Raw genomic sequence first — 57,671 nt, 5'->3', positions numbered from 1 at the left:
AGCCCTATGCGATGCTAGACCTGCATGAAGAAGGGCGAATGGTGACGAGAGTTCATTATGTCCTCACGAAGGAAGAATATTTGGCAGAAAAATGAGTCAGGATATTGACAAAAGACCTATCTCCATGATATAGTAGATAGGTACTGCTGGTTTAGCTCAGTCGGTAGAGCGCATCCATGGTAAGGATGAGGTCGCCGGTTCAATCCCGGCAACTAGCATAGCAGAAGAGAGAAGCTTAGAGAAGATCTAGGCTTCTTTTTTTGCGAGTCCATCTTTAAAAGTCTTGCTTTTTTCAACAATTTTCAAAAAAGCGTTGACAAGCAAGGAAATAAGTGGTAAAGTTAGAACAACAAAGAGAAAGGAGAAAACCATCATGAACAAAGTAGATGTTTTGATGACACAATTGAATACACAGCTTCTCCAATCTCAGTTGAGTTCGATGTAAACTATAAATGGAACCCAAGATGGAGGAGTCTGTCTTGGGTTTTTTGTATGCATTTTTACCTGCCTTAACTGAATTGGTGATAGGCATCAGAAGGCCCAAGTGTGGACTGAGTACGTACTCAGCTCCTTGCTTGGGTTTTTTCTGTGCCATTTTGAAAAGGAGAATATATGATCAGAGCTATTTGGGAGTATATCAGGGAGCGCAAATGGCGATATGTGAAGATCGCTATGGTCCTGATTCTTTATGATTACACCTTATTGATCCCGACGCAAGTCATCCAGCGTTTAGTGGATCATTTGAGTCAGCGGACGCTGACGCAATCCAACTTTGTATGGGATATGGTCCTCTTGGTAGGATCAGCCATCCTCAATTACCTAACGGCTTTTTATTGGCAGTTGCGACTCTTTCAGTCGTCAGTCCATTTCAAGGCGACCCTCCAGGAGCAAGCATTTCGTAAGCTAGTAGCCATGCGGCGCCCTTTTTTTGAGAAATTTCGCTCAGGAGATCTCTTGACGCGCTTTACGACAGATGTCGATGGCATGGCCGATATGGCTGGTTACGGGATGATGGTGCTCCTGTTTGGCGGTGGCTTGTTTGCCTTTATTATTCCGACCATGTTTTTCATTTCTTGGCAATTAACCTTGATTTCCTTTATTCCTATGATCTTCCTCGTCGTCTCTACCTATTTTTTGAGTAGAAAGCAGGAGGAGTATGTTGAGCAAAACCGGGAAGCAGTCGCTCAGTTGAATGATGAAGTCTTGGAGTCGATCGAAGGAATTCGGGTCATGCGGGCCTATAGTAGACGGGACCAGCAGGTCAAACAGTTTCAGAAAAAAACAGCCAGTCTATCCAAAACAGGGGATAAAATTGCCTCTATCCAGTATTCTTTTGGACCTTTAGCCCTGTTGTTTATTGGATTCTCGACGGTCTTGCTCCTGCTATTTGGAGGCCAGTCCCTGGCAAGCGGGCAGTTGAGTCTTGGCAAGTTATTGGCTTTACAGTTGTATTTGGTCTTTTTAATTGAGCCTATGTGGATGATGGCGGACCTGATCTTGGTCTACCAGACAGGGCAAATGTCCTATAAAAAATTAAAAGAAGTGATTGATGAGACAGATGATCTGGAGCCAGATGGTCCTCACTACCTAGAGCAGATTGATTCGGTGCAGTTTAAGGACTATTCTTTCAGCTATCCTGGTGCTGAGCGAAAGAGCCTGTCAGGCATTGATTGGACTATCCAGCGAGGACAGACGGTAGGGATTGTTGGTCGTACCGGTGCAGGAAAGACTACCCTGGTTCGACAATTCTTGCGGCAGTACCCAGTTGGTGAGGGAGAATTCTTGATTAACCAGCAACCGATCGTGGACTACAACCGACACTCCATTGAAGATAAAATTGGCTATGTTTCCCAAGAACATATTTTATTTTCCAAGTCTATCCGTGAGAATATAGCGCTTGGTAAAAAAGGAGCCAGCCAAGAAGATTTGGTGGAAGCAATAGCCCAAGCTGCTTTTGCGGATGATCTCGAGCGGATGTCTCATGGAATGGACACCTTGATCGGTGAGAAAGGGGTCTCTGTATCAGGAGGTCAAAAACAACGGATCTCTCTGGCACGTGCCTTCTTAAGAGATGCAGAGCTCTTGCTGTTAGATGATTCCCTTTCTGCAGTGGATGCGAAGACTGAACAGGCCATTATTGACACGATTCAAAAGGAACGAAAAGACAAGACGACCATCATTGTTTCTCATCGCTTGTCTGCTGTTCATCAGGCTGATTGGATCATCGTCTTGGATCAAGGGCAGATTGTAGAAGAAGGCAGGGCTAGTGATTTATTGGCTCAAGAAGGATGGTATTATGAACAATACCAACGGCAACAAAAACAGGAAGGAGAATAAGATGAAAGTATTGAAACGATTATTATCGAGGATCACGCTTTATCCAACTGTCTTTCTTGCTGGCTTTATTTGCCTCTTGCTAGCCACCATTTTTTCTGAATTGTCACCCTTTCTTCTCCAAAAGATGATCGATGGGCCTTTGACCGCACTGACCCACGGTGGCGGGCAAGGGGACTTGCTTCAGATGGGAGGATTCTATCTCTTGGTCTTGAGCATCGGACAGCTGATTAGCTACCTAGGGAATCGGATCTTGCTACACGGAAGCAATCAAGTGACGGCTAACCTAAGAGACCAAGCCTTTCAAGTCATGCAAGGGCTGCCTATTTCTTATTTTGATGATAAGCCGGCTGGGAAGATCGCGACAAGAATTGTCAATGATACGGAGACCTTGCGGACCCAGTTTTATAACTCTTGTATGATTTTAGTCATCTACTTGGTGCGTTTCCTCTTTATCCTAGGGATTCTCTTTTACCTGAGTCCTATGATGGGCCTTCTCTTGTGTTTGGTCTTTCCGATTTTCTATGGGATCCAGTATCTCTACAAGGTCATGACGGACCAGCCTATGAAGGATTTCTTTGATGCGCGAAGCGAGGTCAATACCCAGGTCAATGAACTCTTGCATGGTGCCAGTATGATTCAGCTCTATCATCAAGAGCCTGGTGTGGTGGAGGAGTTTGAAGCCACTACCCAGAAGATGTTAGGAGCCAATGATCGAATCCTCCTGGCCGATTCCATTGCTTCTTGGACCTTAACGGAATTGCTCAAGTTTTTAGTGATTGCGGGCATTTTGACCATCGCTGGGATTTCTTTCCTACAGGGCAATATCGGTGTGACGGCTGGTTTCTTATTTATCAATATTAACTATGTGATTAATCTATTTGATCTCATGGCCAATCTCAGTCGTCAATTCCCAAATATTCGGCGATCCTTAGAAACAGGGAGCCGCGTCCTTGCTTTCTTAGACCAACCGTTAGAGGCCGATGGTGCATTGGAACTGAAGATAGAAAAGGCAGAAGTCGTGTTTAACGATGTTCAATTTGCCTATGAAGAAGGCAAGCCAGTTCTGCGGGATATTGCCTTTCAGGCAAGTCCTGGGCAAACCATTGCTCTTGTGGGTCATACTGGATCGGGTAAGTCTTCGATTATGAACCTGCTCTATCGTTTTTATGATCCTCAAGAAGGAGCGATTTTGATCGATGGTCAAGATATTCGCCAAGTCTCTCGTGAGAGCCTACGAAGCCATATGGGGATTGTTCTACAGGATCCTTATCTATTTACAGGAACCATAGCTAGTAATGTGGCCATGAGTCAGGAACACATTGATCGGGATGCGGTCAAAGATGCCTTGAAAAAAGTCGGGGCTTGGCCCTTTGTAGAGCGCCTTGAAAAGGGGATCGACCATCCAGTCGTAGAAAAAGGATCTGCCTTTTCAAGTGGCGAGCGCCAATTGATTTCCTTTGCGCGGACGCTCTATATGAATCCGCAAATTCTGATTTTGGATGAGGCAACTTCTCACATCGATACGGAAACAGAAGAAATCATCCAGAAGGCTATGGCAGTCCTGCAAAAGGGCCGGACCACCTTTATCATTGCTCATCGCTTGTCCACTATCCAAGATGCGGATCAGATCTTAGTCTTATCCGAAGGACGTATTGTGGAGCGTGGTAGACACGAGGAACTGGTTGCACAAGGCGGTATCTATGCCCAGATGAATGCCATTCAGCAAACAGTGGTGTAAGATTGTCCTGCAAAGAAAAAGATTGAAAACCAGCCTGTATCTAGTATATAGGCTGGTTTTTGTGATATAATAAAGTGATAATAGTGAGGTGATCCAGATGTATATTGAAATGGTAGATGAGACTGGTCAAGTCTCTGACGAAATCTTAAAACAAACGCAAGAAATTTTAGAATTTGCTGCTCAAAAAATTGGGAAAGAAGACAAGGAAATGGCTGTGACTTTTGTAACCAATGAACGCAGTCATGAACTAAATCTTGAATACCGTGATACGGATCGTCCGACGGATGTCATCAGTTTAGAATACAAGCCAGAGATGGAGATTTCTTTTGATGAGGAAGACCTTGCAGAAAATCCAGAATTGGCAGAGATGATGGCTGAATTCGATACCTATATTGGTGAGCTCTTTATTTCAATTGATAAGGCGCGTGAACAAGCCGAAGAATATGGCCACAGCTTTGAGCGCGAAATGGGATTTTTAGCAGTGCATGGTTTTCTTCACATCAATGGCTATGATCACTATACGCCGGAAGAAGAAAAGGAAATGTTTGGCTTACAGGAAGAGATTTTGACAGCCTATGGACTCACAAGACAATAAGAGAAAATGGAAAAATCGGGACTTCACTTCAAGCCTGGAGTTTGCGATAACAGGAATTTTTACTTCGATTAAGGAAGAGCGCAATATGCGCAAGCATGCCTTATCAGCCCTTGTAGCAATTCTTGCTGGTTTGGTATTTAGGATTTCTGCGACAGAATGGCTCTTTTTATTGCTCAGCATCACCTTGGTGATTGCTTTTGAGATTATGAATTCAGCCATTGAAAATGTGGTGGATTTAGCTAGTAACTACCATTTCTCCATGTTGGCAAAGAATGCCAAAGACATGGCAGCTGGAGCAGTCCTGGTCGTATCAGGCTTTGCCCTACTGACAGGACTGGTGATTTTTGTGCCCAAATTCTGGGCCTTGGTATTTGGATAAGAGGGAGCATGCCCTCGTGAAAGGAAACTATGACATTTAAATCAGGCTTTGTAGCCATTTTAGGACGTCCCAATGTCGGGAAGTCAACATTTTTGAACCACGTCATGGGGCAAAAGATTGCCATCATGAGTGACAAGGCGCAAACAACGCGCAATAAGATTATGGGAATCTACACGACCGATAAGGAACAGATCGTCTTTATCGATACCCCAGGGATTCACAAACCCAAGACCGCGCTTGGAGACTTCATGGTAGAGTCAGCTTACAGCACCCTTCGAGAAGTCGATACCGTACTCTTCATGGTGCCAGCAGATGAACCACGGGGCAAGGGTGATGATATGATCATCGAACGCCTTAAAGCAGCTAAAGTGCCTGTCATCCTCGTGGTCAACAAGATCGACAAGGTGCACCCTGACCAACTTTTGGCACAAATCGATGACTTCCGTAGTCAGATGGACTTCAAGGAAATTGTGCCGATTTCAGCCCTTCAAGGAAACAATGTTTTGCGTTTGATTGATATTTTGAGCGAAAACTTAGAAGAAGGATTCCAATATTTCCCTGCTGATCAGATTACTGACCATCCAGAGCGTTTCTTGGTCTCTGAAATGATCCGTGAAAAGGTCTTGCACTTGACGCGGGAAGAAATTCCCCACTCTGTGGCAGTAGTAGTGGATTCTATGAAGCGGGATGAAGAGACAGATAAGGTCCATATCCGTGCAACCATCATGGTCGAGCGCGATAGCCAAAAAGGTATTGTCATCGGAAAAGGTGGCGCCATGCTCAAGAAGATCGGAACCCTTGCGCGTAAGGATATTGAGCTCATGCTAGGGGACAAGGTCTTCCTAGAAACATGGGTCAAGGTCAAAAAAAATTGGCGGGATAAGAAATTGGATCTTGCCGATTTCGGATACAACGAAAAAGAATATTAAGAAGAGGTGGGCAGAAGCCTGCTTCTTGTTTTTGAAAGGAGTTCTATGCCTGAATTACCAGAAGTAGAGACGGTTCGACGCGGTCTTGAGAAATTAATTCTTGGAAAAACCATTCAGTCAGTGGAAGTAAAGTATCCTAAGATGATTCATACGGATCTAGATGCTTTTTGTCAAGATCTTCCAGGTCAAGAAATTCGAGCCATGGGGCGCCGCGGGAAATACCTTTTGTTTTATCTGACGGATCTGGTCCTCATCTCGCATTTGCGGATGGAAGGCAAGTATTTCTTTTATCCAGACGAAGTCCCTCTTCGCAAGCACGCCCATGTCTTATTTCATTTTACAGATGGCAGCACTCTGGTTTATGAAGATGTCCGCAAGTTTGGGACCATGGAAGTCCTAGTACCTGAGCTTGTCGACAGCTATTTTTTGACGAAAAAAATTGGTCCAGAGCCGACGGAAGCGGATCTTAAAGAGCCTGCCTTCCAAGCAGCTCTTAAAAAATCAAAGAAACCCATTAAATCAGCTCTTTTGGACCAAAAATTAGTGGCTGGTCTGGGCAATATCTATGTAGATGAGGTCCTTTATCGAGCCAAGGTTCATCCAGCCCGTTTGGGTCAAAGCTTGACTGCTAGAGAAGCCAAAGCAATCCGCAAAGAAACGATTGCTGTGCTTGCTCAAGCTGTTGAAAAGGGTGGCTCCACCATTCGCTCCTACAGCAATGCTTTTGGAGAAGACGGCACCATGCAGGAAGAACACCAGGTCTATGGGAAAACAGGCCAGCCTTGTTTGCGCTGCGGGACGCCGATTGAGAAAATCCAGCTGGGGGGACGTGGAACCCATTTTTGTCCTCACTGTCAAAAGGAGAACTAGATGGCAAGAATCATTGGATTAACAGGAGGAATTGCTTCAGGAAAGTCCACTGTCACCTCCTATTTGAAAGAAAAAGGGTATCCTGTCATTGATGCGGATCAAGTGGTTCATGATTTGCAAGCACCAGGAGGAGCCCTCTACCGTGTCCTAGTGGATCATTTTGGTAGAGAGATTCTTACCAAAGAAGAAGAGCTGGATCGCGTCGCTTTGGGTCAGCGGATTTTTTCAGACCCTAGTGAAAGAGACTGGTCCAATCGCGTCCAAGGAAGGCTTATTCGTGAGGCTCTAGCTGAGGTAAGAGATAGACAAGCTGCACAATCCGATCTCTTTTTTATGGATATTCCACTCTTAATCGAGCAAGGCTATGAAGAGTGGTTTGAATCTGTCTGGTTGGTAGCTGTATCAAAAGAAACCCAGCTCAAGCGCCTGATGGAACGCAACCACTTATCAGAACTGCAGGCCCAAGAACGTATTGCGTCTCAAATGCCGCTAGATGAAAAAAGCGCCCATGCAGATCTGGTCTTAGACAATAATGGCGATCTTGCTGCCCTCTATGCCCAATTAGATGCAGCCCTACAACAATTAGAAAGAAGATGATTTTATCACAAGAGAAATCAATTGGCGTAAAAATCTATATATTGCCTGGATCGGGTGCTTTTTCATCGGAGCCAGCCTTTCTTTAGTCGTTCCTTTTATGGCCCTCTTTGTGGAAGAGTTGGGTGTTACGGGCAAGGCTGTTCCCTTTTATGCTGGGATAGCCGTCGCAAGTTCTTCTGTAACTTCTGCGATCATGTCTCCCATCTGGGGGAGCTTAGCCGACCGCTATGGTCGAAAACCTATGATGCTTAGAGCTTCTATTGCCATGACGCTGACCATGGGAGGTATTGCCTTTGTCCCATCCGTCTTTTGGCTCTTGGTCCTGCGCTTGCTCAATGGGGTTTTTTCAGGCTTTGTCCCCAATAGTACAGCCCTGATTGCTAGTCAAGTTCCCAAGGACCAATCCGGCTATGCCCTAGGGACTTTGTCGACCGGTGTCGTGGCTGGAACCTTGATGGGGCCTTTGATTGGAGGACTCATTGCTGAAAATCTAGGAATGCGCAATGTCTTTCTCTTGGTCGGCTTCTTCTTATTTTTGGTTTCCCTCTTAACCTTCTGGGGCATTGAGGAAGACTATGAACCCCTTCCAAAAGAAGAACAAAAATCCAGTTGGGAGTTGCTCATGTCCATTCAGCAAAAAGATATCCTCTTGGGACTCTTTTTGACCAGCATGACCATTCAAATGATCGCCCAATCTATTTCTCCGATCCTGCCTCTTTATGTGCGAGCTTTGGGACAAAGAGATAACCTGATCTTTGTATCGGGGATGATTGTTTCGGCTATGGGAGTCTCTAGTATGCTCTTTTCAGGTTGGATGGGAAAACTCGGAGACCGAATCGGGAATCACCGGCTCTTATTAATCGCCCTTCTCTATAGTGGCTGTCTCTATATTCTTTGTGCCCAAGCGCAATCACCCCTTCAATTAGGGATTTTACGCTTCCTCTTTGGGATCGGGACAGGAGCCCTACTACCTGGAGTTTCTGCATTATTGAATCGTTTAACCCCTCCTGAAGGGATTTCTCGGATCTTTAGCTACAACCAGCTCTTTTATTACTTAGGTGGTGTATTAGGGCCAATGATGGGGTCGAGTATTTTCATGCATTTTGGCTATCATTGGGTATTTTACGGTACAGCCCTTTTGGCTTTTACCGATTTGATGTTCCTCTTATTCTTATTTAGAAAGTATTTGAAAGTGAGAGACGTACGTGCGAATTAAAGTTCAATTGACCTGCACCAGCTGTGGGAGTCAGAATTATTTGACCAGTAAAAATACCAAAACCCATCCCGAAAAGATCGAGGTCTTGAAGTATTGTCCCAAGGAAAGAAAAGTAACCTTACATATTGAATCAAAATGATTTTCATGGTATAATAGTGAAGATTTTAAGGAGTTTTGAATATGAGCGGAGCATTAACAACTATTTTACTAGTATTATCAGTATTGATTATTATCGCAATTTTTATGCAACCAACAAAAAACCAATCGAGCAACGTCTTTGACGCAAGCTCAAATGACTTGTTTGAACGTTCAAAAGCGCGCGGGTTTGAAGCCGTGATGCAGCGTTTAACAGCTATTATGATCTTCTTTTGGTTATTGATCGCGATGATCTTAATGGTACTTTCTAGTAGATAAGATAGGCTCAGACAATGTCTTTGCCTATTTTTATTTTGCAAAACAAAGACACAAGTAGATAGAAAAAAAGGAGGCTGGATAACCAGCAAATAAATCAATGAAAACAAGTATTAAAGAATATTTACAAGAGCATGACAAAGCCCAGATCAATGATCTGGCAGCAGCTCTAGGAAAAGAAGGGTCTAAGGATTTCCGTGACTTGGTCAAAACCATCTCGCTGATGGAACGTCGCCATGAGTTGAAATTCGAAGATGATGGCTCTCTTCGTTTGGCTCAAAAGAAGGCCCCAGCTATTACCCTTAAGGGGATCTTTCATGCGCATAAGAATGGCTTTGGTTTTGTCAGTTTAGAAGGCGAAGAAGAGGATCTCTTTGTTGGCCGAAATGATGTCAACCACGCTATCGATGGGGACACCGTTGAGATCGTCATTACCAAGGTAGCAGACCGAAACAAGGGAACGGCAGCAGAAGCTAAGATTATTGATGTCTTGGAGCATAGCATCAAAACGGTAGTTGGACAAATCGTTCTGGATGAGGAAAAGCCTAAATATGCCGGCTACATTCGTTCGAAAAATCAAAAGATCAGCCAGCTGATCTATGTGAAGAAGCCAGCCATCCAATTGGAAGGGACCGAAATCCTCAAAGTCGAAATTGATCAATACCCGAGCCGCAAACACAATTATTTTGTGGCGACTGTGCGGGATGTGGTCGGTCATGTGACAGATCCAGGAATCGATGTCTTGGAAGTGTTAGAATCCATGGACATCGTCTCAGAATTTCCAGAAGAAGTGCTGAAAGAGGCTGATCAGGTTCCAGATGCACCGTCTGCTAAGGATTTAGAGGGACGGTTAGATCTGCGAGATGAGATCACCTTTACGATTGATGGGGCAGATGCCAAAGACTTGGACGATGCAGTCCATATCAAGCTACTCAAGAACGGCAACTTTGAGCTGGGTGTTCACATCGCAGATGTTTCTTATTATGTTACAGAAGGTACAGCACTCGACAAGGAAGCTCTAAATCGGGCAACCTCTGTCTATGTGACCGACCGAGTAGTACCCATGTTGCCAGAGCGTCTCTCCAATGGGATCTGTTCTTTAAATCCGAATGTGGACCGCCTGACCCAGTCTGCCATCATGGAGATCGATCCTCATGGCAAGGTCGTCAAGCATACCATTACCCAAACAGTGATCAATACAACCTTCCGAATGACCTATAGCGACGTCAATGATATCTTAGCGGGAGACGAAGAAAAGGCTCAAACCTTTAAGAAAATTGTCCCAAGTATTCATCAAATGGCCACCTTGCATGGCATTCTAGAAAGCATGCGGATTCGTCGCGGCGCCCTTAATTTTGATACCAATGAGGCTAAAATCCTGGTCAATAAAGAAGGAAAACCGGTCGATATCGTTTTGCGTCAAAGAGGAATTGCCGAGCGGATGATTGAGTCCTTTATGCTGATCGCTAATGAGACAGTGGCGGAGCACTTTACGCGACTGAAACTACCGTTCATCTACCGGATCCATGAAGATCCAAAAGCAGAAAAAGTACAGAAGTTTATCGATTATGCTTCCAGTTTTGGAATCCAAATCTACGGAACGGCTAGTGAGATGAGCCAAGAAGCCCTGCAAGAAATTATGCGCAAGGTTGAAGGAGAACCCTATGCAGATGTCCTTTCGATGATGTTGTTGCGCTCGATGCAACAGGCTCGCTACTCAGAGCACAACCATGGCCACTATGGGCTTGCTGCTGAGTATTATACCCACTTTACCAGTCCCATCCGTCGGTATCCGGACCTCATGGTTCATCGAATGGTGCGCGAATACGGAAAATCCCAAGAAGTGGCAGAGCACTTTGAACAAGCCCTTCCAGACATTGCCAGCCAATCCTCTAGTCGGGAACGCCGGGCTATTGATGCGGAGCGCGAAGTAGAAGCCATGAAGAAGGCTGAATACATGGAAGACTATGTTGGGGAAGAGTACGATGCCGTGGTTTCCAGTGTGGTGAAATTTGGCCTCTTTGTGGAGTTGCCAAATACGGTGGAAGGCTTGATCCATATCACCAATCTTCCTGAATTCTACCATTTTAACGAACGAGATCTAACTCTTCGCGGAGAAAAATCAGGAGTAACCTTCCGTGTCGGTCAGCAAATCCGGATCAAGGTAGAAAGAGCCGACAAGATGACAGGAGAGATTGATTTCTCTTATATTCCAAGTGAATGGGATGTCGTCGAAAAAGGCCTCAAGGGCAAAGGGCGTGACCGAGATGGCAATCGCCGGGATCGTAGACGCAAGGACAAAAAAGTTTCTAAGGGATCAACCGCTAGAAAAGATGACAAGCGGAAAGATTCTTCCTCTAAATCCAAAAAGAAAAAAGGGAAGAAACCATTTTACAAGGAAGTAGCAAAGAAAGGAGCCAAACATGGCAAAGGGCGAAGGAAAGGTAGTCGCGCAAAATAAAAAGGCGAGACATGACTACACCATCGTGGATACGATTGAAGCAGGGATGGTGCTGACGGGGACAGAGATCAAAAGTGTCCGTGCAGCACGCATTAACTTGAAAGATGGCTTTGCACAAGTAAAAAATGGCGAAGTTTGGCTTAGCAATGTCCACATTGCCCCTTACGAGGAAGGCAATATCTGGAACCAAGATCCAGACCGTCGTCGCAAGCTCCTTCTTCATAAAAAGCAAATCCAAAAGCTGGACCAAGACACCAAAGGGACCGGAATGACCTTGGTGCCTTTGAAGGTCTATCTCAAGGACGGCTATGCCAAATTGCTTTTGGGGCTCGCTAAAGGGAAACATGATTATGACAAGCGTGAATCCATCAAGCGTCGGGAACAAAACCGGGACATCGCACGGGTCATGAAACAATACAATACACGTTAAAGAAAAAGACAGTTTTGAAACTTGTTTCAGATCTGTCTTTTTTCTTGGAGATGGGCTCTCCTTTTTCCAACTTGTAAAAAGGGGCTTTTTTCTGTATGATAAGGGTAGTGAAAGAAAAAGGAGAAGCAGCATGACACAAAAATTGATCGCCTACAAACGCATGCCTATCTGGACTAAGGATAGCATGCCAGAAGCTCTTCAAAGAAAGCACAATACCAAGGTAGGAACCTGGGGGAAGATTACAGTTTTAAAAGGTCAGTTACGATTTATTGAATTGACCGAAGAGGGGGAAGAAATCGCGAGCCACCTATTTGAAGCAGGAGCAGAGAACCCCATGGCTGAGCCCCAGGCCTGGCACCGTGTGGAAGTAGCGACGGACGATGTGGAGTGGTACTTGGAATTTTACTGTGAGCCAAAAGACTATTTCCCCAAAAAATACAATACCAACCCTGTCCATTCAGAAGTGCTAGAAGCAGTGGGAATTGTCCCAGCTGGAAAGGCGCTGGATCTAGGATGCGGGCAAGGTCGAAACGCCCTCTTTTTGGCCCAACATGGCTTTGACGTAACAGCGGTGGATCAAAATGAGCTGGCACTTGAGATCTTACAAAGTATTGTCGCTGAGGAAGATCTAGAGATGCCAGTGGGACTCTATGATATCAATGCTGCAGCCCTTACTCAAAACTATGATTTCATCGTATCAACTGTGGTCCTCATGTTTTTAGACGCTTATCGGATTCCAGCGATTATCCGCAATATGCAAGAGCATACCAATCCAGGGGGCTACAATCTCATTGTCTGTGCCATGGATACGGAAGATTATCCTTGCCATATGCCCTTCTCGTTTACCTTTAAAGAAGGAGAATTGGCGGAGTATTACAAGGATTGGGAATTGGTCAAGTACAATGAAAATCCAGGCCATCTCCATCGTCGAGATGAGAATGGCCATCGGATTCAACTTCGATTTGCAACCATGTTGGGAAAGAAAAAATAAAGAAAAAGCAGGATGTTAAGATCCTGCCTTCATATTGAAGACAAAGTCATATAAAAAACTTTCCTTAGGTGAGTACGGACGTCAGCGAACTTCTTCGAAGTTCCAAGACTTAGTTTTGAGCCTAGGGTCTCAAAACTCCCGAGTGCCTGAAACGTTATTGTTTCAGGCACTTTTCTCACAGCGGAAAGTTTCGGTATTTTCTTGAATCGATTTAAAAATTGGAACTCATTTTTATTTTTTTTGCAAAATCGCTTAACTTATTTTACTTTAAAGTAATTTGTCTACATTCTAAAAGCAGGATGTTAGGATCCTGCTTTTTTGCTTTCTACAAACAAGTTGAACAAGGTGATCTATATGTTGTTCATTTGCCAAAAAGAAAAACCTTCTCCATAAAGGTAGGAAAAGGTTGGGGAATTTAGTTCCAGCTAGCAAAGTCGCAGACGCTGAGAATGATCGTCCCGATTTCGATTGGCTATTCCTTGGCACCGGATTCTAACCAGGTCACAATCACAGATTCGATGGTAGCGATGAAAATTTCTAGCCCATACTTGTATGGAACTTGAAAGTCTGAAATGATGTGTTCTTTCGCATGGGGAGTATCATCCAGTGCATGGAGGGTAAAACTTCTTACTAGTTTACGGAAGTCTGAGCAGCAGGATTGGGACAAGGCATAAATAAAATCATAATTGTCTTTAATAGCGGTCAACACATTGAGAAAGTTTACCTTGACAGGGCTTCCTTCAACGAAGAGGCTATCCAATTCTTGCATCATGTCCATTTTCATTTGCTCAAACATGTCGTATTTATCGACATAGTGCAAGTAGAAGGTCCCGCGGTTAATCCCAGCGGTTTCGGTTAATTGTCGAATAGTGATGCTTTCAAAAGGTTGTTGCAAGAGGAGTTTTGAGAGCGCATTTCGTAAGTCTGACTTGGTTGTTGTTTGTCTTTGGCGTACCATATGTTCCTTTCTGTAGTTGTATCAATCTGTTTCTATTTATTTGATATTGAAATAATTTATAGGTTAAATAATTTCACGACACTAACAAATAGCATTATACTCCAAAAATATAAATTAGACAATAATTCTCATTTTTGTACAGATAACGAAAAATGTGCAAAAATTTTACAAATTTATGAATGACGGGCACTGACAAGATTTTGTGAAAATCTCACAATAATTAGTGATTTAAAATAATTCCCTCCTAAAAAAATGGTCAGGAAATTTTTAGGAAATGGAGGAGCAAGATGGAAAAGGGAGTGTAATAAATAAAAAGAGGCTGGGACAAAAGTCCTAGTCTCTCAATTATTTTTGGATTGTCGAGCAAGATGCAGTGGTTGAGTGGGCTCTACTACGCTGATTTCATCAGCTTTTACAGCCCTACTCAACTGTGCGGAGGTGGGACGACGAAATCGAATTCTAACGAATTACCGATTTCTGTCCCACTCTCTCTTTATTTGATAAAAGTTGTCACGATCAAATTGAAATTTAAGATGGTTAAGACAATCGCAACGAGATAGCCTAAGAAGGTATTCCATTTCGCATTGACATGTTCTCCCATGATTTCCTTGTTGGAGGTGAAATAAACCAGAGGGAAGATGGAGAATGGAAGAGCCGCTGATAGGAAGACTTGAGAATAAACCAGAAGGTCATCAAGGACATGTTCCTGATCTCCAAATAAGATCGCAACGATGATGACAGGAAGAAGGGCAATGATCCGAGTCATGAGACGAACGACCCATTGTGGTAAGCGGAATCTCAAGAAACCTTCCATAACGATTTGACCGGTTAGGGTCCCAGTAATGGTTGAATTTTGACCACTGGCTAACAAAGCGATGGCAAAGAGGGTAGACAAGAAGGGACTAGCGATAGCGCCGGCAATATGATTATCTTTGAGGGCATTATACATGCTAGAGAAAGCACCGATCTTATCTCCGTGACCAAAGAAGAGGGCTGCTCCAAGAATCAAGAGGAGGGAGTTGACGACGAAGGCCAAACTCAATTCAATATTTGAATCCCAGGTCATAAAGCGCACTGCCCGTTTGATATCTGCTGGATCTTTGTAGTCCACCTTTCGCGTTTGCGAAATGGAAGAGTGGAGATAGAGGTTGTGGGGCATTACTGTTGCCCCGATGATTCCAAGCGCCAAGGTTAAGGCTTCATTTCCTTTTGGAAGTCCAATTCCTAGCACCTCTTTTTGAGGGAGGAAGCCAGCGAAGATTCCTCCGATATCTGGTTTCGATAGGAATACCAGATAGCCAAAAATTGCAAGGATCGTGAGGATCAAGGTTGATACGATGGCCTCGATCTTTCGAAATCCTAGATGCATGAGTCCTAGTAATAGGAAGACATCAAAGATAGTGATCAGGATAGAAAAGAGCAAGGGCCAGCCAAAAAGAAGGTGGAGGGCAATCCCTGATCCGATGACTTCTGCTAAATCTGTCGCCATCAAGGCAAGCTCGATCACAATCCAAAGAGTATAGCGAAGCCATTTTGGCAAATGATGGGCGGTTGTTTGGGCCAGATCCTTACGATGGACAATCCCTAGTTTACCAGCCATTTGTTGCAACTGCATGGCGATTAAAGACGAGAGAAGAACCACTGATAGGAGGAGGTAGCGGTATTGGGCCCCTCCGACGACACTAGTAATCCAGTTTCCCGGATCCATATAGCCGACAGCTACTAGACTTCCTGGTCCTGAAAAGAGCAGAAGGGTCTTCCAAAAAGGGATCCCTTTTGGCACGTCAATAGATTGGTTGATTTCTTGAAGTGATTTCCTTTCAAACTGTTGTAAACTCACAATGAGCCTTCTTTCTAAGAATAAATCAAATTTGTCTCTAATTATAGCATAAAATTTATAAAAGTTCATGATAATTTAGGATAACCTTGTTTTCTACTACCTCGATTTCTTTGTAATCTATCAGAAAAGGACTATAATATAGATAGGAAGTAGGAGGGAGGAGAGGAAATGGCCTACATCGAAATGCAGCACTGTTACAAGCACTATACGAGTGGAGAGACAGAGATTTTCGCTAACCGGGATGTTTCCTTTGAGATTGAAAAAGGCGAGTTGGTCATTATTTTAGGGGCTTCAGGTGCTGGAAAATCAACGGTTCTCAATATCTTAGGAGGGATGGACACCAATGACGAGGGTCAGGTTCTGATTGATGGGGTGGATATTGCAAAGCTCAATGCCCATCAACGAACCAATTATCGACGAAATGATGTTGGTTTTGTCTTTCAATTTTATAATTTGGTCCCTAATTTGACAGCTAAGGAGAATGTTGAGTTGGCTTCAGAAATTGTCTCTGATGCTCTAGATCCGGAGGCTGTTTTAAGAGAAGTAGGACTTGGCAATCGTCTTCATAATTTTCCTGCTCAATTGTCAGGCGGCGAGCAACAACGGGTGGCGATCGCTCGGGCAGTGGCGAAAAATCCTAAAATCCTCCTTTGTGATGAGCCGACGGGAGCCTTGGATTACCAGACGGGTAAGCAAGTATTGGGGATTTTACAGGATATGTCTCGAAAAAAGGGAGCGACGGTCATCATCGTAACCCATAATGGTGCCCTAGCTCCGATTGCAGACCGTGTGATTCGCATGCATGATGCCAAGGTCAAGTCGGTAGAAATCAATGAGCTTCCTCAAGATATTGCTACACTAGAATATTAGAAGAGGTGGTAGCATGAAACGAAAAGTCTATTGGAAGGATCTATTTGCTTCCTTTACACATTCAAAAGGACGTTTTCTCTCCATCTTAACCTTGATGTTGTTGGGAAGCTTGGCCTTGGTTGGCTTAAAGGTGACTACTCCAAATATGCACCGAACGGCTAACCAGTTTATTCAGCAACAAAATATGCTAGATCTTGCTGTCATGGGGGACTTGGGATTAGACCAGGCAGACCAAGAGGAGCTTTTAGGAGTCAAAGGGGCGCGTGTCGAATTTGGTTCACTGCTGGATTTGACAGTGAAAGGAACAGGAAAGGCAATTCGACTTTTTTCTGTCCCAAAAAGTCTTTCTTCCTTTCGTGTGACCAAGGGGCGCCTGCCCAAAAAAGAAGGGGAACTGGCCCTAGCAAGTTTTTGGGAGGATCGCTATCAGATAGGGGATACCCTCACACTTGAAGAAAAAGCTGGAACGCGCTCTAGTTTAAAGCGAAAGCAATTCACCATTGTTGGTTTTGTTCAATCCTCTGAGATGTGGTCTCAAAAGAATTTAGGCACTGCCATGAGTGGTAGTGGAAATCTAGATGCCTATGCACTAGTTTCAAAAGAGGTCTTTACGACTAAACTTCCCGCGATGGCGCGGATCCAGTTTGATGATCTGAAGTCTTTAGATTCTTTTTCGCAAGTCTACCAAAAAGGGCTCAAAGCTCATCAAGAAGAGTTAGAAAAACTTCTGAAAGACAATGGAAAGGCCCGCTATCAAAGACTCAAGCAGGAGGCGGATGGGCAGATTCAAAAAGGCCAGAAAGAACTCAGTCGTGCCAAGGAAACCCTCCAGTCAGCTAAAAATCAGATCGATCAGGCTCAAAAACAATTAGACTTGCAGGAGGCCCAGTTCAAGAAATTAGCTCCATTTCTGCCAGCTAAAGAGCAAGTAGCCAGTCAAGAAAAGCTCCATCAAGCCAAAGAACAACTGGATCAGAAAAAGAAGGACTGGACTGCAGGTGAAACGGAGCTCGCAAAAAAAGAGGAGGAGCTGAAAAAAGCTCAAAGGGAGCGAGATCAGCTGGAAATTCCAACTTATCATGTCTATGACCGCAAGACCATGCCAGGTGGACAAGGTTACTTGATGTATAGCAATGCTAGTAGTAGTATTTCCGCTGTCGGAAATATTTTTCCGGTTGTTCTTTATCTGGTAGCAACCATGGTGACCTTTACCACGATGACCCGCTTTGTCGATGAAGAGCGGACCAATGCAGGTATATTTAAGGCACTGGGCTATCGTACCAGGGACATCATTCTCAAATTTGTCCTCTATGGATTCTTTGCAGGGACGATCGGTACCCTTCTAGGAACCTTGCTGGGCCATTATTTCCTATCGGGGATCATTTCCAACATTATTACGCAAGGGATGGTGATTGGAGAGAGCAGAGAGTATTTTTATGGAGATATGACTCTGATTGCGCTCGGACTGTCTTTCGTTGCGAGTGTGCTTCCGGCTTACTGGGTTTCGCGTAAGGAATTAAAAGAAGAAGCCAATCTTTTATTACTGCCCAAACCACCGGTATCTGGTTCGAAGATTTTCCTGGAGCGTCTCCATTTTATTTGGAAGCGTCTGAGTTTCACCCACAAGGTCACTGCTCGTAATCTCTTTCGTTACAAACAGCGGATGCTGATGACCATATTTGGAGTGGCAGGTTCTGTTGCTCTTCTCTTCGCAGGGCTAGGGATTCAATCTTCTGTAGGAGGGGTTCCCAAACGCCAATTTCAAGAGATCCTATCATATGAGTTGATTGTAGCCCAAAAAACCAATGCATCAAGCCAAGAAAGCAAGGAATTAACCAATCGTCTGGAAAAATCAGATATCAAAGATTATCGACCGATCTATAGTAAGGTCATCGAAGCATCTTTAAAGGGTGGACGCGACAAGCAGACCATTACGATGATGGTAACGGATCGTACAGATTTTTCTCCCTTTGTCAGCCTGCGTTCTCTCAAGCAGGAAGAGTCCTTGTCTCTCAAGAAAGGGGTCATCATCAGTAGTAAGCTAGCACAACTAGCCCAGGTTACAGTCGGTGATCGACTGACCTTAGATGGCCATACTTTTAAGGTAGCAGGGATCACTGAAAATTATGTCGGCCATTTTGTCTATATGGATCAGGCAAGTTACCAAAAGATCTACGGAAAGCGGACTTCAGCAAATAGCTATTTGGTGCAGTTGAAAAATCCTTCTACACGACAAGTGCAGGCTATTAGTCGGGATATGATGGCACTTGCAGCTGTGAAGGCGGTTCGTCAGAATGCTTCGATGATTTCCCTCTTTAATTCAGTTGCCAAATCCTTGGACACCACTATGATGATTCTAGTAGTCGTATCGATCTTGCTAGCCATCGTGATCTTGTATAATTTAACCAATATCAATGTGGCGGAGCGGATCCGGGAATTATCGACCATTAAGGTCTTAGGATTCCATAATAAGGAAGTGACGCTCTATATTTACCGCGAAACTATCTTATTGTCTATCATAGGGATCCTTTTGGGATTAGTGGGTGGTTATTATCTTCACCAATTCCTCATTGCCATGATTGCACCAGATGCCATTCTCTTTTACCCTAAAGTGGGACTTGGAGTTTTTCTATTTCCTGTCGGAGGAATGATCCTTCTCTTGATCCTGTTAGGAATTTATGTTGACCATTATCTCCGAAAAGTAGACATGCTCGAAGCCCTCAAATCAGTAGACTAAGATACAAAGCCTGTAGCTGATAGCGACAGGCCCTCTAGCCTGATTTTTCATTTCTGGTAGCATGGAATGTTCATAAAACTTTCACCTTTGGGTGGAAGTTTTTCTTCTCTTTGTTATAATGGAGAGAAGGAGAAGATCATGACTAAAATTGCTTTACTTTCAGATATTCATGGAAATACGACAGCATTGGAAGCTGTCCTAGGGGATAGTCGAAAAGCCAAGGTGGATGAATATTGGCTCTTAGGAGATAGTTTGATGCCTGGAAAAGGGAGACTGGCCCTCTTGGAGCTGTTAGAGGAGTTACCGATTACGGTAAAAGTCCTTGGAAACTGGGAAGATAGCCTTTGGCGGGCCATGAGGGGAATGTTGGATGAGACCAGACCCAGTCATCGCTACCTCATGCGCCAGTGTCAATATATTCTTGAAGAAATCACGCCCCAGGAAATTGAAGACATGCAGAAAATGCCCATGCAGGTCCATAGAGAAATCGCAGGTTTAAAGATCGGCATTACCCACCACTTACCTGATAAGAATTGGGGTCGCGAATTGATCCACATTGGTGAGCAGAAGGATTTTGATCGCTTGGTGACAAACCCGTCTTGTGATATTGCAGTCTACGGACACATTCACCAGCAGTTTTTCCGCTACGGGACAGGAGGAGAACTGTTTATCAATCCTGGATCGATCGGTCAACCTTTCTTTTTGGAAAAGAATCTTCGCAAGGACCTTCGGGCCATGTATGCCATTCTCGCATTTGATCAAATGGGGCTAAAAGATGTCGATTTTAGACGGGTGGACTATGATGTCCAAAAAGAACTGCAACTGGCAAAAGACCTCCATCTTCCTTATTACCAAGTGTATTATGAAAGTTTGGTCAATGGCATTCATCATACCCACAATCATGAGCTCCTTCATGAAATTGAGCAGAGAGAAGGTCATGATCGAGAAATCGATGCTTGGCTAGAGGACTTCTTCCAATAGTGTAACTGTTGACATTACAACTGAAAAGAGTATAATAGGAATAACGAAAGTCGTCCCTTGACGGTTGTTCAATAGACTCTACCTTCAAAAACGGGTAGAAAGGAGTGAAGTTATGCAAATTTCGAGTCGCTTTACCATTGGGACTCATGTCTTGATCATGATTGCTCTACAAGGAGAAAAAACAAAAGTAACCAGTGATTTTTTGGCAGGAAGTGTCGGCGTGAACCCTGTTATTATTCGAAAGACCTTGTCTCAGTTGAAGAAAGCTGGATTGATCCATGTAGCGCGTGGGACAGGCGGAGCTGAGCTCGCAAAAGCAGCCGATGAGATCAGTTTGCTGGATATCTATCAAGCAGTAGAATGTTTAGGTTCGACAGGTCAATTATTTGGTTTTCATGACAATCCAAATCCAGCCTGCCCAATTGGCCACAATATCCACAATGTTTTAGATGGGAAGCTTGAGGACATTCAGACTGCTATGGAAAAAGAAATGTCTCAAACCACTTTAAAAGACGTCGTAGAAGATACGCAGAAAAGAATGAAACTCGAATCGGTTTCATAAGAAAAAGATCGAAGAAGTATAAGCTTCTTCGATCTTTTTTGCTGAGATCGGAACTTGAACCTCTATTAGTCTATAGCTTTTGCCCACTTTTTGGATAAGTGGTGAGAAAAACTAGAGAGAGCAAAGTTAAAGAGAAAATAGACTGCTACGATCAATAAGTAGAGAGTAAAGATTTGCGAGGGTTCAAAATAACCTCTTATTAGAATTTGCCAGCTTCCAGACAGGTGAACGGCTTAGAATTTTCTATTATCTTTCACTCTTTCTTTTTTTGATGAGGGAGAATCCAAGGAAACCTGTTAAGGCACCCAAGAAGCTAAAGAATACATTGCTACTAGAATCTCCGGTTTTTGGCAATCCTACTTGTTTTAAATCCATTACTGATTTAGTAACAGAATTCTGAGATGGTTGAGGATCTACAGTTCCTTCGTGAGAGAGCGGATTTTCTTTTTTAACTTCTTCTTGGCTTGGTTGAACTGGTTCAGGGACTATTGGTGAAACGGGTGTTGGAGTTGGTGCTACGGGAGTAACAGGATTATAAGCTTCCTTCACATATTCATATACTACATGGAGCGTCCCCTCTTTCATAGGACCAATCTCTGGTGCAGATGAGGATGAAATCCCTACTAGAAGATATTTTTGTCCATTAAAAATAATATAGTCTGGGCGTTCGAGATTATTTTCTGTTGTGTTGTAGTTTTTAAGTCTACCATCCAATCCATAGACAGAAGTCATGGCAGTATCAGTATATGTAGGTTTGATGGATTGGTTGGATCCTTTGATCACATAGTCGATCAGAACGTTTCCTTGGTAAAAAGCAGATACGTCTTGATCAGCCATATCTTCTGTTTCAGATGCATAATACGTAATAGATTTATTTTCCTTTAAGGAAAATATTTTCACATAGTTAAAGAAAGTATCGGGATCAATATTGGTGTCATTTGGAATTTTGGTCCAGTCCCCATTATTAGGTGTAATGTAGGTATTTGGACTTGCAACGGACTTGATGAGATGACCATCCTGTACGTAACTTTCATCCACTAGGGTAGGATTGCCCAACCCACCATAACTTAGATTACCATCCTCATCAGCAAAATAAACCTGATTAGATTTATATTCTTCTAAACTCTGACAGCCTTCTTCATAACTGGCTATCCCACCTTCTTGGCTACATTTCCATGCAAAACGGGCATCAATCGGTAAGTACTTGATTTTTTTTGCCTCCTCTAATGGAAGTGTGATAGCTACACGAAAAGCAGTACTTTTTAGAGTTTTAGAACTAATTCCATATAAGTGAACAATTCCATCGCCAGAATAGTTATATCCACTCTCATCCATATTAACAATTGCCGGTTTTTTTCCTGCCCTTAATTCTTCTGCTGTTGGAACAATTGAGGAATCTGAATTAAGGGTAGTAGTAGGATCAGTGTCAGAATCCGAAACAATTTCATCAGGAAGAATGACTTTCATTGGTACATTGACGGGAACAGGATTTTCATTGGCATCTCGTGTTCCTATTAGTGTGAAATCAACTTTAGCGCCTGGAATGTCTGGAATACGGAGTCTGATATCGCGAACTGTTTGTCCATGATCGCTAGAATGCATTCCTTTAAACGCAACGGTATAAGAATAGACAACATTCTCACCATCATCTGTTAAAGCTGCGGGATGTCCCTCAACATTGACATATCCATCTTCGTTTACGATATTACTTTTTGGAGGAGTGGCTGTACTCCTAGTAGTTTCCGAAGTGGTTGTAGCTAGAGTATAATCTCCAACACTAGAAGGAACATTGTCCTCAGCGCTCGAAGAATCATTGTTCGTTACGATAGAATGTTCTCCCTGTGGTGCATTTGCTTCAGTTGTTGATAATTCTACTGTTACAGAAGTCTCTGAACTCCTATTCTCATCAGCTTTCACAATCGTATGAGTATAAGTATTTAATACAAATACGGAAATCGATGCGATACCTAATTTCGTTAATTTTTTCATATGATGAGGTCTCCTAAATGTAATCAAAATTTCCATTATAAAAATAGAAATTTGTTAAACTTTTCATCTGCATTATAAACTAAAATCGGTTGATTTACAATCAATTATTTATAGTATAATAGCTGTTTTTCCTGTACAAAAAGAAAATAATTAGAAAGTGACTAAGCTATTCAATAAAAAAATTAAGTTGTGAATTCCGAAGCATCTTGTTAAAGAAGAAGTAAGGAGGATATGGATGGATTTCTATGCAAGAAAAACTGACTAAGGCATCATTCATTTATAAAGAAGGACTTAAAGATGTTCTATGGATGATTCATCGATTTTTCAGGAAATAGGAAGAACATATGATGACAATGGAAAATTCTAGGGACGAGGTTCAAATAGGGTGTGCTTTTTTGCAGTTCATAGAGGTTATCTTATTTAAATAAGATAATTTTTTATTTCTAAGTTCTTTCAAAGAGGTTATATGACCTCTTTTGAAAGAAGGCTATAAGATTCACGTTTCAATAAAGTCTTATACTATCTTTTTTGATTATATTGAAAAGAGGCTGGGACAAAAGTCCTAGCCTCTCAATTGTTTTTGGATTGTCGAGCAAGACGCAGTGGTTGAGAGGGCTCTACTACGCTGATTTCATCAGCTTTTACAGCCCTACTCAACTGTGCGGAGGTGGGACGACGAAATCGAATTCTAACGAATTACCGATTTCTGTCCCACTCTCTAAAATGAGATAATACTTAGTACATGAATATTAAGGCGTAATATAAATTTAAAAAAATATCACGTACATAAGAAGTTGAACCGACTTTTCGTCCATTTGAATAAGTGACTACGACTTCTTTAATTTTTCTTGATTGAGCAGGGTCATAATATTGAGTTAATTTTACGGTAACTTTACTGTTCACTAAAGAAGCACCCCCAAGTGCAAGACTTGCTCCACTAGTATAAGAGCTTGCTGGACTCGGTATTAAAGCAATCAAACCTAAGATAAATGATTGTACTGACTGGAGATATTCTAAATTATATGTGACGGTTGTGACATAATTCCAAACACCAGGACGAAGTCCTGAAGCAACTAAGAAATCAGTACTAGAAAATGCTGGTATATAATCAGCACCATTGTCATTGTTTATGTCAACATAAGAGAGTGTACCATCAATATCTGTGAGTAAGCCAGTATCTCTGTTTAAATAAGCTGATAAACCTGTTTCTTGATTAGTTGCAGAAATTACATTCCCATTTTCTGTAACTGTATAATTTCCAACATTATATATATCAGCATTTACTGGTTTGGAAAATATAAAGCAAAATATAACTCCTAAAGACAGAGCTATTAGTACCCAAATACTTCTCCTAGCTTTCATAACCTTACTTCTTTTCTAATTTTACTATATTGGTTAAAAAAACAATAATCCCTAATATGCCAGAAAGTACTAAAAAATATTCCCATTTTTAAAACCATAATATGATAAAATTATACTACCCAATATTAAAACAATAGAAAAAAATAATCCCAAATTTTTCATATTATAACTTGCTCCTTTCTCTTTGCTAAATTAAACCACACAAAGGATAAAAATGTTAAATCTTTATTGTTGTATTATAATTTATCTAGTGGAACTAGTGCTTTTTTAACATAAGTAAATATTACCCTTTACATATATTAAGTAAACACTCAAATTTTCTATTGAATAAGAATAAATGCTAGTATTAATTAACAATGCATCTTTTAATCCTTTTCATTTAAACATGACGGGGAGTCATATACCTACTTCTCTTCTCTCTATAATAATCGAAGCGCTTTTATCTAGTTGTATTGTATCTCTAAAGGATTTAAAAACCAATGATTAGAATAACAAAATAGAATAAATTTCTCAGAATGTATACAAATCCTATCTGCAGTAAAAAAATTGACCTGTTGGAGGTTGTTAGTTTTATAGTGAAAACTCTTAGGAATACTGATGTATCGCTATTCTTAAGAGACTTTTACTTTCTCTAGTAAAAGACAAAGACTGAAGAAAATTTTCCAAAATGGACTTTTTCTTCAGCCTGTATATTTCTAAATTTCTATTCTTAGTATATGTATTAAATAACTGTAATATTTTTCTAGTATAATATTATTATAGGAGGCTTGCAAAATGAAAAACTAATTACTTTGTTAATTATAGGAATTGCTACTATATTTCTAATATCGTGTTCCAAACAAAATACTCTTAATGGAAAGTATTATGATATTTATGATGGTAAAGCTAAACTTATCTTAGAGTTTAATGAAAATGGTGGAAGATTCTACGAGATTGAAACTCGTGCTATAACTAATGTTGATACAAAAAACAAGAGTTTTACATTTTCTGTTAATAGTCGTGACATTGTCGTTACCTATGATTTAAAAGCAGGTGGTAATTTAAAATATGATACAGGCAGTTATTTTACTTCTAGCAATAAAAACACTGCATACAAAAAGGATAGTGAAGCTTATAAAAAGGCACTAAAAATCACCAAATGAGGTGTTGGTTTAGTGTACACTTTTTTTCACTAAACTTTAGTTCAAAAAGAAGGCAATTCCCGTAGTTTAACTATGGAATTCAATCAAATACCTTGATATACTTCACAAATGGTAGAAAAGGACTTAGTCTTGTACAGTACAGAACTAAATCCTTTAATTAAATTATTTGTCTAATTTTTTTGGGTCAGTACACTTTAGTGACCTGATTCTTTTTTGTAATTGATTGCAAAAGGATTAGTCAAAGTAAAGTAAGTCTTTGCTGGTTTCTGTGAAGAGTCCAAATCCGTCTTTTGTGACGTAACCACAATCTTCAATACGGACACCGACTTTACCTGGAATATAGATTCCTGGTTCGACTGAGAAGCACATGCCTTCTTCAAGTACCATGTCATTTCCTTCCATAATAGAAGGGAATTCATGCACATCCATTCCGATCCCGTGTCCGAGGCGGTGGTTGAAGTATTCACCATAACCAGCTTTTTCAATGACGCTCCGGGCAGCACGGTCGACGTCGTGTGCTGTTACTCCTGGTTTGATCATGTCAATGGCTGCTTGTTGAGCTTCTAACGTCAAGTGGTAGATTTCTTTTTTGAAATCATCTGGTTTCCCAACAGCAACAGTACGAGTCATATCTGACGCATAACCATTCACCATACAGCCAAGGTCAAAGAGCAAGAGAGCATCGTTTTCGACTTTGTTGCTTCCAGGAATTCCGTGTGGGTTAGCTGCATTGTTTCCAGTCAAGACCATGGTTTCAAAGCTCATTTCATAACCCAAGCGTTTGATACCAAAGTCGATTTCTGCTACGATATCAGTTTCTGTTTTATCCAGTGAGATGGCGTCGAATCCCATATTGACAGCCTTATCTGCATATTGACCTGCCACCAACATTTTTTGGATCTCATCAGCAGATTTGATCAAGCGCATCCGGTTAATCCGTGGTGTCAAGTTGGTGAATTGAGCCTTTTCAAAGACAGTGCGCAAGCCATTGTATTTGGTAAGGATCAAGTTATCATATTCAAGTGCAACGGTTTTGGCATCGGGTTTTGCGATAGCCCCTTTAATCTTTTCCCAAGGGTTTTCAGAATCCACATAGCCAACCACTTGGAAATCGACAACTGCAGTCGCCCGTTCCACTTCAAGTGCAGGAACGAAGAGAAGGGGTTCGTGGTCTGTATAGACGAACAAGAAGAGTTGGCGTTCGTGGGGATCACTGTAAAATCCAGTCAGGTAATTGATCGTGACAGGATCAGATACAACAGCGACGTCTGTTTTTTCAGTTTCAAGAAAATCGACGATTTGATCTAATTTAGACATAATGCTACCTTCTTTCTATGGATCTATTTTGTCAAATTTTCCCTAAAAAAGCAAGAGTTTACAAAATTTTACCAAAATACTTGAAAGTGTTTACAATCCATGATAAAATAGGATTAATTAGAGAATGAAAACGAAATTTTCAACAATGAAAGGAAATCTTATGAATACAGACGATACAGTAACGATTTATGATGTCGCCCGTGAAGCAGGGGTTTCAATGGCAACCGTTAGTCGTGTAGTGAATGGAAATAAGAACGTTAAAGAAAATACACGTAAAAAAGTTTTGGAAGTGATCGAACGCTTGGATTACCGTCCAAATGCTGTTGCGCGTGGTCTTGCCAGCAAGAAAACCACAACAGTCGGTGTTGTGATTCCAAACATTACCAACAGCTATTTCTCTACCTTGGCTAAGGGGATTGATGACATTGCGGAAATGTACAAGTACAACATCGTCCTTGCAAATAGCGATGAAGACGATGACAAAGAAGTTTCAGTAGTAAACAACCTCTTTTCAAAACAAGTGGATGGAATCATTTTCATGGGCTATCACTTGACAGAAAAGATTCGCTCAGAGTTTTCACGCTCTCGGACGCCAGTCGTCCTTGCTGGGACAGTCGATGTAGAACACCAATTACCAAGTGTCAATATCGACTACAAGCAAGCGACTGTTGATGCTGTTGCACAATTGGCAAAACACAACAAGAAAATTGCTTTTGTAAGTGGCCCATTGGTGGATGATATCAATGGAAAAATCCGTTTGGCTGGCTATAAAGAAGCTTTGAAAACGAAAAAATTGAGCTACAGCGAAGGACTTGTCTTTGAATCCAAGTACCGTTATGATGAAGGTTACAACTTGGCAGAACGCATCATTGCGTCAAAAGCAACAGCTGCTTTTGTCACAGGTGATGAATTGGCTGCAGGTCTCTTGAACGGCTTGTCTGATCACGGTATCAAAGTACCAGAAGACTTTGAAATCATTACTAGTGATGATTCACAAGTAACACGTTACACGCGTCCAAATCTATCAACGATTGGCCAACCCTTGTATGACCTTGGTGCGATTAGTATGCGGATGTTGACAAAGATCATGCACAAAGAAGAGTTGGAAGAACGCGAAGTGTTGTTGTCTCATACGATCAACCAACGTGGAACGACGAAAAAATAAGGATTAGTAGACTGGAGTCTCGACTTGGGAAGACGTGTCTACTAGTCTGAGAGGTTAGAACAGAACTGTTCTAGCCTCTTTTTATATGTGTCATTAATCATAAGTAATGATGAAGTGAAATTGAATGAGTGTTGGTTCAAATATTGATGTGTAAGTTACAATTAAATCGTTCTAGAGTTTGTTAAAATACCATACAACAAAATATGATGAATTTGTTTTGTTTCGTCTTCTATGTTTTTATTTGGAGATAGATGATTTCCTGTGCTATTGAGAGCACTCATGACGTTTAAAATAACCTCTGTTGACAAATCTTTAGCAATTATATTTTCATTTTTACCTAGCTCAATATATGCACGATATATTTCACGCTTTTTCTCATCTATCGCTTTTGTCATAAGTTTCGTAAAAGTAGGATCCTCTAACGTTTTTTCTTGAAAGTAGTTAGAAATCTGTTGGCTTATTTTTTTCTGACATAAAGCTAAGGCTTGATTTAATTTTGATTTATAATCTATATTACTGAGTAGAATGTTTTCAGCTTCTTGTATGATGTCTTTAAACAATTCATTAATACATAAAGCTACTAAATTATCTTTCTTATCAAAGTAATTGTAGATTGACACAGGAGAAACTTCTGCGACTTTTGCAATTGATTGTATACTTGTTTCTTTAAACCCTTTTTCTTTAAATAAAGAAAGAGCAGACTGAATAATAGCTTGCTTCTTTTTTTCTGTTGTTTTTTGATATTGATTCATTTGAACACTCCATTTGATATCAATTATAGCACAACTTTGAAATTTATCTCAGATTATTTCATTAATTCTTGACGATATCTGATATTTACAATACAATTAAGTTTGAAATATAATTAATGATATTTCAAACTTATAATAATTGAGGGAAGATATTTAATGTTAACTGAATTTCTTATTAAGCAGTCTCAAAAACCTAGTGGTCTTATTGGTAGAGTCATCACAAAAATATGGTCATTCTATTTTAAAAAACTTAGTCTTTGGGCGATTAAACAGACTACTATTTCAGATAATTATAGAATTTTAGAAATTGGTTACGGTGGCGGGAGTACTATCAAGAACCTTCTTGCTTTAAATAAAAATCTTGAGATTCATGGTATTGATATTTCTAAGGAATCATATAGAACTGCCCAACGTGTTCATTCAGATTCCATAAGAAAAGGTAGTGTCCAACTTAAGATTGGAAATGTGGAGAATATGCCTTATCAAAATAACTATTTTGATAGAATATTTGCTATTCAGACCCATATTTTTTGGAAGGATATAAAAAAGAGTTTTCAAGAAGTTTATAGAGTCCTGTCCAGCAATTCTACTTTGATAATTGCTTCTGAAAAAGAAAAAATACATTATCATATGACAGATTATCGTACAAGTCATGAATTTAGTCAGTTACTAACAAGTATTGGTTTTTCAAAAATTGAGGAAAAACAGAATCGCAATTGGATTTTGTATATCGTATATAAATAAAATAGAATTTTAAATTTCGAACAGAACTGTTCTAGCCTCTTTTTTATACTGCAAACAGGTAGAGACTTGCTGGGCACTCTTTATTTCGGTATAATAGAAGGTATGAAAGTTTTACTGTATTTAGAAGGAAAATCCGTATTACAAAAATCAGGAATTGGTCGAGCCTTGCAGCATCAAATGCATGCGCTTGATTTGGCTGGGATTCCGTATACGACAGATATTTTAGGAGATTATGATGTGGTGCATATCAATACCTATGGCCCACGGAGTTTCCTTTTGCTCCATGCAGCAAAGCGTCGTGGAAAGAAAGTCATCATGCATGGCCATTCAACCCGTGAGGATTTTGAAAATTCCTTTATCGGGTCTAACTTTTTTGCGCCCTTGTTTGGGAAGTATTTGGCTCACATGTACCAAAAGGCAGACTATGTGATCACGCCATCTGAGTATTCCAAACACCTGATTCAGTCTTATGGGGTGACTACACCGATTATCGCGGTCTCCAATGGGATTGATTTGGAAAAATACAAGAAGGATCCGAAAAAAGAAGAAGTCTTTCGCAAGCATTTTAATATCCAAGAAGGTCAAAAGGTTGTCATCTGTGCAGGGCTTTATTTTAAACGCAAAGGGATTGAAGATTTCGTAGAAGTGGCCCGTCGCATGCCGGATGTGCGCTTTATTTGGCTAGGTTCTATCAACAAATGGATCATTCCGCGTAAGATTCGTCGTATCGTGGAAAAGGATCATCCGAGTAATGTGGAATTCCCTGGCTACTTCAAGGGAGCGGTCTTCCAAGGGGCAATGACGGGTTCAGACGCTTTCTTCTTCCCATCTTATGAAGAAACAGAAGGAATCGTTGTTTTGGAAGCCTTGGCCAGTCATCAGCACACGGTCTTGCGGGATATTCCAGTATACAATGGCTGGATTGACGAGACGTCCTCTGAATTGTGCCATAATGTAGACGAATTTGTGGATTCCTTGAACAAGGTCTTGAACGGACAAGTAGACAAGCGGGAGGCGGGCTACAAGGTCGCTGAAAGTCGTTCGATTGACTTAGTGGCTTATCAATTGGTCGAAGCCTATCAAACAGTTTTGGAGATGTAAGATGCGTGTAGGGTTATTTACAGATACCTATTTCCCGCAAGTTTCGGGAGTGGCGACCAGTATTCGGACGCTCAAAACAGAATTAGAAAAATTGGGTCACACAGTCTTTATCTTTACGACAACGGATAAAGATGTCAACCGCTATGAAGATTGGAAGATCATTCGGATTCCAAGTGTGCCTTTCTTCGCCTTTAAGGACCGCCGCGTTGCATATCGTGGATTCTCAAAGGCGCTTGCCATTGCCAAGCAATACCAGCTGGATATTATCCATACCCAGACTGAGTTTTCACTGGGCCTTTTGGGAGTGTGGATTGGACGCGAGTTGCGGATTCCAGTCATTCATACCTACCATACCCAGTATGAGGACTATGTCCGCTATATTGCAAGAGGCATGGTTATTCGCCCAAGTATGGTCAAATACATTGTGAGAAGTTATATGAATGATCTGGATGGCGTGATCTGTCCAAGTGAGATCGTCTATGACTTGCTCCAAAAGTACAAGGTCAAGGCAGAAAAACGCATTATTCCTACAGGGATTGATTTGGCTAAGTTTGACCGACCGGAAATCACTCCGACAGAGACAGCAGCCCTTCGTGAAAAATATGAAGTCGCAGAAGATGAAACGCTTTTACTGAGCCTGTCGCGGGTTTCTTATGAAAAGAATATTCAAGCTGTTATTGCGGCCCTTCCGGATGTCCTCAAGGTCAATCCAAAAGTTAAGTTGATCGTCGCTGGAGATGGTCCTTATTTGGATGATTTGAAAAAACAAGCGGCGAAACTGGGGATTTCAGATGCGGTTGTCTTTACAGGGATGATCCCACCAAATGAGACCGCTCTCTACTATAAAGCAGCTGACTTCTTTATTTCAGCTTCAACGAGTGAGACGCAAGGGTTGACCTATTTAGAGAGTATTGCAAGTGGTACCCCAATCATCGCTCATGGCAATCCTTATCTCGATCATGTAATTGATGATCCTATGTTTGGAAAGCTCTTTTATGAAGAGAGCGAACTGGCACAAGCGATTCTTGAAGCAATTGACGAGATGCCTCCAATCGATGAGACCAAGTGGGCAGAAAAGATTGATGATATTTCTGCAGCAACCTTTGGCCGTCGGGTCTACGAATTTTACTTGGATAAAATCATCTCTAAAGACTTTTCAAATGATTTGAATCCTGAGCAAAGTCGGGTTAAGCGGATGTCTAAGACCATTGTGAAAATTCCGACCAAGGTGATTGCTCTTCCGGTCAATGGATCTGTGAAGATGATGAAGGCTTCGGTCAAACAAGTGAAGAAAATCCGTAAAATCACGCATTTCTTTGATTGAAAATGAAACTTTTTCTTGCAAAATTTTTCAATCGTGCTATAATAACTGACAGAGACATATCAAATCTAGGAAATCTGATAGAGAGCGCGTGGGGCTGGAAATCGCGTAGAGGATAGGTTTGGGACTACTCGTGATTCTTTTATGCAAACATAAAACGGTGGCTACGTTAGAGCCAATCAGAGGTGTCCCTCTTTTTTGAGGAACATAAATGAAGGTGGAACCACGTTGCGACGTCCTTTCGAGGAGGTCGCTTTTTTGATTTCTTCATGAAGACATCAAAAGGAGTGACGATTCCAATGTTCAAAGACACCTCCCACCCATTTAGCTACTAAAAACTTTATAAGGAGAAAATCATGATTAAGATTACTTTCCCAGATGGCGCTGTTCGTGAATTCGAATCTGGCGTTACTACTTTTGAAATTGCCCAATCTATCAGCAATTCTTTGGCTAAAAAAGCTCTTGCTGGTAAATTCAACGGCAAATTGATTGACACAACTCGTGCCATCACTGAAGATGGAAGCATTGAAATCGTGACACCTGATCACGAAGACGCTCTTCCCATCTTGCGTCACTCAGCAGCTCACTTGTTTGCCCAAGCAGCTCGTCGCCTCTTCCCAGATATCCACTTGGGTGTTGGTCCAGCGATTGAAGATGGTTTCTACTACGATACAGACAACCAAGCTGGTCAAATCTCTAACGAAGACCTTCCTCGTATCGAAGAAGAAATGAAGAAAATCGTGAAAGAAAACTTCCCATCTGTTCGTGAAGAAGTGACCAAAGATGAAGCGCGTGAAATCTTCAAAAATGATCCGTACAAATTAGAATTGATCGAAGAACATTCAGAAGACGAAGGTGGGTTGACCATCTACCGTCAAGGTGAATACGTTGACCTTTGCCGTGGACCACACGTCCCATCAACTGGTCGCATCCAAATCTTCCACCTTCTGAACGTTGCTGGTGCTTACTGGCGTGGGAATAGCGACAATGCGATGATGCAACGGATCTATGGTACTGCTTGGTTTGACAAGAAAGACTTGAAGAACTACCTTCAAATGCGTGAAGAAGCTAAGGAACGTGACCACCGTAAACTTGGTAAAGAGCTTGACCTCTTCATGATTTCTCAAGAAGTTGGTCAAGGTCTTCCATTCTGGTTGCCAAATGGTGCGACCATCCGTCGTGAGTTGGAACGCTATATCGTTGATAAAGAAGTAGCAGCAGGCTACCAACACGTCTACACTCCACCAATTGCTTCTGTAGAACTGTATAAAACTTCAGGTCACTGGGATCACTACCGTGAAGACATGTTCCCACCAATGGATATGGGGGATGGAGAAGAGTTTGTTCTTCGTCCAATGAACTGTCCTCACCACATTGAAGTCTACAAACATCATGTGCACTCTTACCGTGAATTGCCAATCCGTATCGCTGAAATCGGTATGATGCACCGTTATGAAAAATCTGGTGCTTTGACTGGTCTTCAACGTGTGCGTGAAATGTCTCTGAATGATGGTCATACTTTTGTGGCTCCAGAACAAATCGAGGAAGAATTCAAGAAGATCCTTCAATTGATCATCGATGTGTATGAAGACTTTAACTTGACAGATTACCGATTCCGCTTGTCTTACCGTGATCCTGAAGACAAACACAAATACTTTGACAACGATGAAATGTGGGAAAATGCTCAACGCATGTTGAAAGCAGCCGTTGATGATATGGGTGTTGAGTACTATGAAGCAGAAGGGGAAGCAGCCTTCTACGGACCAAAATTGGATATCCAAGTGAAAACAGCTCTTGGTAAAGAAGAAACCCTTTCTACCATCCAATTGGACTTCTTGCTTCCAGAACGCTTTGATCTTCATTACATTGGAGCAGATGGAGAAGAACACCGTCCAGTTATGATCCACCGTGGGGTTATCTCAACGATGGAACGCTTTACTGCGATCTTGATTGAAAACTACAAGGGAGCTTTCCCAACCTGGCTTGCTCCTCACCAAGTAACCCTTATCCCAGTATCGAACGAAAAACACGTGGACTATGCTTGGGAAGTGGCTAAGAAACTACGTGACCGTGGTGTTCGTGCAGATGTGGATGAACGCAATGAAAAAATGCAGTTCAAGATCCGTGCTTCACAAACTCAAAAAATTCCTTACCAATTGATTGTTGGTGACAAGGAAATGGAAGACAAGGCTGTAAACGTACGTCGTTATGGTCAAAAAGAAACAGAAACCATGTCAGTGGATGCATTTGTAGAATTGATTCTTGCAGATATTGCAAATAAATCTCGTGTTGAGAAATAAACCATTTAACCTAGAACAAAATCTCAGCTACCTAAAAAGCAACAACTGAAATAGTTGTTGCTTTTTTACATTTTGATTAAGCTGGGCTAGTAGTGATCTGTCAAACCACCACAAATAGTATCTTCATCAATAATCCTTTCTATCCATTAACTTTTGGATATAGGATATCCCCCCAAGATTTGCTTCCATGAGTTAGATAAGTTGACTATCCTCAATCCTTGTCTGCCTCATTTTCTTTTACGAGATCGTTTTGTGAATCTTTTTCAGAGAGTTTTTGATCGATATACTTGTCAATGTTTTCATAAAAATCCTTGGTCGTCTCACTATCTAATTTTGTCGAATTATGGACTTGATTGACTTTCAATTGAACAGATTCAATACCGTAAGAGGCTTGTTTTTGGCGAATGGTTTCTAATTCTTCTTCTGAAATCGGATCTCCAACAACCGTCAAGACCAATTCATTATTCCTTGACTTGTAGACTTGATTAATGACCGTATGATTAGCGAATTCTTTTCCTACAAACTGTTTGATCCCTTCTTTTCGCGCTTGATCCATCGTCAGAGTGACTGCTGAATAGCTGGCTGGAAGGACCAATAATACAATCAAGGAGATCAACCCAATTTTCATTTTAATGTTTAGCTCATTAAATGAACTTAAGGGAGATTTTCTCATCAAAATTCTTGTTCCAACAATGTTGATTAGCATGATAAAGACACAGTTGATCAAGAAAAGATAGAGAGCTCCAAATAAGAATCGTACATTTCCATTAGCTAAACCATAACCTGCAGTGCAGATAGGTGGCATCAGAGCTGTTGCAATGGCTACTCCTGGCACGATATTGTTTGCTTCTTTTTTCCTTGAACCAATGACACCTGCTATCCCACCCGCAATAGCAATGAGAACATCCCAAATGGTTGGAGAGGTTCGTGCAATCAATTCGCTACTTGCATAAGATAAGGGAGAAATCCAGAAATATAGAGTCGAGACAAGCAAACTGACCAATACTTGAGTAAATAAAACCCCTAGAGATTGCTTGATTAAACGCGTATCAAAAATAGCTAAACCAAACCCCAGTCCAATAATCGGTGTCATAAGAGGGGAAATCAGCATGGCTCCAATAATGACAGCTGTTGAATTCATATTTAGACCTATAGAGGCAATAAAAATCGAACACATCAAAATCACTGTATCTCTTAATCGAACATGAAGGTCATCATATAGTTTCTCGCGGAATTCACGTGTTGAATAGTTTCCGGACATTGGTTACTCCTTTTATTTCATATAATCTTGTTTCTGCATGGATGATGGTAGAGAGACTTCTGTCCAATCTTACATATTTTTAATTCTCACCTGTCATTCTTTTGAACATAATTTTTTAAATATCCATCAGTCCATCCTTGATATTATATCAAAAAGTTTACAGTCTTTCTCTGAAGAACTCAATCAATTTAAAAGATAGTGAAGGCAGAAATTTTTGTATCCTTATCCGAAGAAGAAAAACGATATCTCCTCTGAAAGTAGATACCGTTTTAATGTTTAAAGATGATGAGTTTGTAGCAGCAATCCTAGCTGATATCGCCAACAAATCACGTGTTGAGAAATAATGAAAAAATAAAAAGATTGAGGATAAAACAATCTAAAAACCCTTCCCTTAGGTGAGTAAGAACGTCAGCGAACTTCTATGGAGTTCCAAAACTCCCTAGAGAGGCTGGGACAAAAGTCCTAGCCTCTCAATTATCTTTGGATTGTCGAGCAATACGCAGTGGTTGAGTGGGCTCTACTACGCTGATTTCATCAGCTTTTACAGCCCTACTCAACTGTGCGGAGGTGGGACGACGAAATCGAATTCTAACGAATGACCGATTTCTGTCCCACTCTCATTTTTCTCACGACGGAAAGTTTTTAATAAATGATTTATTCATTCTAGCAAGTAGAAAATTAACTATTTTTAGAATAACTCAAGTGATTTTATCTTCTACATATCATTCGTTTTTTCTGAGACGGAGATTTTAACTTCTCGGTCTTTTTTAACCTTTCTTATTGGAAAGTCCAGCAATTGAGGCTCCACATTTCTTCATAAGTTTGATATAATAAGAAGATAGAGATTGATAAGGAAAAGTATCATTAGAAACAGGTATGTAAGATGAAAAAAATATTAGTAGTTGATGATGAAAAACCAATTTCAGATATTATCAAATTTAACATGGCAAAAGAAGGCTATGAGGTATTGACAGCCTTTGATGGTCGGGAAGCTTTAGAGGTCTTTGCGGCTGAAAATCCGGATATTATTATTCTTGATTTGATGTTGCCAGAGATTGATGGTTTGGAAGTGGCGCGTACGATTCGTAAGACTAGCAATGTGCCGATCATTGTCCTATCTGCTAAGGATACGGAATTTGATAAGGTTATCGGGCTTGAAATCGGGGCGGATGACTATGTAACCAAACCCTTCTCGAATCGGGAATTGCAAGCGCGTGTGAAAGCCTTGTTGCGTCGTTCTGAGTTTGCGGCTGATCCTCAGCTTGAAAATGAGGCCGATACGGAAATTGTCATTGGTGATCTTCACATTCTTCCAGATGCTTTCTTGGTTCAAAAAGGCAACAAAGAATTGGACTTGACCCATCGCGAATTTGAATTGCTCTATCACCTTGCGACCCATGTCGGTCAAGTGATGACCCGTGAGCACCTTCTTGAGACGGTGTGGGGCTATGATTACTTTGGTGATGTTCGGACAGTAGACGTGACGGTTCGTCGTTTGCGTGAAAAAATCGAGGACACACCGGGACGTCCAGAATATATCTTGACCCGTCGTGGTGTCGGATATTATATGAGAAACAATGATTGATCAACTAAAACAATTTGTAATGTCGTCGAACTTTGTCTTTGTTCTGATTACGGTTGGGTTTATCATTGTGGTAGCCTTGCTTTTGCTAGAAAACCGTAGGGACAATATCAAGCTCAGACAATTAAACGCCAAAATTAAGGATCTGATTGCAGGGGACTATTCCGAAGTGGTCGACATGCAAGGAAGTCCAGAACTGACGGATATGACCAATAGTATCAATGATCTGTCTGAGGTTATTCGCCTGACGCATGAAAACTTGGAACAAGAAACCAAGCGTTTGACCAGCATCCTTTCTTACATGACAGACGGGGTGCTTGCGACCAATAGACGCGGTCAGATCATCATGGTCAATGAAATGGCCGCCAAGCAATTGAATGTCAATCCAGATGAGGTGCTCAATACCAGTATTCTGGAGTTGCTTTCGATTGGAGACGAGTATGATCTGCGCAGCTTGATTACAGAAGTACCAGAGTTGACCATCGATTCCCAGGATGAAAATGGGGAATACTTAAGTCTTCGTGTGCGCTTTGCCTTGATTCGTCGCGAGTCAGGTTTTATCTCTGGTCTGGTAGCTGTCTTGCACGATACGACAGAGCAGGACAAGGAAGAGCGGGAACGTCGCCTCTTTGTCTCCAATGTGAGTCATGAATTACGGACACCTTTGACCAGTGTGAAATCCTATCTGGAAGCTCTGGACGATGGCGCTTTGTCAGAGCCAGTAGCACCAGATTTTGTCAAGGTTTCACTTAATGAAACCAACCGCATGATGCGTATGGTCACAGATCTATTAAGCTTGTCACGAATCGATAATGAAACCAGTCAGTTGGACATCGAGTTGACCAACTTTACGGCCTTTATCACCTTTATTTTAAACCGCTTTGATAAGATCAAGAGTCAATCGCAAGAAGATACCAAGAAGTATGAACTGATCCGGGAATACCCGATCACTCCGATCTGGGTGGAAATTGATACGGATAAAATGACCCAGGTGATCGACAATATCTTGAACAATGCCATCAAGTACTCACCTGATGGTGGAAAGATCAAGGTAGGGATGAAAACGACAGACGCCCAGTTGATTATCTCCATCTCAGATGAGGGCTTGGGGATTCCCAAGAAAGACTTGCCTCGCATTTTTGATCGCTTTTACCGAGTGGATAAGGCACGTAGCCGGGCCCAAGGTGGGACTGGTCTAGGCTTAGCCATTGCTAAGGAGATCGTTAAGCAACACAAAGGCTTTATTTGGGCCAAGAGTGAATATGGCAAGGGATCTACCTTTACCATTGTCTTGCCGTACGACAAAGATGCTATTAAAGACGACTGGGATACAGAAGAGGAAGAATAAGGAGTCAATGACAGAAGAGGGATTTAAGTACAGTATTTTAGCTTCAGGTTCTAGTGGGAATTCTTTCTACCTTGAGACGCCAAAGAAAAAACTGCTTATTGATGCAGGGTTATCAGGGAAAAAGATTACGGGACTATTGGCTGAAATTGATCGCAAACCAGAAGACTTAGATGCCATTTTGATTACGCACGAACACTCAGACCATATTCATGGTGTGGGTGTTTTAGCGCGGAAATATGGCATGGATCTATATGCTAATGAAGCAACTTGGAAGGCTATGGAAGGCACCAAGTATCTAGGGAAAGTCGATGATGCTCAAAAGCACATCTTTGAAATGGGGAAGACCAAGACATTTGGCGATATCGATATCGAAAGTTTTGGGGTCAGTCACGATGCTGCTGCACCTCAATTCTATCGCTTTATGAAGGATGGCAAGAGCTTCGTCATGCTGACGGATACGGGCTATGTGAGTGATCGCTTGGCAGGTATCGTCGCGGATGCGGATGGCTATTTGATTGAGTCCAACCATGATGTAGAGATCCTTCGAGCAGGTTCTTATGCTTGGCGCTTGAAGCAGCGGATCTTGTCTGATTTAGGCCACCTTTCTAACGAAGATGGTGCGGATGCCATGATCCGAACCTTGGGGAATCGCACCAAGAAGATTTATCTGGGACATTTGTCAAAAGAGAACAATATCAAAGAATTGGCCCATATGACCATGGAGAATCAACTGGCTCGAGCAGATCTAGCTGTTGGCCATGATTTTGAGGTGTTAGATACCTCGCCAGATACCGCGACCCCTTTGACGAAGATATAAGATGGAAAACCACCTGCAGGTGGTTTTTTATATGTCTATTTGAGGAAATCTATATCTAGTAATGAATTTGCTCTTTACAAAAAATTCGTGTATGATAGGAAAGAATGAATTCTGAGTGAGAGTCACGAGAGTAGAATAATAAATGAAAAAAATGATGTTATTACTGGCTAGTTTGGTTGCTTTAACAGCTTGTAGTCAGTCTAAGCAAGATACGAAAGAGTCGACTTCCAATCAAACGACGAAGGAAACAAAAGTATCAGAGTCTTCTAAAGAAGAAAAAGGTTTGAAATTTGTAGTAGCACCTCAGTATGAAGGTAAAAAATCTGAGCTAATTGAGTTAGGAAAAAAATTGGTCAAGGACCATCCTGAACTCGGAAGTGAAGGTAATATGGCGCTCTACTTCACGGGAGCTATTTCTGAAGGAAGAGCAGCGCTCATGTTGGTCAATAAGACAGATATGGATATCAAGAAAGATTTGAATTTTTCAATTTCTTGGTCTTATGATGGAAAGACTATTTTTGATAATCAAAAGGTAAGTTATTTCATCACGGATAGCGGCGAATTACCTTCTCATACAGCAACTTTGATATTGTTGCCACTGAATGAGGAACAATTGGGAATTGTAGATGGAATGTCAGATCCATCTAAGATGAAGCTTCAAATGTCAGATGTGAACGCTGTAGAGTGATTACGAAAAAAGAATCATACAAAGGAGAAGTAAATGCGCCTTGTTTATCTTACGATTGGTTTTGTGTCTTTGGGATTAGGAATTATTGGGATTCCATTACCGATTTTACCGACGACTCCCTTTTTATTGCTATCGATGGCCTGCTTTGCTAAAAGTTCCAAACGCTTTGAAGAGTGGCTCTACCAAACCAAGCTTTATCAAACCTATGTAGCGGATTACCGAGAGACCAAATCGATTGCCAAAGAACGGAAGAAATGGATCCTTCTTCAGATCTACATTCTGATGGGGATTTCGATCTTTCTGGCACCGATTATTTGGGTGAAGCTTGCTCTAGGGGCTTTGACGATTTTTATCACCTATTATCTCTTAAAAGTGATCCCTAATAAGCCTGAAAATCCAACAGAAGAAAATCCTGATTAAAAATGGAGAATTCAGGCCCTAAAACTAGGAAAAGAAGTGCGTTCGTGCTTCTTTTTTGGTATACTTAAGAGTATGAATTTATTAGAAAGTAGGCTTCCCATGGAGAAATTACAAGCCCTGTTATCGGAACGGTTTCAGATCGTTTTTTCAGATAGCAGTTTATTAGATACAGCTTTTACGCACACCTCTTATGCCAATGAGCACCGCCTCTTAAAAATTTCACATAACGAACGTTTGGAATTTTTAGGAGACGCTGTTCTTCAATTAGTTATTTCCGAATATTTGTATAAGGAACACCCCAACAGACCGGAGGGAGATTTGTCCAAATTCCGTTCTATGATTGTCCGTGAAGAAAGTCTGGCTGGTTTTTCTCGAGATTGCCAATTTGACCATTTCATCAAACTAGGCAAGGGCGAAGAAAAATCTGGTGGTCGGGACCGCGATACGATTCTTGGCGATTTATTTGAAGCCTTTTTAGGTGCTCTTTTACTGGATCAAGGAGTGGAAGCAGTCAAACGCTTCATCTACCAGGTCATGATTCCAAAGGTTGAAACGGGTCAATTTTCTCAAGTCATTGACTACAAGACCCGCCTGCAAGAACTGTTACAGGTTCACGGAGATGTGGAGATCCAGTACCAAGTGGTTAGCGAGTCCGGTCCAGCTCATGCCAAAGAGTTTGAAGTAGAAGTGTTCGTGAACGGTCAAACGATGGGACATGGTCATGGTCGTTCCAAGAAATTAGCGGAGCAGGAAGCAGCCCGCAATGCAGTTGAAACGAGGAATGATTCCCCATGTATCTAAAAGAGATTGAAATCCAAGGCTTTAAATCCTTTGCGGATAAGACAAAAGTCGTATTTGACAAAGGGGTCACTGCCGTTGTAGGGCCTAATGGATCTGGAAAATCAAATATCACGGAGAGCTTGCGCTGGGCCCTGGGGGAATCCAGTGTCAAGAGTCTACGTGGGGGCAAGATGCCCGATGTCATTTTTGCAGGGACAGAATCGCGAAAACCGCTGAATTATGCCTGTGTCACAGTTGTCTTAGATAACCAAGATGGTTTTATCCAACAGGCAGGGAAAGAAATTCGTGTCGAACGGCATATTTATCGCTCGGGAGACAGCGAGTACAAGATCGATGGTAAGAAAGTACGTCTCAGAGATGTGCATGATTTGTTTATGGATACGGGATTGGGACGGGATTCTTTCTCGATTATCTCCCAAGGTCGGGTAGAGGAGATCTTTAACTCCAAACCGGAAGAACGCCGGGCAATCTTTGAAGAAGCTGCAGGTGTCTTGAAATTTAAGACGCGGCGCAAGGAAACCGAAACCAAACTCAACCAAACCCAGGAGAATTTGGACCGTCTGGAGGATATCCTCTATGAATTAGAAGGACAAATCCAACCTCTTGAAAAGCAAGCGACTGTCGCTCGCCGTTTCTTGGAATTAGACCAAGAACGGCAGGTTCTCTTGCTGGATGTTTTAGTTGCTCAAGTCGATTTGACAAAGGACCTTTATGAAAAGGCTGATCAAGAAGAAAAAGCCATTCAAGAACAGTTGGCTTCTTATTACCAACGTCGTCAGGTCTTAGAAGAAGATAATGTACGTATCAAGAAAGCCCGCCATCAGTTGGATGAAAGCTTAGCTGAGGACCAGGCCAGCTTACTTGAGGTCACTCGTTTGATCAGTGATTTGGAAAAGCAAATCGAAGTAGCTAAGTTGCAATCGAGTCAAGCAGCCCATAGTCGCAGGGAAAATCTTGAGCGGCTGGATGCTGTTTTGGCACGTCTGGAAGAAGCGAAACAAGAGCTGGCGCAAAAACAAGAGACGCTAGCTGTGCTCCAACAAAGACTGACAGAGAACCGTCAGCAACAAGAAGAGTTGGAAAAAGAATTAGCCAACTACGAAGAAGATCCGGAACAAGTCATTGAGCATCTACGCGAGCAGTATGTCGCACTCTTGCAGACAGAGGCTGAAAAATCGAATGAGCGGACAGCGATTGAGAGCCGAATCCAGGCACTCCTGCAAGAATCTAGCCATCGTGAAGAGGATTTGACCAAGGCACAAACAAACTTTGAAGCTGCCAAGGAAAAAGAAGTCCGACAATTGGAAGAGTTGGATCAGGCACAAGCGACGGTCAAAGGCCTATTAGCAGAATACCAAGAGCAATTGGTAAAAGTGGAGCAGGCCAAAGCTGCCTACCAAGAGGCTCAAACGGCCATGTTTGACCTGATGGATGAGAGCAAAAACAAACGGGCGCGGATCAATAGCTTGGAAGCCATTCAGAAGAACCATAGTAACTTCTATGCAGGCGTCAAGAGCGTTTTGCAAGAAGCAGAACGGTTAGGAGGCATCTGTGGGGCTGTTAGTGAGAATTTGAGCTTCTCAAAAGACTATCAGACGGCGCTTGAAATTGCTCTGGGAGCTAGCAGCCAACAGATCATTGTCGAGGATGAAAAGGCCGCAACGCGAGCGATCGATTTCTTGAAACGCAATCGCTTGGGACGGGCAACTTTCCTTCCGCTCACGACGATCAAAGCTCGTCAACTATCTCCTCGGAATCTAGAATTGATTCAAGCCAGTGCAGGATTTCTAGGAATTGCGAGTGACTTAGTGACCTATGAGCATCGTTTTGAACAGATTTTCCAAAACTTGCTTGGAGTAACGGCCATCTTTGATACAACGGAGCATGCGCGTGAGGCAGCTCGTAAAGTCAACTATCAAGTTCGGATGGTGACCTTGGATGGGACCGAATTGCGGACCGGAGGATCGTATGCCGGTGGTGCCAATCGCTCCCAAAATACGGTCTTTGTTAAACCAGAATTGGATAGTTTGAAGCAGGAAATGCAAGCTCTGGATGCTCGTTTGAGAGAAGCAGAGCAGGAGGTAGAGACCAAGGACAATCTGCTCAAGCAGGCGCAAGAATACTTGGCTTCTATTCAAAATCAGGGTGAGCAAGCACGTCTGGAGCAACAGCGGGCCCAATTGGCCTACCAACAAAGCCAAGAGCAACTGAAAGAAATTCAGGAACTCTTAGAAGCTTTGCAGTCAGAATTGGCAACAGATGCGACCCAATCTCTCCAAGAAGAGCTGGAGTCCCTTACTGAGCAATTGGCAGAAATTGAGCTTCAAAAAGAAAACTTGAACCGCGATATTGAAACCATGAAGTCGGACAAAGATGTTCTGCAACAAAAAGTACAGAACTTGCAAGAGCAATTGGCAGAACTGCGACTTCAACAGACGGAATGGTTGAGCCAACAAAGCTATGAGCAAACAGATGCTCGTCGCTTGGAAGAAACGATCTCCCAGTTGGAAGTAGAAGAGCATCAGTTGCAATTGCTGATTGAACAAGGCGAGGCCAAAGTTCAGACAGTGGATGTGGAGCAGCTAGCCAACCAATTGACGCAGGCACAAGCCAAGAAAACGGACTTGGAACAAGGAGTCATTCGGAAACGCTTTGAGCTGGATGATTTGGAAGGACAGGCCGAAGATGTGGCAGAACAGATGGAACAAGCGCGCAAGAAAAACGAAGAGTGGATTCGTCAACAAGCCAAGGCTGAAGCGACACGTGAAAAGCATGCGGATCGTTTGAACAAGCTCTTAACGCAAATTACCGATGAATTCATGCAAAGCTTTGACCAAGCCAAAGAACAGGCCAAACCTGTTGAAAATCTTGTAGCAGCTGAAAACCAGCTCAAGAGCATCGAAAAAGATATTAAGGCACTTGGTCCAGTCAATGTGGATGCGATCGAGCAGTACGATGAGGTGAAGGGGCGCTTTGATTTCCTTTCCAGCCAGCGTGAGGATGTCTTGGCTGCGAAAAATATGCTTCTGTCTACCATCAACGACATGAATGACGAAGTCAAGGAACGCTTTAAATCAACTTTTGAAGCCATTCGTGAATCCTTTAAAGTCACTTTCCGTCAAATGTTTGGTGGGGGTTCTGCTGATTTGATTCTGACAGAGCCAGATCTTCTGACAGCTGGTGTTGAGATTTCTGTGCAGCCACCTGGTAAAAAGATCCAATCCTTAAACCTCATGAGTGGTGGAGAAAAGGCCTTGTCTGCCTTGGCCCTCTTGTTCTCGATTATTCGTGTCAAGACCATTCCATTTGTCATTTTGGATGAGGTAGAGGCTGCCCTAGATGAGGCCAATGTTAAGCGCTTTGGGGATTATCTGAACCGCTTTGATAAGGAAAGCCAATTTATTGTCGTGACGCACCGGAAGGGAACTATGTCGGCTGCAGATTCCATCTATGGGGTGACCATGCAGGAATCTGGGGTTTCTAAAATCGTCTCAGTAAAATTGAAAGACTTAGAAAATGAAGAATAATGATATTAAATTGATCGCTACGGATATGGATGGAACCTTTCTAAATGACCAACATCAGTACGATCAAGACCTTTTACGCAAGGTATTAGCAAGTTGCAAAGAAAAAGGCATCTATTTTGCTGTTGCAAGTGGCCGTGCCCTCCTTTCTCTCAAATCTCTCTTTAAAGGATTTGAGGACCAGATGATTTTCATTGCTGAAAATGGTAGTGTGGTAGAATTTCATGGAGACGATCTCTACGAAGCGACCATGTCCAAAGACTTTTATTTGGGTGTTTTTGAGGCTTTGAAATCCTCACCTTATGCAGACCCGAATAAGCTTCTTTTGACTGGGAAAAAAGGGAGCTATGTATTAGAAACAGTAGATCCCGACTATCTGGCCTTGAGTCAGCACTACAATGAAAACATTCAAAAAGTGAAAAGCCTAGCAGATATTCAGGATGAAATTTTCAAATTGACCACCAACTTTGATGCAGCTCTTGTACTTGAAGGTGAACAATGGGTCACTGAGAATATCCCAGGTGTCAAAGCGATGACGACAGGTTTTGAATCGATTGATATTGTCCTCGATTATGTCGATAAGGGAGTGGCCATTACCGCCTTAGCGGATAAACTAGGGATCTCGATGGATCAGGTGATGGCTTTCGGGGATAACTTAAATGACCTCCATATGATGCAAGTCGTGGGCCATCCTGTAGCGCCAGAAAATGCACGTCCTGAAATCTTGGCCATTGCTGAAACAGTCATCGGTCACCATGTAACTAGTTCTGTCCTACGCTACATGGAGGAAATTGTATGAGTAAGATTTCCTTGATTGCGCTGGATTTAGATGGGACCCTTCTCAATTCAGAAAAAAAGATCTCCCCTCGCAATAGAGCAGCCCTCGCTGCTGCACAGGCCCAAGGTGTCAAGGTGGTTCTAACCACTGGTCGTCCCTTGAAAGCCATGGATTTTCTTTTGGAAGAATTGGGAACAGCAGGCCTCAAAGAAGAGTATACGATTACCTTCAACGGTGGTCTAGTGCAGCGAAATAATGGAGAAATCCTCTCAAAAGTTGTCTTGGCACCAGAAGATGTCGCAACCATTCATGATGAAACAGCCCGTCTAGGACTTCCGCTGGATGCTATCAGTGAGGGAACGGTTTATGAGATTCATGCAGATCGAAAGTCTCTCTATTCCCTTTACAATCCCTACCTGAACTTTATTGAGACAGATTTTAAAGACCTGCCATCCACGATTTCCTACAACAAGTGTGTGACAGCAGTCGATCAAGACTTTTTAGATGCAACGATCAAGCAGATCAAGCCGGACTTATTTCAAGACTATGAAATTTTTAAATCTCGGGAAATGTTGCTGGAATGGTGCCCTAAAAATGTTCACAAGGCAACGGGCTTAGTAGCTCTAGCTTCTATTTTGGGTCTTGAGGCAGATCAAGTCATGGCCTGTGGAGATGAAGCCAATGACCTGTCTATGATCCAGTGGGCTGGACTGGGGGTTGCCATGGGCAATGCGATTCCAGCAGTGAAGGAAGTTGCAACGCTTGTGGCCCCTATGACCAATGACCAAGATGCCGTCGCATGGGCGATTGAAAATTATGTGCTAAAGGAGAGTGAATAAATGGGATTATTTGATCGTTTATTTGGAAAAAAAGAAGAAACTGAAAAAGTGCTTCCGTCTTCGGAAGAAGTGACGGAAAGTACTGAGGTTGAAGAAACTGTCAAAGAGGAGCCTACGGCTACCCAAAATGACAAGGAAGAGCAAAAAATCGCTGATATGGAGGCTTACTACCAAGAGCTCAAAGCGCGAATTGCAGCCACTCATCAACCTGTTTCAACCGTTGCTCAAGAAGAGCCGGCAGAGGAACCTCTTGTTGAAGAAATAGGAACTTCAGAGACTCCTGAAGTTCAAGAACCGGTAGAGGAGTCTCCAGTTGCCTTTGAACCTGCTCAAACAGAAGCAATTCCTCAAGAAGTTTCACCACTAGCTGATGACACGGAGACTGAGCCTCTTGAAGAAGTGAAAATTGAAGCGGAAGTTACTGAAGATGGTGAGGAAGCAGATGGGGCTAACGGTTCAGAAATGGAAGAAGAGTCACCAATTGCCTCTCCATCATCTGACGCTGAGCTAGTAGAAGGGAGCACGACAGAAGAGGAGTCTCCAGAACTAGTAGAAGCTCAGGATGAGGTTTCAGAACCTGAAGTATCAGAAGCGATTGCTCAAGTGGAGGAAACTTCAGAAGTGGCAGAAGCCGAGTCCAGACTTCCTCAAGGAGAACCTGCATCAACCGTTGAGGAAAGAACTGTTGAAGAGGTAGAAGAGCCAATTCCAGACGAGATTGAGCCTCAGCAAGAAACCATTCAGGAAAAATACGATCGTAGCTTGAAAAAGACAAGGACTGGATTTGGAGCACGCCTCAATGCCTTCTTTGCCAATTTCCGTTCAGTCGATGAAGAATTCTTTGAAGAATTGGAAGAACTCTTGATTATGAGTGATGTTGGAGTTCAAGTGGCCTCTAATTTAACCGAAGAGTTGCGCTATGAAGCCCGTTTGGAAAATGCCAAAAAACCAGATGCTCTCAAGCGCGTGATCATCGAAAAATTGGTGGACTTGTATGAAAAGGATGGCCAGTTTAATGAAGCCATTCGTTTTCAAGACGGTCTTACGGTCATGCTCTTTGTTGGGGTCAATGGAGTTGGTAAAACAACCTCTATCGGGAAATTAGCCCACCGCTACAAACAAGAAGGCAAGAAAGTCATGTTGGTTGCAGCAGATACTTTCCGTGCAGGAGCAGTAGCTCAACTGGCAGAATGGGGACGCCGCGTAGATGTTCCAGTTGTGACAGGTCCTGAAAAATCAGATCCTGCTAGTGTCGTCTTTGATGGAATGGAACGCGCGATCGCTGAAAACATCGATGTTCTGATGATTGATACGGCGGGGCGTCTGCAGAATAAGGACAACCTCATGGCCGAGCTGGAAAAAATCGGCCGCATTATCAAGCGTGTGGTACCTGATGCACCGCATGAAACCTTGCTGGCCCTCGATGCATCAACTGGTCAAAATGCCTTGGTGCAAGCTAAAGAATTTTCAAAAATTACGCCTGTGACAGGAATTGTATTGACCAAGATCGATGGAACAGCTCGAGGTGGGGTCGTCCTTGCGATCCGTGAAGAGTTGGACATCCCAGTGAAGTTGATTGGATTCGGAGAAAAGATTGATGACATCGGACCATTCCACTCAGAAAACTTCATGAGAGGCCTCTTGGAAGGCTTGATTTAAGAGTCAAATAGAAAAAGACAAATTGTTGGAAGAACAATTTGTCTTTTTGTTTCCTTGCGCTATCAAAAAAACCACCCGAAGGTGGCTTTCCTTAATTCTTAGGTTCAGGTTTCCAAACCCATTCGGCTCCGTATTCTGCAAGGAGATCATCGGATGCAGTTGGTCCCATGGATCCTGACTTGTATTCATAGAGCGGAGCTCCATTTTCAGCCCATAGTTTTTCAATCCGGTCAATCAATTGCCATGAAGCACGGACTTCGTGCCAGTGGCTGTAATTGGTTGAGTCATTGTTCAAAACGTCGAAAATTAATTTTTCATAAGGCTCTGGTGAAGCCCCAGTTGCGGTCGCATCTGTTTCGTAATCAAAGGAAATTGGTGCGATACTGAATGTTTCTCCGACCTCTTTTCCGTTGATGCTCAATGAGAAACCTTCATTTGGTTGGATATAAATGGTCAAGACATTTGGTTGCAAGCTATGTCCAAAGATGGAGTCGGTTTGCTTGAAGACCACATTGACCATGGTTCCTTTTTGGGTCAAGCGTTTTCCAGTACGGAAGAAGAAAGGCACCCCACGGAAGCGATCGCTATCAACAAAGAATGCACCAGAAGCATAGGTTTCTGTAGTAGATTCAGGGTCGACATTGGGCTCACTGCGATAAGAGATATCTTTTTTCCCTTCGATCGTACCTGAATGGTATTGACCACGGATAAAGAATTTCTTCAATTCGTCATCTGTTGGATTGTGCAATTGCTCAAAAACTTTAACTTTTTCTGCCCGAATCGCATCCTTAGTAAAGGTGGCTGGTTTATCCATAGCAAGCAAAGACAACAGCTGAAGGGTATGGTTTTGCACCATATCTCGAAGGGCCCCCGAGTGATCATAGTAGCCACCGCGTTCTTCAACCCCCAAGCGTTCAGCAAAGGTAATTTGGATATTGTCAATAAAATCTCGGTTCCAAAGATTATCAAAAATAAGATTTCCAAAACGAATGGCAAAGATATTTTGGATCATTTCTTTTCCAAGGTAATGGTCGATCCGGAAGATTTGTTCTTCATCAAAGGTTTCTTCCAATTCCTTGTTGAGCTGACTAGCCGTTTCTAGGTCTGTACCGAAAGGTTTTTCAACGATCAAGCGCTCAAAGCCTTGTCCATCCACAATTCCTTCGGATTTGAGGTGTTTGGCAATGGTTCCAAAAAATTGAGGAGCCATGGACAAGAAAAAGACCTTGTTGTGTTCCGTTTGGTATTTTTCATCCAAGCTATTTTGCAATTCGCGCAGGGCGATGTAATGTTCGGTATCATTGACATCATGGCTTTGGTAGTAGAAATGACTAGCGAATTCTTGAGCTTGTTGAGGGCTATCTGCCAGATCTGTGATAGATTCTACCACGACTGATTCAAAGTATTCTTTGCTCCATGGTCTGCGGGCTGTTCCGATAACCGCAAAGTTTTCAGATAGATTTCCTGATTTATAGAGTCTAAAAAGGGATGGGTAGAGTTTGCGCTTGGCTAAATCTCCACTGGCCCCGAAAATGGTTACAATAACTTTTGAAGACATTTAAGTACCTATTTCCTATTTTATTAACCATATTTTACCATAAAATCTACAAGATTTCTTTGATGGAATCGTTGTTCCGAATATTTTCCGCTTGGATTAGAGGATTAGAGAGGAAAGCATAGAAAAAGCTAGAATCAATGTGGATTCTAGCTTCAATTGCTATAAGCTGTTTGGATCGACCACCGAAGAAACTTGGTAACTCCATCAGAATACGCGGTAGACATAAGGATTATCCGGTTTCGTAATGGTCTGGCAATCGCTAATGTGGAGGACAGGCAAGCTTTGCTTAAGTTGCTTGTGGTATTCAATGGACAAGGTTCCTTTAGCATGGATCCAAGTATTGTTTTCGAAATGCTGCGGAGCCCCCGTCGTTAAGAGACCGTAGACGCCGGAATCTGCGATACAGTGGATGATCCCAAAGCGAAAGAGGAATTGGCTGTCCTTGTTATTGGGATCATTGTATACAAAACCGGTCAGCTCGATCGTCTTTCCTGCAAATTGGTCAGGATAATCATAAATCACTTCCATGACTTCCATGTAATTCTCAGTGGTCACCTGGATCACTTTTTTATCAACATATTTCTTTGCCGCCTGCTTCATTTCTGACTCATAGGCAGATTTGGTAAAATAGCTACTAGTATCTGGTTTGAGATACTGGGTTGTTGTTCCTTCGTCCTGCTGGATTTCCTTGGAAGATCCAGCCGCAACCGGGAAGTGGTAGCCTTTGGCAGAAACCGTTTGGGAATCCAGTGTCACTGTAGGGAAAAATAGCCCGACAAACAAAGGAATACAGAGCAAGAAAATACTCGCCACTTTTGCCCAGAAGCCAGAGAGATGACTGTGGATCTTCATCTGCTTGACCCAGATGATCAGCTGCACAAGAGCTAAAACAAAGGACAAGAACATGGAAATATAAGCCAAGTAAGAATAGTGTAAGTTGATGTATTGATTGAGCTTACCAGATAATTGCAAGTACATGGTGAGCTCAAAATAGCCAGCTAATATCAAGAAACGAATCATAGCACTACCCCCACAAACCAAGCATAAAGGAGCACAACTCCACTCACAATTCCGATAAATTGCCAGATAAAACGGGTCTTGAGATAATTTTTCATCATGAGGAGATTTTTGACATCAAGCATAGGCCCAATCACCAAAAAGGCAAGAACAGGCGCTACTCCAAAACTCGTCAGAAGAGAGGATCCAACAAAGGCGTCCGCCTCGCTACAAAGTGAGAGGAGAAAGGACAAGACCATGAGAAGGAGAATAGCAATAACTGGTGTCGCACTGATCGAAGTGAGGATCCGTGTTGGGACATAGACTTGGACGAGGCTGGCAAAGAGACAACCAAATACCAGGTAACGTCCCGTGTCAAAGAATTCATCAATCGCTTGCACCAAGACTTGAAAGAGCTTTTGACCTTTGCTCAAGCCCCTAAAATCATGTTCATGTACAGCCTTACGATGTTCTTTTTGGATCGAATCTGTCTGAATAAAACCAAGAAAGATCCCTAGCACCGTTGCGACCAAAAGGGAACCAAGGGCGCGGTAGAGGGCCATCTTGACAGAATTCCCAAAGGCTGAGTAGGTCGCAAAGAGAACGATGGGATTGATGACCGGTGCTGTCACCAAAAAGGGAACAGCAGTATAACTTGGGACTTTCTTTTCTAGAAAGCGATTGATAATGGGAACAATTCCACATTCACAGGAAGGAAAGATAAAGCCGATAAAGGTCCCAAAGAAGATCCGCCCAAATTTATTTTTGGGAAGAAAGCGGTAGACCCTCTCGGGGGTAATATAGACTTCAATAATCCCTGAAATGATACTTCCGATTAGGACAAAAGGTAGGGCCTCGATAATAATCGAGAGAAAAATAGCCCCAGCCTGCAAGACGCTAGAGGGAAGGTGTTGAAAGAATGTCATTACTTAGCCTTCTTTGCTTCTTTAGTGGTAGCAGTTTCTGCCTTCTTTTTCTCTTCAGGGAATTCGACTTTCTTTTCTACATCCGGAAAACTTGCAAAGTTTTCAAACATTTTATCAAGATCATCTGTTTTTGAGAATTTAATAGCCATTGTTGGGCCTCCTTTTTATTTTCTTTCATTATAACAAAAAGGAAAGAGCAAGGGGGAAATGGAGCATAAAAGGAAAGATCCATAGGGTCAAAATTATTCTATGAAAAATCCCTGAAACAGAGACCAGAACAGGCGATCTCACCCCTTGATGGCAGCAAAATATGCTATAATAGAAGCTATGGATAAATATGAAAAAATAGCCCAAGAATTGGGTGTTAGCTTAAAACAAATCGATACCGTATTGAGTCTGACCGCAGAAGGCTCAACTATTCCTTTCATTGCTCGCTATCGAAAAGATATGACGGGAAATTTAGATGAAGTAGCGATTAAGGCCATTATTGACCGGGACAAATCGTTAACGGCTCTGGCTGAACGAAAGGAAACCGTCCTTGCTAAGATTGAGGAACAGGGCAAACTGACAGAGGCGCTCAAGCAGGCTATTGAAGCTGCTGAAAAATTAGCGGATGTCGAAGAGCTCTATCTCCCTTATAAGGAAAAACGGCGGACCAAGGCGACGATTGCCCGTGAGGCAGGACTTTTCCCCTTGGCACGTCTCATTTTGCAAAATAGCCCAGACTTGGAAGCAGAGGCTCAGAAATTTACCTGTGAGGCCTTCCCAACTGAAACTGCGGCTTTAGCTGGTGCAGTGGATATTCTGGTAGAAGCTATTTCAGAGGATACCCAATTACGGGCCCTCACCTATCAAGAAATTCATGGGCATTCCCTCATGACGTCAACCTTGAAGGATGAAAACTTAGATCCTAAGAGAACCTTTGAAATTTACTATGATTTTTCTGAAAAGATCAAGAATATGCAAGGCTACCGGACTCTAGCTCTCAATCGTGGGGAAAAATTGGGCGTTCTCAAAGTTGGATTTGAGCACCAACTGGATCGGATCATTCGTATTTTTGAGGCTCGTTTTAAAACGAAAAATGCCTATGTGGATGAGGTTATTCAACAAGCGGTTAAGAAAAAAATCGTTCCTGCGATTGAACGTCGGATTCGGACAGAGTTGACGGAGGTGGCAGAAGACGGAGCCATTCAATTGTTCTCTGAGAATCTACGGAATCTATTGCTCATTCCTCCATTAAAAGGGCGCGTGGTCCTTGGATTTGACCCAGCCTTTCGGACCGGTGCTAAACTAGCCGTTGTCGATGAGACAGGAAAGATGCTTGCCACCCAGGTCATCTATCCAGTTGCTCCTGCAAAACCAGCTCAGATCGAGCAGGCTAAAAAGGAACTGTCTTCCTTGATTAAGGAGTTTGGAGTAGAAATTATTGCGATTGGAAATGGAACCGCCAGCCGTGAAAGTGAGGCCTTTGTCGCAGAGGTGCTTCATGACCATCCAGGAGTTCGCTATGTTATTGTCAATGAAAGCGGAGCATCTGTCTATTCAGCTAGTGAGTTGGCCCGTCATGAGTTTCCAGAGCTAACCGTTGAAAAACGCTCGGCCATCTCCATTGCCCGCCGCTTGCAAGATCCGCTAGCAGAATTGGTGAAAATCGATGCCAAATCTATCGGTGTCGGTCAATACCAACACGATGTCAATCAGAAAAAACTGACAGAAAGCTTGGATTTCGTGGTAGATACCGTGGTCAACCAAGTTGGGGTCAATATCAATACGGCTAGTCCCTCTCTCTTAGCGCATGTAGCAGGACTCAATAAGACCATCTCTGAAAATATTGTGAAATACCGGGAAGAAGAAGGAATGATTCTTTCACGAGCGCAAATTAAAAAAGTCCCTCGTCTCGGTGCCAAGGCTTTCGAGCAGGCGGCTGGATTCTTACGCATTCCTGAAAGTAAAAACATCTTGGATAATACCGGCGTTCACCCTGAAAGTTACAAGGAAGTTGAAAAACTTTTTCAACTTCTTGAAATTACCGACCTCGATGCATCAGCTCAGGAAAAATTAAAAGCTGTGAACATCGAGGAGATGTCTACTCAGCTGGATCTGGGACCAGAAACTCTGAAAGATATCATTGCCGATCTCCTAAAACCAGGTCGCGATTTGCGGGATTCCTTTGATGCACCTGTGCTCCGTCAGGATGTCTTGGATATTAAAGACTTGCATATTGGCCAAAAATTAGAAGGGGTTGTGCGCAATGTGGTTGACTTTGGAGCCTTTGTCGATATTGGCATTCACGAAGATGGCTTGATTCATATCTCCCATATGAGCAAGCAGTTTATCAAGCATCCAAGCCAGGTCGTCTCAGTAGGTGATTTGGTTACCGTCTGGGTGAAGAAGATTGATGTGGAACGCGAAAAAGTCAATCTCAGTTTGGTAGCTCCGAATGAATCTGACTGAGTATGTACGCCAAGTATCCCTAGAAGATTTTGGGAGAGAATTCCGTCATCGAGCAGAGTGGAATTCACGTCTTCAAACCACTGGGGGTCGTTTCTTTCCCAAGGATCGACACCTTGATTTCAACCCGAAAATATACCAAGCTTTTGGGTTAGAGGTCTTTCGCAAAATTGTCCGCCACGAGCTCTGCCATTACCATCTTTACGATCAAGGTAAAGGATATCGCCATAAAGATCTAGCCTTTAAGCAACTCCTCCAGCAAGTGGACGGTCTTCGTTTCACACCACCTCTACCAGATAGAACTGGACGAGTCAAGAGGATCTATCTCTATCAATGTCCCCATTGTGGCCAAGAGTATAGACGAAAGCGAAAAATCGATCTGAAGAAATATGCCTGCGGTCGTTGTCGCAGCCGCCTGCAATTTCTTGAAATGAGACAAGAGTAAGAATCGGTCTTTAGGCGGATCTCTTTCCAGTTCGACTCTGCTAAAATAGGTCTAACTAGAAAGAGGAAAATCAAATGACATCATCATTTTACAAATTAAAACGACATCGCCTGGTTTCAGGTGTGCTAGCTGGCTTAGCTGATAAATTTGGTCTTAGTGTAACTCTCCTACGCTTCTTGTTTATTCTTTTCACGGTTTCTCATGCCTTTATCGGTGTGATTATCTATTTATTGTTAGATACGACCTTGCCTTATAAGGACGAGGAGGAGCAGGAAATATTTGACGATGGCCCTCGACCTCGTCGAAGAAAAGAGGCTGAACCCATCCATGATCAGAATGATAGTCCGTTTTTCTAAAAGGAGATCCGAGTGAAGCAGAAGTTCTATTCCCTTGCTTTTATTCTATATCTCCTCTTCAGTTTTGTTGGACAGTTTTTCATTTTAAATCGTGTTTTTGGTGAAGGAGTTGGAACAGTTTTGATCGGAATGCTCCTTTTTCCACTGGGCATTTGGAATAGTCTCTTCTACCTCTTATTTCTTCCAACAAAAGAGGCTAGAAAGCCACAAATTTATCGATTTTCGATTTTATTTCTACCGATTTTGTATCTGGTTTTGTCCTTGCTGGGGGGAGGACCTACCACCTTTATGCTCGGCTTGATCGCATTTCCTTCAAATGCGGTGGTCTATGCGGTCTCTACCGGAATCAAATCCATGATTACAGATTTCTTGCAAGGCCAAAGCTAGATTATTCTTCATATGTCCCCATTATTTCCTAGAGGTTGGAGACCTTTGTCTTGGCCTCTTTTTGCTTGCCTTAAAAAGGAGTTGAAAATGATCTTTCAAATGACACTTCAGTCTCTCGTCTGAAGAGAAAATCTGCTATAATAGAGAGAGAATTTGAAAAGGGAGAATGATATGGCAGTTACTGTTCGCGATCTACAGGAAAAGCTTCGTCTATCGGTTGTTTATGGGGATGATAGCCTCTTAAGCAAGGAAATTACGACTGCGGACATTTCACGTCCAGGTCTTGAAATGACGGGCTATTTCGACTATTACACACCTGAGCGGATTCAGCTTGTAGGAATGAAAGAATGGTCCTACCTGGTGAAGATGAGCTCTCACAACCGTCATCAAGTCCTGCGTAAAATGTTCCAGCCAGAGACACCTGTCATCATTGTCGCACGGAATTTAGAAATTCCAGAAGAAATGTTGCGTGCTGCTGAAGAGAAGCAACTAGCCATTTTGAAGAGCAATGTTGCGACGAGCCGTTTATCTGGAGAGCTTTCTAGCTATTTGGATAGTCGCCTAGCAGAACGTACGAGTGTACACGGTGTCTTGATGGATATTTATGGGATGGGTGTCTTGATCCAAGGAGATAGCGGAATCGGAAAAAGCGAGACAGGTCTGGAACTGGTCAAGCGGGGTCACCGCCTCGTAGCAGATGACCGAGTCGATATCTATGCGAGAGATGAGATGACCCTTTGGGGAGAGCCAGCTGAAATCCTACGCCACTTACTAGAGATCCGTGGTGTCGGGATTATCGATGTCATGAGTCTCTACGGTGCGAGTGCTGTCAAGGATTCTTCACAAGTCCAAATCGCTGTTTACTTGGAAAATTATGCTAAGGATCAGATTTATGATCGTCTTGGTAATAATGCAGAGGAGTTGGAAATTGGAGGTGTGACCATTCCTCGGATTCGCATCCCTGTGAAGACCGGTCGGAACATTTCGGTCGTGATTGAAGCGGCAGCCATGAATGTTCGTGCTAAAGAAATGGGCTATGATGCCACCAAAACCTTTGAAGAACGTTTGTCTCAGCTGATCAGCCAAAATGAGGTGAAGGAATGAATCCAGTAGCCCTTCAATTAGGTCCGATCAGTATTCGTTGGTACGCAATTTGTATTGTCTCTGGCTTGATACTAGCCGTTTATCTTTCTATGAAAGAAGCACCTCGTAAGAAAATTAATCCAGATGATATCATTGATTTCATTTTGATCGCCTTTCCGCTTGCGATTGTGGGGGCTAGACTCTATTACGTTGTTTTTGAATGGGGTTACTATAGCCAGCACCTGGGTGAGATTTTTGCCATCTGGAACGGAGGAATCGCGATTTATGGTGGCCTCTTGACAGGTGCTCTTGTCCTCTATCTATTCTCTCGCAGACGCTTGATTGAGCCGATCGACTTTTTGGATATTGCGGCCCCAAGCGTCATGATTGCCCAGAGTATTGGTCGCTGGGGAAACTTCTTTAACCAGGAAGCTTATGGAGCTGCTGTTAAAAGTCTCAACTACCTGCCCTCTTTTATTCGAGATCAAATGTATATAGATGGTAGTTACCGTCAGCCAACCTTCTTATATGAATCCAGTTGGAATCTGTTAGGATTTCTCTTGATCTTGATTCTTCGTAGGAAGCCACAATTTTTGCGACAAGGTGAGATCACAGCCTTTTACCTTATCTGGTATGGTTTTGGTCGGATGATCATCGAAGGAATGCGGACGGATAGCCTGATGTTTGCGGGCTTGCGTGTTTCCCAGTGGTTATCGATGATCCTGATTTTAGTTGGACTCGCCATCATCATCTACCAACGCCGCAAACAAGCCCCTTATTATGTAGAAACAAAGGAGTAACATATGTTTATTGAAATTGCCTACGGCCTCTTAGGCCTTGCCTTAGTAGCGCTTGTCATTTATATGATTTTTTTCCTCTCAAAGATTGGAAAAGTTGTAGATGAGACGCAAAAAACGATCCAAGTTTTGACATCAGATGTCAATGTCACCTTGCATCAGACCAATGATCTATTGGCAAAGGTTAATGTTTTAACGGATGATTTGAATCAAAAAGTTGCAACGATTGCCCCACTCTTTACAGCCGTGGCGGATCTTTCCGAGTCAGTTTCAGATTTGAATGATCAAGCCCGTCAATTGAGTGTCAAAGCAGTGTCAGCTGGTGGAAAAACAGTGAAAGCCTCTATCGGATTAAAAGCGATTCAGATGGCTTCAAAATTATTTAAATAGAATCGAGGAAGAATATGGGACGTTTATCTAGTTTATTAATTGGTGTGATTTCAGGTGCTTCAGCAGCCTACTATTTATCAACAGAGCAAGGAAAGAAAGTCACTAAAAAGGTGGTGCGCTTCGTAAAAGATTATCAAGAAGATCCTCAAGAAGTACATGAATCGGTTAAACAAACGGCTAAGGATGTTTCCAAACAAGCAGCAGAAGTGATCCAACAAACCAAAGAAAAAGTTGGTTCTGGAGAAATTACGACAGGAACTGTTTTGGAGTCTGTCAAAGAAAAGACGCAAGATGTGGTTGAAAAATCTCAAGAAGTCTTTCACTCATTTAAGGATAAACTTCAAAAAGAAAATCTAAGTGGCAATGACTTGGTTCAATCCATTCGCAAACAAACAGAATCAGAAGACATCGTGCTAGACTTGGATGAAAAAGATCCTGAAGAAGCAGCTGAAGAAGAAACAAAAGAAGCA

General features: G+C 42.3%; 53 protein-coding genes and 1 tRNA gene (1 of these 54 running past the window's edge). 43 read left to right on the top strand and 11 right to left on the bottom strand.

Annotation, left to right across the window (positions count from 1 at the left end; genetic code table 11):
* The 15 genes from O3605_RS08465 to tehB all read left to right on the top strand — a co-directional run.
* A protein-coding gene (locus O3605_RS08465) for a GNAT family N-acetyltransferase (RefSeq protein ID WP_049517801.1) crosses the window boundary here: on the top strand, positions 1-95 show its final stretch. It extends 475 nt beyond the left edge of the window; only the last 95 of its 570 coding nucleotides appear in the window; its start codon lies off the left edge, out of view; the stop codon is at positions 93-95.
* A gap of 50 nt (positions 96-145) precedes the next feature.
* A tRNA-Thr gene (locus O3605_RS08460) sits at positions 146-218 on the top strand.
* A 394-nt stretch (positions 219-612) separates the two neighbouring features.
* The gene (tetA(46), locus tag O3605_RS08455) at positions 613-2,337 is read left to right on the top strand and encodes a tetracycline efflux ABC transporter Tet(46) subunit A (RefSeq protein WP_003018861.1); all 1,725 of its coding nucleotides are present in this window, start codon (positions 613-615) and stop codon (positions 2,335-2,337) included.
* Position 2,338: 1 nt separating this feature from the next.
* Positions 2,339-4,075 (top strand): tetracycline efflux ABC transporter Tet(46) subunit B, encoded by a 1,737-nt coding sequence (gene tetB(46), locus O3605_RS08450; RefSeq protein ID WP_227197740.1) that lies wholly within the window; start codon positions 2,339-2,341, stop codon positions 4,073-4,075.
* Between the two features lie 97 nt (positions 4,076-4,172).
* A complete protein-coding gene (ybeY, locus tag O3605_RS08445; protein WP_003005431.1) occupies positions 4,173-4,670 on the top strand; it encodes an rRNA maturation RNase YbeY in 498 nt (165 codons plus the stop codon).
* Entirely contained in the window at positions 4,651-5,049 is a 399-nt protein-coding gene (locus tag O3605_RS08440; RefSeq protein ID WP_003005463.1) for a diacylglycerol kinase family protein, read from the top strand. The genes ybeY and O3605_RS08440 overlap by 20 nt, the downstream gene beginning before the upstream one ends.
* Before the next feature lie 29 nt (positions 5,050-5,078).
* Complete coding sequence (gene era / locus O3605_RS08435; protein ID WP_070506774.1) at positions 5,079-5,978, top strand: GTPase Era; 900 nt, start codon at positions 5,079-5,081, stop codon at positions 5,976-5,978.
* A 45-nt stretch (positions 5,979-6,023) separates the two neighbouring features.
* A complete protein-coding gene (mutM, locus tag O3605_RS08430) occupies positions 6,024-6,848 on the top strand; it encodes a DNA-formamidopyrimidine glycosylase (RefSeq protein ID WP_049472920.1) in 825 nt (274 codons plus the stop codon).
* Entirely contained in the window at positions 6,849-7,445 is a 597-nt protein-coding gene (gene coaE, locus O3605_RS08425; RefSeq protein ID WP_061455035.1) for a dephospho-CoA kinase, read from the top strand. It begins immediately after the preceding gene.
* 16 nt (positions 7,446-7,461) lie between these two features.
* A complete protein-coding gene (locus O3605_RS08420) occupies positions 7,462-8,661 on the top strand; it encodes a multidrug efflux MFS transporter (RefSeq protein ID WP_311638419.1) in 1,200 nt (399 codons plus the stop codon).
* Positions 8,651-8,800, top strand: coding sequence for a 50S ribosomal protein L33 (gene rpmG, locus O3605_RS08415; protein ID WP_003005699.1), 150 nt, complete (start codon positions 8,651-8,653; stop codon positions 8,798-8,800). The genes O3605_RS08420 and rpmG overlap by 11 nt, the downstream gene beginning before the upstream one ends.
* 41 nt (positions 8,801-8,841) lie before the next feature.
* Entirely contained in the window at positions 8,842-9,075 is a 234-nt protein-coding gene (gene secG, locus O3605_RS08410; protein WP_003008189.1) for a preprotein translocase subunit SecG, read from the top strand.
* A 97-nt stretch (positions 9,076-9,172) separates the two neighbouring features.
* Entirely contained in the window at positions 9,173-11,533 is a 2,361-nt protein-coding gene (rnr, locus tag O3605_RS08405) for a ribonuclease R (protein ID WP_371585870.1), read from the top strand.
* The gene (smpB, locus tag O3605_RS08400) at positions 11,496-11,963 is read left to right on the top strand and encodes an SsrA-binding protein SmpB (protein WP_003005443.1); all 468 of its coding nucleotides are present in this window, start codon (positions 11,496-11,498) and stop codon (positions 11,961-11,963) included. The genes rnr and smpB overlap by 38 nt, the downstream gene beginning before the upstream one ends.
* Positions 11,964-12,093: 130 nt before the next feature.
* A complete protein-coding gene (tehB, locus tag O3605_RS08395) occupies positions 12,094-12,954 on the top strand; it encodes an SAM-dependent methyltransferase TehB (RefSeq protein WP_371585867.1) in 861 nt (286 codons plus the stop codon).
* Between the two features lie 472 nt (positions 12,955-13,426).
* Here tehB and O3605_RS08390 read toward each other — a convergent pair whose 3' ends face one another.
* Both O3605_RS08390 and O3605_RS08385 read right to left on the bottom strand, forming a co-directional pair.
* The gene (locus O3605_RS08390; protein WP_371585865.1) at positions 13,427-13,912 is read right to left on the bottom strand and encodes a TetR/AcrR family transcriptional regulator; all 486 of its coding nucleotides are present in this window, start codon (positions 13,910-13,912) and stop codon (positions 13,427-13,429) included.
* Positions 13,913-14,405: 493 nt separating this feature from the next.
* On the bottom strand, positions 14,406-15,752 hold the full coding sequence (locus O3605_RS08385) for an Nramp family divalent metal transporter (protein ID WP_003013089.1): 1,347 nt from the start codon (positions 15,750-15,752) through the stop codon (positions 14,406-14,408).
* Between the two features lie 168 nt (positions 15,753-15,920).
* On the opposite strand from O3605_RS08385, the gene O3605_RS08380 reads away from it, so the two are divergent.
* The 4 genes from O3605_RS08380 (at position 15,921) to O3605_RS08365 (ending at position 20,902) form a co-directional block, all read left to right on the top strand.
* Positions 15,921-16,622 carry an ABC transporter ATP-binding protein gene (locus tag O3605_RS08380; RefSeq protein ID WP_070665437.1) on the top strand — a complete coding sequence of 234 codons (702 nt, stop codon included), beginning with the start codon at positions 15,921-15,923 and terminating at the stop codon, positions 16,620-16,622.
* A 13-nt stretch (positions 16,623-16,635) separates the two neighbouring features.
* Positions 16,636-19,359 carry an FtsX-like permease family protein gene (locus O3605_RS08375; RefSeq protein WP_371585863.1) on the top strand — a complete coding sequence of 908 codons (2,724 nt, stop codon included), beginning with the start codon at positions 16,636-16,638 and terminating at the stop codon, positions 19,357-19,359.
* Positions 19,360-19,497: 138 nt separating this feature from the next.
* Positions 19,498-20,340, top strand: coding sequence for a metallophosphoesterase family protein (locus O3605_RS08370; RefSeq protein WP_371585862.1), 843 nt, complete (start codon positions 19,498-19,500; stop codon positions 20,338-20,340).
* 112 nt (positions 20,341-20,452) lie between these two features.
* Complete coding sequence (locus O3605_RS08365; protein WP_031576605.1) at positions 20,453-20,902, top strand: Rrf2 family transcriptional regulator; 450 nt, start codon at positions 20,453-20,455, stop codon at positions 20,900-20,902.
* Positions 20,903-21,148: 246 nt separating this feature from the next.
* Here the strand turns inward: O3605_RS08365 and O3605_RS08360 are convergent, their stop codons facing one another.
* Together O3605_RS08360 and O3605_RS08355 are read right to left on the bottom strand one after the other, a co-directional pair.
* Positions 21,149-22,891 (bottom strand): LPXTG cell wall anchor domain-containing protein, encoded by a 1,743-nt coding sequence (locus O3605_RS08360; RefSeq protein ID WP_049496981.1) that lies wholly within the window; start codon positions 22,889-22,891, stop codon positions 21,149-21,151.
* A 735-nt stretch (positions 22,892-23,626) separates the two neighbouring features.
* Positions 23,627-24,253: a hypothetical protein gene (locus O3605_RS08355; protein ID WP_049496979.1), complete on the bottom strand. Its 627-nt coding sequence runs from the start codon at positions 24,251-24,253 to the stop codon at positions 23,627-23,629.
* A gap of 767 nt (positions 24,254-25,020) precedes the next feature.
* Here O3605_RS08355 and O3605_RS08350 point away from each other — a divergent pair.
* Positions 25,021-25,395, top strand: a complete 375-nt coding sequence (locus tag O3605_RS08350; RefSeq protein WP_049496976.1) for a hypothetical protein — start codon at positions 25,021-25,023, stop codon at positions 25,393-25,395.
* 234 nt (positions 25,396-25,629) lie between these two features.
* Here O3605_RS08350 and O3605_RS08345 read toward each other — a convergent pair whose 3' ends face one another.
* Entirely contained in the window at positions 25,630-26,712 is a 1,083-nt protein-coding gene (locus O3605_RS08345; RefSeq protein ID WP_003005548.1) for a M24 family metallopeptidase, read from the bottom strand.
* A 160-nt stretch (positions 26,713-26,872) separates the two neighbouring features.
* Here O3605_RS08345 and ccpA point away from each other — a divergent pair, with 160 nt between their 5' ends.
* Positions 26,873-27,877, top strand: a complete 1,005-nt coding sequence (gene ccpA / locus O3605_RS08340) for a catabolite control protein A (RefSeq protein WP_061591300.1) — start codon at positions 26,873-26,875, stop codon at positions 27,875-27,877.
* 161 nt (positions 27,878-28,038) lie between these two features.
* Here the strand turns inward: ccpA and O3605_RS08335 are convergent, their stop codons facing one another.
* Positions 28,039-28,629 carry a TetR/AcrR family transcriptional regulator gene (locus O3605_RS08335; RefSeq protein WP_024055141.1) on the bottom strand — a complete coding sequence of 197 codons (591 nt, stop codon included), beginning with the start codon at positions 28,627-28,629 and terminating at the stop codon, positions 28,039-28,041.
* Positions 28,630-28,785: 156 nt separating this feature from the next.
* Here O3605_RS08335 and O3605_RS08330 point away from each other — a divergent pair, with 156 nt between their 5' ends.
* The 4 genes from O3605_RS08330 to thrS all read left to right on the top strand — a co-directional run bounded on the left by O3605_RS08330 (position 28,786) and on the right by thrS (position 34,095).
* Entirely contained in the window at positions 28,786-29,373 is a 588-nt protein-coding gene (locus tag O3605_RS08330; protein WP_049485661.1) for a class I SAM-dependent methyltransferase, read from the top strand.
* A gap of 102 nt (positions 29,374-29,475) precedes the next feature.
* On the top strand, positions 29,476-30,474 hold the full coding sequence (locus O3605_RS08325; protein WP_003008161.1) for an LTA glycolipid anchor biosynthesis glycosyltransferase, IagA/BgsA family: 999 nt from the start codon (positions 29,476-29,478) through the stop codon (positions 30,472-30,474).
* A 1-nt stretch (position 30,475) separates the two neighbouring features.
* Complete coding sequence (locus O3605_RS08320; protein ID WP_195623468.1) at positions 30,476-31,798, top strand: glycosyltransferase family 4 protein; 1,323 nt, start codon at positions 30,476-30,478, stop codon at positions 31,796-31,798.
* 353 nt (positions 31,799-32,151) lie between these two features.
* A complete protein-coding gene (gene thrS, locus O3605_RS08315; RefSeq protein WP_368385633.1) occupies positions 32,152-34,095 on the top strand; it encodes a threonine--tRNA ligase in 1,944 nt (647 codons plus the stop codon).
* A gap of 211 nt (positions 34,096-34,306) precedes the next feature.
* Here the strand turns inward: thrS and O3605_RS08310 are convergent, their stop codons facing one another.
* On the bottom strand, positions 34,307-35,356 hold the full coding sequence (locus O3605_RS08310; protein WP_371585857.1) for a DUF389 domain-containing protein: 1,050 nt from the start codon (positions 35,354-35,356) through the stop codon (positions 34,307-34,309).
* 883 nt (positions 35,357-36,239) lie between these two features.
* On the opposite strand from O3605_RS08310, the gene vicR reads away from it, so the two are divergent.
* From vicR to ftsY, 10 genes are all read left to right on the top strand, one after another.
* Entirely contained in the window at positions 36,240-36,941 is a 702-nt protein-coding gene (vicR, locus tag O3605_RS08305) for a cell wall metabolism response regulator VicR (protein WP_003008151.1), read from the top strand.
* Positions 36,934-38,286, top strand: coding sequence for a cell wall metabolism sensor histidine kinase VicK (gene vicK, locus O3605_RS08300; RefSeq protein WP_371585855.1), 1,353 nt, complete (start codon positions 36,934-36,936; stop codon positions 38,284-38,286). Before vicR ends, vicK begins: the two co-directional genes overlap by 8 nt.
* A 7-nt stretch (positions 38,287-38,293) precedes the next feature.
* Positions 38,294-39,103 carry an exodeoxyribonuclease WalJ gene (gene walJ / locus O3605_RS08295; RefSeq protein ID WP_023918725.1) on the top strand — a complete coding sequence of 270 codons (810 nt, stop codon included), beginning with the start codon at positions 38,294-38,296 and terminating at the stop codon, positions 39,101-39,103.
* A 142-nt stretch (positions 39,104-39,245) separates the two neighbouring features.
* On the top strand, positions 39,246-39,791 hold the full coding sequence (locus O3605_RS08290) for a putative periplasmic lipoprotein (RefSeq protein ID WP_003008145.1): 546 nt from the start codon (positions 39,246-39,248) through the stop codon (positions 39,789-39,791).
* Between the two features lie 33 nt (positions 39,792-39,824).
* Positions 39,825-40,211: a YbaN family protein gene (locus O3605_RS08285; RefSeq protein WP_003008142.1), complete on the top strand. Its 387-nt coding sequence runs from the start codon at positions 39,825-39,827 to the stop codon at positions 40,209-40,211.
* 99 nt (positions 40,212-40,310) lie between these two features.
* Positions 40,311-41,012 (top strand): ribonuclease III, encoded by a 702-nt coding sequence (rnc, locus tag O3605_RS08280; protein WP_049472092.1) that lies wholly within the window; start codon positions 40,311-40,313, stop codon positions 41,010-41,012.
* On the top strand, positions 41,003-44,539 hold the full coding sequence (gene smc / locus O3605_RS08275) for a chromosome segregation protein SMC (RefSeq protein WP_371585853.1): 3,537 nt from the start codon (positions 41,003-41,005) through the stop codon (positions 44,537-44,539). Before rnc ends, smc begins: the two co-directional genes overlap by 10 nt.
* On the top strand, positions 44,529-45,335 hold the full coding sequence (locus tag O3605_RS08270; protein WP_371585851.1) for a Cof-type HAD-IIB family hydrolase: 807 nt from the start codon (positions 44,529-44,531) through the stop codon (positions 45,333-45,335). The genes smc and O3605_RS08270 overlap by 11 nt, the downstream gene beginning before the upstream one ends.
* A complete protein-coding gene (locus O3605_RS08265) occupies positions 45,332-46,153 on the top strand; it encodes a Cof-type HAD-IIB family hydrolase (protein ID WP_070661815.1) in 822 nt (273 codons plus the stop codon). Before O3605_RS08270 ends, O3605_RS08265 begins: the two co-directional genes overlap by 4 nt.
* Positions 46,154-47,812: a signal recognition particle-docking protein FtsY gene (gene ftsY / locus O3605_RS08260; protein WP_371585849.1), complete on the top strand. Its 1,659-nt coding sequence runs from the start codon at positions 46,154-46,156 to the stop codon at positions 47,810-47,812. It begins immediately after the preceding gene.
* Between the two features lie 91 nt (positions 47,813-47,903).
* Here ftsY and zwf read toward each other — a convergent pair whose 3' ends face one another.
* From zwf to O3605_RS08240, 4 genes are all read right to left on the bottom strand, one after another.
* Positions 47,904-49,370, bottom strand: a complete 1,467-nt coding sequence (gene zwf, locus O3605_RS08255) for a glucose-6-phosphate dehydrogenase (RefSeq protein WP_070466312.1) — start codon at positions 49,368-49,370, stop codon at positions 47,904-47,906.
* A gap of 204 nt (positions 49,371-49,574) precedes the next feature.
* A complete protein-coding gene (locus O3605_RS08250; protein WP_049499476.1) occupies positions 49,575-50,390 on the bottom strand; it encodes a TIGR03943 family putative permease subunit in 816 nt (271 codons plus the stop codon).
* Positions 50,387-51,292 carry a permease gene (locus tag O3605_RS08245; RefSeq protein ID WP_227197899.1) on the bottom strand — a complete coding sequence of 302 codons (906 nt, stop codon included), beginning with the start codon at positions 51,290-51,292 and terminating at the stop codon, positions 50,387-50,389. The genes O3605_RS08250 and O3605_RS08245 overlap by 4 nt, the downstream gene beginning before the upstream one ends.
* Entirely contained in the window at positions 51,292-51,441 is a 150-nt protein-coding gene (locus O3605_RS08240; RefSeq protein ID WP_003005705.1) for an SPJ_0845 family protein, read from the bottom strand. Before O3605_RS08240 ends, O3605_RS08245 begins: the two co-directional genes overlap by 1 nt.
* Positions 51,442-51,589: 148 nt before the next feature.
* Here O3605_RS08240 and O3605_RS08235 point away from each other — a divergent pair, with 148 nt between their 5' ends.
* From O3605_RS08235 to O3605_RS08200, 8 genes are all read left to right on the top strand, one after another.
* Complete coding sequence (locus tag O3605_RS08235; protein ID WP_371585848.1) at positions 51,590-53,746, top strand: Tex family protein; 2,157 nt, start codon at positions 51,590-51,592, stop codon at positions 53,744-53,746.
* Positions 53,733-54,188: a SprT family protein gene (locus O3605_RS08230; protein WP_003005459.1), complete on the top strand. Its 456-nt coding sequence runs from the start codon at positions 53,733-53,735 to the stop codon at positions 54,186-54,188. The genes O3605_RS08235 and O3605_RS08230 overlap by 14 nt, the downstream gene beginning before the upstream one ends.
* A 74-nt stretch (positions 54,189-54,262) precedes the next feature.
* Positions 54,263-54,544: a PspC domain-containing protein gene (locus tag O3605_RS08225; protein WP_049483707.1), complete on the top strand. Its 282-nt coding sequence runs from the start codon at positions 54,263-54,265 to the stop codon at positions 54,542-54,544.
* Between the two features lie 12 nt (positions 54,545-54,556).
* Positions 54,557-54,931 (top strand): hypothetical protein, encoded by a 375-nt coding sequence (locus tag O3605_RS08220; RefSeq protein WP_371585846.1) that lies wholly within the window; start codon positions 54,557-54,559, stop codon positions 54,929-54,931.
* Positions 54,932-55,102: 171 nt separating this feature from the next.
* Positions 55,103-56,035, top strand: coding sequence for an HPr(Ser) kinase/phosphatase (gene hprK / locus O3605_RS08215; protein WP_371585844.1), 933 nt, complete (start codon positions 55,103-55,105; stop codon positions 56,033-56,035).
* Positions 56,032-56,814: a prolipoprotein diacylglyceryl transferase gene (lgt, locus tag O3605_RS08210; RefSeq protein ID WP_371585842.1), complete on the top strand. Its 783-nt coding sequence runs from the start codon at positions 56,032-56,034 to the stop codon at positions 56,812-56,814. Before hprK ends, lgt begins: the two co-directional genes overlap by 4 nt.
* 3 nt (positions 56,815-56,817) lie before the next feature.
* Positions 56,818-57,201 carry a DUF948 domain-containing protein gene (locus O3605_RS08205; RefSeq protein WP_371585840.1) on the top strand — a complete coding sequence of 128 codons (384 nt, stop codon included), beginning with the start codon at positions 56,818-56,820 and terminating at the stop codon, positions 57,199-57,201.
* A 14-nt stretch (positions 57,202-57,215) separates the two neighbouring features.
* Positions 57,216-57,671: YtxH domain-containing protein (locus tag O3605_RS08200; RefSeq protein WP_371585839.1), on the top strand; the 456-nt coding region annotated here is incomplete at its 3' end.

Origin of the sequence: Streptococcus sp. 27098_8_99, from assembly GCF_041431935.1 — a bacterium.
GTDB classification, from domain to species: domain Bacteria; phylum Bacillota; class Bacilli; order Lactobacillales; family Streptococcaceae; genus Streptococcus; species Streptococcus parasanguinis_D.
This window is presented reverse-complemented; position numbering and strand designations above follow the sequence as displayed.

Coding starts and splice junctions, on each gene's coding strand:
- ybeY (WP_003005431.1), top strand. CDS start 4,173: ATGTATATTGAAATGGTAGATGAGACTGGTCAAGTCTCTGACGAAATC.
- O3605_RS08440 (WP_003005463.1), top strand. CDS start 4,651: ATGGACTCACAAGACAATAAGAGAAAATGGAAAAATCGGGACTTCACT.
- era (WP_070506774.1), top strand. CDS start 5,079: ATGACATTTAAATCAGGCTTTGTAGCCATTTTAGGACGTCCCAATGTC.
- mutM (WP_049472920.1), top strand. CDS start 6,024: ATGCCTGAATTACCAGAAGTAGAGACGGTTCGACGCGGTCTTGAGAAA.
- coaE (WP_061455035.1), top strand. CDS start 6,849: ATGGCAAGAATCATTGGATTAACAGGAGGAATTGCTTCAGGAAAGTCC.
- secG (WP_003008189.1), top strand. CDS start 8,842: ATGAGCGGAGCATTAACAACTATTTTACTAGTATTATCAGTATTGATT.
- rnr (WP_371585870.1), top strand. CDS start 9,173: ATGAAAACAAGTATTAAAGAATATTTACAAGAGCATGACAAAGCCCAG.
- smpB (WP_003005443.1), top strand. CDS start 11,496: ATGGCAAAGGGCGAAGGAAAGGTAGTCGCGCAAAATAAAAAGGCGAGA.
- tehB (WP_371585867.1), top strand. CDS start 12,094: ATGACACAAAAATTGATCGCCTACAAACGCATGCCTATCTGGACTAAG.
- O3605_RS08390 (WP_371585865.1), bottom strand. CDS start 13,912: ATGGTACGCCAAAGACAAACAACAACCAAGTCAGACTTACGAAATGCG.
- O3605_RS08380 (WP_070665437.1), top strand. CDS start 15,921: ATGGCCTACATCGAAATGCAGCACTGTTACAAGCACTATACGAGTGGA.
- O3605_RS08375 (WP_371585863.1), top strand. CDS start 16,636: ATGAAACGAAAAGTCTATTGGAAGGATCTATTTGCTTCCTTTACACAT.
- O3605_RS08370 (WP_371585862.1), top strand. CDS start 19,498: ATGACTAAAATTGCTTTACTTTCAGATATTCATGGAAATACGACAGCA.
- O3605_RS08365 (WP_031576605.1), top strand. CDS start 20,453: ATGCAAATTTCGAGTCGCTTTACCATTGGGACTCATGTCTTGATCATG.
- O3605_RS08360 (WP_049496981.1), bottom strand. CDS start 22,891: ATGAAAAAATTAACGAAATTAGGTATCGCATCGATTTCCGTATTTGTA.
- O3605_RS08355 (WP_049496979.1), bottom strand. CDS start 24,253: ATGAAAGCTAGGAGAAGTATTTGGGTACTAATAGCTCTGTCTTTAGGA.
- O3605_RS08345 (WP_003005548.1), bottom strand. CDS start 26,712: ATGTCTAAATTAGATCAAATCGTCGATTTTCTTGAAACTGAAAAAACA.
- ccpA (WP_061591300.1), top strand. CDS start 26,873: ATGAATACAGACGATACAGTAACGATTTATGATGTCGCCCGTGAAGCA.
- O3605_RS08335 (WP_024055141.1), bottom strand. CDS start 28,629: ATGAATCAATATCAAAAAACAACAGAAAAAAAGAAGCAAGCTATTATT.
- O3605_RS08330 (WP_049485661.1), top strand. CDS start 28,786: ATGTTAACTGAATTTCTTATTAAGCAGTCTCAAAAACCTAGTGGTCTT.
- O3605_RS08325 (WP_003008161.1), top strand. CDS start 29,476: ATGAAAGTTTTACTGTATTTAGAAGGAAAATCCGTATTACAAAAATCA.
- O3605_RS08320 (WP_195623468.1), top strand. CDS start 30,476: ATGCGTGTAGGGTTATTTACAGATACCTATTTCCCGCAAGTTTCGGGA.
- thrS (WP_368385633.1), top strand. CDS start 32,152: ATGATTAAGATTACTTTCCCAGATGGCGCTGTTCGTGAATTCGAATCT.
- O3605_RS08310 (WP_371585857.1), bottom strand. CDS start 35,356: ATGTCCGGAAACTATTCAACACGTGAATTCCGCGAGAAACTATATGAT.
- vicR (WP_003008151.1), top strand. CDS start 36,240: ATGAAAAAAATATTAGTAGTTGATGATGAAAAACCAATTTCAGATATT.
- vicK (WP_371585855.1), top strand. CDS start 36,934: ATGATTGATCAACTAAAACAATTTGTAATGTCGTCGAACTTTGTCTTT.
- walJ (WP_023918725.1), top strand. CDS start 38,294: ATGACAGAAGAGGGATTTAAGTACAGTATTTTAGCTTCAGGTTCTAGT.
- O3605_RS08290 (WP_003008145.1), top strand. CDS start 39,246: ATGAAAAAAATGATGTTATTACTGGCTAGTTTGGTTGCTTTAACAGCT.
- O3605_RS08285 (WP_003008142.1), top strand. CDS start 39,825: ATGCGCCTTGTTTATCTTACGATTGGTTTTGTGTCTTTGGGATTAGGA.
- rnc (WP_049472092.1), top strand. CDS start 40,311: ATGGAGAAATTACAAGCCCTGTTATCGGAACGGTTTCAGATCGTTTTT.
- smc (WP_371585853.1), top strand. CDS start 41,003: ATGTATCTAAAAGAGATTGAAATCCAAGGCTTTAAATCCTTTGCGGAT.
- O3605_RS08270 (WP_371585851.1), top strand. CDS start 44,529: ATGAAGAATAATGATATTAAATTGATCGCTACGGATATGGATGGAACC.
- O3605_RS08265 (WP_070661815.1), top strand. CDS start 45,332: ATGAGTAAGATTTCCTTGATTGCGCTGGATTTAGATGGGACCCTTCTC.
- ftsY (WP_371585849.1), top strand. CDS start 46,154: ATGGGATTATTTGATCGTTTATTTGGAAAAAAAGAAGAAACTGAAAAA.
- zwf (WP_070466312.1), bottom strand. CDS start 49,370: ATGTCTTCAAAAGTTATTGTAACCATTTTCGGGGCCAGTGGAGATTTA.
- O3605_RS08250 (WP_049499476.1), bottom strand. CDS start 50,390: ATGATTCGTTTCTTGATATTAGCTGGCTATTTTGAGCTCACCATGTAC.
- O3605_RS08245 (WP_227197899.1), bottom strand. CDS start 51,292: ATGACATTCTTTCAACACCTTCCCTCTAGCGTCTTGCAGGCTGGGGCT.
- O3605_RS08240 (WP_003005705.1), bottom strand. CDS start 51,441: ATGGCTATTAAATTCTCAAAAACAGATGATCTTGATAAAATGTTTGAA.
- O3605_RS08235 (WP_371585848.1), top strand. CDS start 51,590: ATGGCAGCAAAATATGCTATAATAGAAGCTATGGATAAATATGAAAAA.
- O3605_RS08230 (WP_003005459.1), top strand. CDS start 53,733: ATGAATCTGACTGAGTATGTACGCCAAGTATCCCTAGAAGATTTTGGG.
- O3605_RS08225 (WP_049483707.1), top strand. CDS start 54,263: ATGACATCATCATTTTACAAATTAAAACGACATCGCCTGGTTTCAGGT.
- hprK (WP_371585844.1), top strand. CDS start 55,103: ATGGCAGTTACTGTTCGCGATCTACAGGAAAAGCTTCGTCTATCGGTT.
- lgt (WP_371585842.1), top strand. CDS start 56,032: ATGAATCCAGTAGCCCTTCAATTAGGTCCGATCAGTATTCGTTGGTAC.
- O3605_RS08205 (WP_371585840.1), top strand. CDS start 56,818: ATGTTTATTGAAATTGCCTACGGCCTCTTAGGCCTTGCCTTAGTAGCG.